The organism is Saccharothrix sp. S26, from assembly GCF_021390395.1.
GTDB lineage: Bacteria > Actinomycetota > Actinomycetes > Mycobacteriales > Pseudonocardiaceae > Actinosynnema.
On the sequence record NZ_JAJUWT010000008.1, the window covers coordinates 113,475 to 171,145 of the forward strand.

At 72.5% G+C, this 57,671-nt stretch carries 46 protein-coding genes and 2 pseudogenes; 29 read left to right on the forward strand and 19 right to left on the reverse strand.

Annotated features, from left to right (window positions below):
- Window positions 1–239 precede the first annotated feature (239 nt).
- From LZG04_RS14700 to LZG04_RS14720, 5 genes are all read left to right on the forward strand, one after another.
- Window positions 240–431, forward strand: coding sequence for a hypothetical protein (locus LZG04_RS14700; RefSeq protein ID WP_233817163.1), 192 nt, complete (start codon window positions 240–242; stop codon window positions 429–431).
- Between the two features lie 164 nt (window positions 432–595).
- On the forward strand, window positions 596–877 hold the full coding sequence (locus LZG04_RS14705; RefSeq protein WP_053720726.1) for a metal-sensitive transcriptional regulator: 282 nt from the start codon (window positions 596–598) through the stop codon (window positions 875–877).
- A gap of 56 nt (window positions 878–933) precedes the next feature.
- Window positions 934–1,137, forward strand: coding sequence for a heavy-metal-associated domain-containing protein (locus tag LZG04_RS14710; RefSeq protein WP_233817165.1), 204 nt, complete (start codon window positions 934–936; stop codon window positions 1,135–1,137).
- Between the two features lie 110 nt (window positions 1,138–1,247).
- Window positions 1,248–2,192, forward strand: a complete 945-nt coding sequence (locus LZG04_RS14715; protein WP_233817167.1) for a DUF748 domain-containing protein — start codon at window positions 1,248–1,250, stop codon at window positions 2,190–2,192.
- Complete coding sequence (locus LZG04_RS14720) at window positions 2,185–4,470, forward strand: cation-translocating P-type ATPase (protein WP_233817170.1); 2,286 nt, start codon at window positions 2,185–2,187, stop codon at window positions 4,468–4,470. The genes LZG04_RS14715 and LZG04_RS14720 overlap by 8 nt, the downstream gene beginning before the upstream one ends.
- 158 nt (window positions 4,471–4,628) lie before the next feature.
- Here the strand turns inward: LZG04_RS14720 and LZG04_RS14725 are convergent, their stop codons facing one another.
- A complete protein-coding gene (locus LZG04_RS14725; protein WP_233817172.1) occupies window positions 4,629–5,651 on the reverse strand; it encodes a LacI family DNA-binding transcriptional regulator in 1,023 nt (340 codons plus the stop codon).
- 157 nt (window positions 5,652–5,808) lie between these two features.
- Here LZG04_RS14725 and LZG04_RS14730 point away from each other — a divergent pair, with 157 nt between their 5' ends.
- From LZG04_RS14730 to LZG04_RS14765, 8 genes are all read left to right on the forward strand, one after another.
- Window positions 5,809–7,725: a glycoside hydrolase family 127 protein gene (locus LZG04_RS14730; protein WP_233817174.1), complete on the forward strand. Its 1,917-nt coding sequence runs from the start codon at window positions 5,809–5,811 to the stop codon at window positions 7,723–7,725.
- A gap of 31 nt (window positions 7,726–7,756) precedes the next feature.
- Window positions 7,757–9,025: a sugar ABC transporter substrate-binding protein gene (locus LZG04_RS14735; RefSeq protein WP_233817176.1), complete on the forward strand. Its 1,269-nt coding sequence runs from the start codon at window positions 7,757–7,759 to the stop codon at window positions 9,023–9,025.
- Between the two features lie 18 nt (window positions 9,026–9,043).
- Complete coding sequence (locus LZG04_RS14740) at window positions 9,044–10,009, forward strand: carbohydrate ABC transporter permease (protein ID WP_233817178.1); 966 nt, start codon at window positions 9,044–9,046, stop codon at window positions 10,007–10,009.
- On the forward strand, window positions 10,006–10,809 hold the full coding sequence (locus tag LZG04_RS14745) for a carbohydrate ABC transporter permease (protein WP_233817180.1): 804 nt from the start codon (window positions 10,006–10,008) through the stop codon (window positions 10,807–10,809). The genes LZG04_RS14740 and LZG04_RS14745 overlap by 4 nt, the downstream gene beginning before the upstream one ends.
- A gap of 64 nt (window positions 10,810–10,873) precedes the next feature.
- Complete coding sequence (locus LZG04_RS14750) at window positions 10,874–11,737, forward strand: hypothetical protein (protein ID WP_233817182.1); 864 nt, start codon at window positions 10,874–10,876, stop codon at window positions 11,735–11,737.
- Window positions 11,738–11,810: 73 nt separating this feature from the next.
- Window positions 11,811–14,309, forward strand: coding sequence for a beta-L-arabinofuranosidase domain-containing protein (locus tag LZG04_RS14755; protein WP_233817184.1), 2,499 nt, complete (start codon window positions 11,811–11,813; stop codon window positions 14,307–14,309).
- 29 nt (window positions 14,310–14,338) lie between these two features.
- Entirely contained in the window at window positions 14,339–15,763 is a 1,425-nt protein-coding gene (locus tag LZG04_RS14760) for a glycoside hydrolase family 43 protein (protein WP_233817186.1), read from the forward strand.
- Complete coding sequence (locus LZG04_RS14765; protein WP_233817188.1) at window positions 15,742–19,026, forward strand: discoidin domain-containing protein; 3,285 nt, start codon at window positions 15,742–15,744, stop codon at window positions 19,024–19,026. The genes LZG04_RS14760 and LZG04_RS14765 overlap by 22 nt, the downstream gene beginning before the upstream one ends.
- A gap of 48 nt (window positions 19,027–19,074) precedes the next feature.
- Here the strand turns inward: LZG04_RS14765 and LZG04_RS14770 are convergent, their stop codons facing one another.
- Window positions 19,075–19,614, reverse strand: a complete 540-nt coding sequence (locus tag LZG04_RS14770; RefSeq protein ID WP_233817189.1) for a hypothetical protein — start codon at window positions 19,612–19,614, stop codon at window positions 19,075–19,077.
- Window positions 19,615–20,135: 521 nt separating this feature from the next.
- Between LZG04_RS14770 and LZG04_RS14775 the strand changes: the two genes are divergently transcribed.
- Together LZG04_RS14775 and LZG04_RS14780 are read left to right on the forward strand one after the other, a co-directional pair.
- Window positions 20,136–22,145, forward strand: coding sequence for a TetM/TetW/TetO/TetS family tetracycline resistance ribosomal protection protein (locus tag LZG04_RS14775; protein WP_308199098.1), 2,010 nt, complete (start codon window positions 20,136–20,138; stop codon window positions 22,143–22,145).
- A 39-nt stretch (window positions 22,146–22,184) separates the two neighbouring features.
- Window positions 22,185–22,628: a MarR family winged helix-turn-helix transcriptional regulator gene (locus LZG04_RS14780; protein WP_233817571.1), complete on the forward strand. Its 444-nt coding sequence runs from the start codon at window positions 22,185–22,187 to the stop codon at window positions 22,626–22,628.
- Window positions 22,629–22,743: 115 nt separating this feature from the next.
- Here the strand turns inward: LZG04_RS14780 and LZG04_RS14785 are convergent, their stop codons facing one another.
- Window positions 22,744–23,295: a TetR/AcrR family transcriptional regulator gene (locus LZG04_RS14785; RefSeq protein ID WP_233817193.1), complete on the reverse strand. Its 552-nt coding sequence runs from the start codon at window positions 23,293–23,295 to the stop codon at window positions 22,744–22,746.
- A gap of 92 nt (window positions 23,296–23,387) precedes the next feature.
- Between LZG04_RS14785 and LZG04_RS14790 the strand changes: the two genes are divergently transcribed.
- Genes LZG04_RS14790 through LZG04_RS14800 form a run of 3 tightly spaced genes read left to right on the forward strand, consistent with a single transcriptional unit; the run spans window position 23,388 to window position 25,119 of the window.
- Entirely contained in the window at window positions 23,388–23,894 is a 507-nt protein-coding gene (locus LZG04_RS14790) for a DoxX family protein (RefSeq protein WP_233817195.1), read from the forward strand.
- A 58-nt stretch (window positions 23,895–23,952) separates the two neighbouring features.
- Entirely contained in the window at window positions 23,953–24,102 is a 150-nt protein-coding gene (locus LZG04_RS14795) for a hypothetical protein (RefSeq protein ID WP_233817197.1), read from the forward strand.
- 3 nt (window positions 24,103–24,105) lie between these two features.
- Window positions 24,106–25,119 carry a TerC/Alx family metal homeostasis membrane protein gene (locus LZG04_RS14800; protein WP_233817199.1) on the forward strand — a complete coding sequence of 338 codons (1,014 nt, stop codon included), beginning with the start codon at window positions 24,106–24,108 and terminating at the stop codon, window positions 25,117–25,119.
- A gap of 189 nt (window positions 25,120–25,308) precedes the next feature.
- Here LZG04_RS14800 and LZG04_RS14805 read toward each other — a convergent pair whose 3' ends face one another.
- Window positions 25,309–26,175, reverse strand: a complete 867-nt coding sequence (locus LZG04_RS14805; protein WP_233817201.1) for an alpha/beta fold hydrolase — start codon at window positions 26,173–26,175, stop codon at window positions 25,309–25,311.
- A gap of 122 nt (window positions 26,176–26,297) precedes the next feature.
- Between LZG04_RS14805 and LZG04_RS14810 the strand changes: the two genes are divergently transcribed.
- Window positions 26,298–29,390 (forward strand): BTAD domain-containing putative transcriptional regulator, encoded by a 3,093-nt coding sequence (locus tag LZG04_RS14810; protein WP_233817203.1) that lies wholly within the window; start codon window positions 26,298–26,300, stop codon window positions 29,388–29,390.
- Between the two features lie 72 nt (window positions 29,391–29,462).
- Window positions 29,463–30,668 (forward strand): lipase, encoded by a 1,206-nt coding sequence (locus LZG04_RS14815; protein WP_233817205.1) that lies wholly within the window; start codon window positions 29,463–29,465, stop codon window positions 30,666–30,668.
- 2 nt (window positions 30,669–30,670) lie between these two features.
- Here LZG04_RS14815 and LZG04_RS14820 read toward each other — a convergent pair whose 3' ends face one another.
- Entirely contained in the window at window positions 30,671–31,855 is a 1,185-nt protein-coding gene (locus LZG04_RS14820) for an MFS transporter (protein WP_233817207.1), read from the reverse strand.
- 282 nt (window positions 31,856–32,137) lie between these two features.
- Between LZG04_RS14820 and LZG04_RS14825 the strand changes: the two genes are divergently transcribed.
- Complete coding sequence (locus LZG04_RS14825) at window positions 32,138–33,124, forward strand: LacI family DNA-binding transcriptional regulator (RefSeq protein ID WP_233817209.1); 987 nt, start codon at window positions 32,138–32,140, stop codon at window positions 33,122–33,124.
- A gap of 183 nt (window positions 33,125–33,307) precedes the next feature.
- Here LZG04_RS14825 and LZG04_RS14830 read toward each other — a convergent pair whose 3' ends face one another.
- From LZG04_RS14830 to LZG04_RS14855, 6 genes are all read right to left on the reverse strand, one after another.
- Window positions 33,308–33,880, reverse strand: a complete 573-nt coding sequence (locus LZG04_RS14830; protein ID WP_233817211.1) for a hypothetical protein — start codon at window positions 33,878–33,880, stop codon at window positions 33,308–33,310.
- Window positions 33,877–34,713 carry a carbohydrate ABC transporter permease gene (locus LZG04_RS14835; RefSeq protein WP_233817213.1) on the reverse strand — a complete coding sequence of 279 codons (837 nt, stop codon included), beginning with the start codon at window positions 34,711–34,713 and terminating at the stop codon, window positions 33,877–33,879. The genes LZG04_RS14830 and LZG04_RS14835 overlap by 4 nt, the downstream gene beginning before the upstream one ends.
- Window positions 34,710–35,675: a carbohydrate ABC transporter permease gene (locus tag LZG04_RS14840; protein WP_233817215.1), complete on the reverse strand. Its 966-nt coding sequence runs from the start codon at window positions 35,673–35,675 to the stop codon at window positions 34,710–34,712. The genes LZG04_RS14835 and LZG04_RS14840 overlap by 4 nt, the downstream gene beginning before the upstream one ends.
- On the reverse strand, window positions 35,672–36,949 hold the full coding sequence (locus tag LZG04_RS14845) for an ABC transporter substrate-binding protein (RefSeq protein WP_233817217.1): 1,278 nt from the start codon (window positions 36,947–36,949) through the stop codon (window positions 35,672–35,674). Before LZG04_RS14845 ends, LZG04_RS14840 begins: the two co-directional genes overlap by 4 nt.
- 205 nt (window positions 36,950–37,154) lie before the next feature.
- On the reverse strand, window positions 37,155–38,126 hold the full coding sequence (locus tag LZG04_RS14850; protein ID WP_233817219.1) for an arabinan endo-1,5-alpha-L-arabinosidase: 972 nt from the start codon (window positions 38,124–38,126) through the stop codon (window positions 37,155–37,157).
- A gap of 316 nt (window positions 38,127–38,442) precedes the next feature.
- Window positions 38,443–39,300, reverse strand: coding sequence for an alpha/beta fold hydrolase (locus LZG04_RS14855; RefSeq protein ID WP_233817221.1), 858 nt, complete (start codon window positions 39,298–39,300; stop codon window positions 38,443–38,445).
- A 127-nt stretch (window positions 39,301–39,427) separates the two neighbouring features.
- On the opposite strand from LZG04_RS14855, the gene LZG04_RS14860 reads away from it, so the two are divergent.
- From LZG04_RS14860 to LZG04_RS14880, 5 genes are all read left to right on the forward strand, one after another.
- Window positions 39,428–39,994: a CGNR zinc finger domain-containing protein gene (locus LZG04_RS14860; RefSeq protein WP_233817223.1), complete on the forward strand. Its 567-nt coding sequence runs from the start codon at window positions 39,428–39,430 to the stop codon at window positions 39,992–39,994.
- 43 nt (window positions 39,995–40,037) lie between these two features.
- Window positions 40,038–40,325 (forward strand): hypothetical protein, encoded by a 288-nt coding sequence (locus LZG04_RS14865; protein WP_233817225.1) that lies wholly within the window; start codon window positions 40,038–40,040, stop codon window positions 40,323–40,325.
- A gap of 51 nt (window positions 40,326–40,376) precedes the next feature.
- A complete protein-coding gene (locus tag LZG04_RS14870; protein ID WP_233817227.1) occupies window positions 40,377–40,940 on the forward strand; it encodes a YdeI family protein in 564 nt (187 codons plus the stop codon).
- 279 nt (window positions 40,941–41,219) lie between these two features.
- Window positions 41,220–42,680: a family 43 glycosylhydrolase gene (locus tag LZG04_RS14875; RefSeq protein WP_233817229.1), complete on the forward strand. Its 1,461-nt coding sequence runs from the start codon at window positions 41,220–41,222 to the stop codon at window positions 42,678–42,680.
- A 4-nt stretch (window positions 42,681–42,684) separates the two neighbouring features.
- Complete coding sequence (locus tag LZG04_RS14880) at window positions 42,685–43,101, forward strand: RbsD/FucU family protein (RefSeq protein ID WP_233817231.1); 417 nt, start codon at window positions 42,685–42,687, stop codon at window positions 43,099–43,101.
- Between the two features lie 102 nt (window positions 43,102–43,203).
- Here the strand turns inward: LZG04_RS14880 and LZG04_RS14885 are convergent, their stop codons facing one another.
- The 5 genes from LZG04_RS14885 to LZG04_RS14905 all read right to left on the reverse strand — a co-directional run bounded on the left by LZG04_RS14885 (window position 43,204) and on the right by LZG04_RS14905 (window position 46,663).
- A complete protein-coding gene (locus tag LZG04_RS14885; protein WP_233817233.1) occupies window positions 43,204–43,479 on the reverse strand; it encodes a hypothetical protein in 276 nt (91 codons plus the stop codon).
- A gap of 223 nt (window positions 43,480–43,702) precedes the next feature.
- The gene (locus LZG04_RS14890) at window positions 43,703–43,870 is read right to left on the reverse strand and encodes a hypothetical protein (RefSeq protein ID WP_233817235.1); all 168 of its coding nucleotides are present in this window, start codon (window positions 43,868–43,870) and stop codon (window positions 43,703–43,705) included.
- A 100-nt stretch (window positions 43,871–43,970) separates the two neighbouring features.
- Window positions 43,971–45,191 (reverse strand): DUF6239 family natural product biosynthesis protein, encoded by a 1,221-nt coding sequence (locus LZG04_RS14895; protein WP_233817237.1) that lies wholly within the window; start codon window positions 45,189–45,191, stop codon window positions 43,971–43,973.
- Between the two features lie 4 nt (window positions 45,192–45,195).
- A complete protein-coding gene (locus LZG04_RS14900; RefSeq protein ID WP_233817239.1) occupies window positions 45,196–45,753 on the reverse strand; it encodes a hypothetical protein in 558 nt (185 codons plus the stop codon).
- 406 nt (window positions 45,754–46,159) lie between these two features.
- Entirely contained in the window at window positions 46,160–46,663 is a 504-nt protein-coding gene (locus tag LZG04_RS14905) for a winged helix-turn-helix transcriptional regulator (RefSeq protein WP_233817240.1), read from the reverse strand.
- 791 nt (window positions 46,664–47,454) lie between these two features.
- Between LZG04_RS14905 and LZG04_RS14910 the strand changes: the two genes are divergently transcribed.
- On the forward strand, window positions 47,455–48,030 hold the full coding sequence (locus LZG04_RS14910) for a maleylpyruvate isomerase family mycothiol-dependent enzyme (protein WP_233817242.1): 576 nt from the start codon (window positions 47,455–47,457) through the stop codon (window positions 48,028–48,030).
- A 5-nt stretch (window positions 48,031–48,035) separates the two neighbouring features.
- Here the strand turns inward: LZG04_RS14910 and LZG04_RS14915 are convergent, their stop codons facing one another.
- The 3 genes and pseudogenes from LZG04_RS14915 to LZG04_RS14925 form a co-directional block, all read right to left on the reverse strand.
- A complete protein-coding gene (locus tag LZG04_RS14915; RefSeq protein ID WP_233817244.1) occupies window positions 48,036–48,728 on the reverse strand; it encodes a TetR/AcrR family transcriptional regulator in 693 nt (230 codons plus the stop codon).
- A 433-nt stretch (window positions 48,729–49,161) separates the two neighbouring features.
- Window positions 49,162–50,226, reverse strand: a complete 1,065-nt coding sequence (locus tag LZG04_RS14920; protein WP_233817246.1) for a cobalamin-independent methionine synthase II family protein — start codon at window positions 50,224–50,226, stop codon at window positions 49,162–49,164.
- Between the two features lie 26 nt (window positions 50,227–50,252).
- Window positions 50,253–51,211: pseudogene (locus LZG04_RS14925) on the reverse strand (hypothetical protein).
- 258 nt (window positions 51,212–51,469) lie between these two features.
- Between LZG04_RS14925 and LZG04_RS14930 the strand changes: the two are divergent.
- On the forward strand, window positions 51,470–57,235 hold the full coding sequence (locus LZG04_RS14930; RefSeq protein ID WP_233817248.1) for a type I polyketide synthase: 5,766 nt from the start codon (window positions 51,470–51,472) through the stop codon (window positions 57,233–57,235).
- A gap of 1 nt (window position 57,236) precedes the next feature.
- A pseudogene (locus LZG04_RS14935) lies at window positions 57,237–57,662 on the forward strand (acyl-CoA thioesterase); the annotation flags it as partial.
- Between the last annotated feature and the right edge of the window lie 9 nt (window positions 57,663–57,671).

Genomic DNA, 57,671 nt, shown 5'->3' on the forward strand with positions numbered 1-57,671 from the left:
CCACCCTCCAATCCCAACCCACCCACAACGGACCCGGAACCGACCCACCGAGGCCCCATGTCAAATCGAGCCGGACTCTCATCCGGACCTGCACCGGACCTGATCTCGACCCCCGGAGTTGACCGCACCCAGCCTGCCCGACCCCGCCCCCACCCGCAGCCCATCGCAAGCTGATCGCAAGGTTCACCTCCGGGCGTTTCCCCACCTCAGCCCTCACCCCACCACCACAATCCCGAACCGTGACCGCCATCCCCGGTGACCAAGACGTCCCCGCCCTGATCCTGATCTGCGACCACTGCGGACGTGCGCACAACGGCCAGTCCGAGGCCGCCACCAAGTGGCAGTCCTTGTGGGAGGAAGCCGTCTCCGCGGGTTGGCACGGCCTCGACCGCCCCGTCGGCCCCCACTTCTGCTTCCGCTGCGCCGACTGAGCCGTTCCCACCGGCCGCCGATACAGTACGGGGGTAGGGTCCAACCCCCAGGTCACTGTCCGTGACCCCGATCACCCGCCCTGACCGCCGAGTTGACGCAGGTACCCCCAGGGGGTATGAATAACCCTGTCGGACGCGCACCGAACGGCCGAAGGGAGTGGGACATGCGGGGTTACACCTCCGACAAGGACGCCGTCCTCAAGCGCTTGCGCCGCGTCGAGGGGCAGGTCCGCGGCCTGCAGCGGATGGTGGAGGACGACGAGTACTGCATCGACGTCCTGACCCAGATCGCGGCAGCGACCAAGGCCCTCCAGGCGGTCTCCCTCGGCCTGCTCGACGAGCACCTGAAGCACTGCGTGGCCGATGCCCTGACCCAGGGTGGCGAGGGCGCGGACGCCAAGGTCCGCGAGGCCAGCGAGGCGATCGCACGCCTGGTGCGTTCCTGACCGGGAACTCGCCCAACCCACCCGATCAACCACCCAACCGACCCATGGAGCACCTGATGGCCGAATCCACCTTCACCGTCACCGGCATGACCTGCGGCCACTGCGTGGCGTCCGTGACCGAAGAGGTCACCAAGATCGACGGCGTGACCGGCGTGGACGTCGACCTGCCGACCGGCGTGGTCAAGGTGACCAGCACCGCCCCGGTGGCCGAGGCCGACGTGCGCGCCGCCGTCGAAGAAGCGGGCTACGCGGTCGCCTGACCCGCCCTCTCCTTGACCACCTGACCTGCCGAAACGGGCGTCACGTGACGTGACGCCCCCGGCGGGTACCCCAGCAGTCGCAGCGCTCCTCCAGTCTTGAGGACTGACCAATGAACACAGCAGCGAAGCTCTCCGCCTACGGTGCGGTACTCGCCCTGGTCGCCGGTGGCGCCTGGGCGGCCGGCAGCGCTGTCGGTCCCTTCACCGCCGAAGCCGCCCGCGGCGGCCACGACGACACGTCCGGTGCTGAGGGCACCGGCCACGGGGACGACCACAGCGGCACCGTCGCGGAGACCGCGCGCAACGACCAGCCCGCGGGGCTGGCGTCGTCCAGGGGCGGTTACACCCTCGCGCCCACCGACACGACGCTGACCACGGGAACCGACTCCTTCTCCTTCCGCATCCTGGGCCCCGACGGCGCGGCGGTCACCGCTTTCGACGTCGAGCACGACAAGCGGATGCACCTGATCGCGGTCCGCCGCGACACCTCCGGCTTCCGGCACGTCCACCCCGAGATGGCATCGGACGGCACGTGGACCGTGCCGCTGGACGTCCCCGAAGCCGGCTCCTACCGCGTGTTCGCCGACTTCAAGCCGACCGGTGGCGAGGCGACGACGCTCGGTGTCGACGTGAACGCGCCGGGTGTCTTCGAGCCCCGCACCCACGCACCGTCCCGCGTCACCGAGGTCGACGGCTACCAGGTCCGCCTGGACGGCGAGCTCGTCCCGGGCAAGGCGTCCCCGGTCAAGCTGACCGTCAGCAAGGACGGCGCGCCGGTCACCGACCTCCAGCCCTACCTGGCGGCGTATGGTCACCTGGTGGCGCTGCGCGAAGGCGACCTGGCCTACCTGCACGTGCACCCCGAGGGCGCACCCGGTGACGGGAAGACGCCCGCCGGCCCGGAGATCGCGTTCGTGGCCGAGGTGCCTTCCGCGGGCGGGTACCGGCTGTTCCTCGACTTCCAGCACGACGGCGTGGTCCGCACCGCCGAGTTCACCGTGGACACCGGCGGCACGGGTGCCCACGACGAAGAGGAGGAGTACGGTCATGGCTGACACGCAGATCGAACTGGCGATCACCGGCATGACCTGCGCCTCGTGCGCGGCCCGGATCGAGCGCAAGCTGAACAAGCTCGATGGCGTGACCGCGACCGTCAACTACGCGACCGAGAAGGCGCGCGTCACGTTCCCCGAGGACATCGATCCCCGAACGCTGGTCGAGCAGGTCGAAGCCGCCGGCTACCAGGCGGCCCTGCCCGCCTCCGAGCCCGAACAGGCCGAGCCCGCCGAGGAGGATCCGACCGCGGCCCTGCGGCAGCGGCTGGTCGTCTCCACCGTCCTCTCGGTACCGGTCGTGCTGCTGGCGATGGTGCCGGCGTTGCAGTTCACCTACTGGCAGTGGATCTCGCTCACGTTGGCGGCTCCGGTGCTGGTGTGGGGCGCGTGGCCGTTCCACCGGGCGGCGTGGACGAACCTGCGCCACGGCGCGGCGACCATGGACACGCTGATCTCGATGGGCACCATCGCGGCGTTCGCGTGGTCGTTGTACGCGCTGCTGTTCGGCACGGCCGGTGTCGCGGGCATGACCCACCCGTTCGAGTTGACGGTGCAGCGCACCGACGGCGCGGGTTCGATCTACCTCGAAGTGGCCGCCGGCGTCACGGTGTTCATCCTGGCCGGGCGGTACTTCGAGGCCAGGTCGAAGCGCCGGGCCGGTGCCGCCCTGCGGGCGTTGCTGGAACTGGGTGCCAAGGACGTCGCCGTGCTGCGTGACGGCCGCGAGACCCGCATCCCCGTCGCGGAACTCGAGGTGGGCGACCGGTTCGTCGTCCGTCCGGGCGAGAAGATCGCCACCGACGGCGTGGTGGCCGAGGGCAGCTCGGCGGTCGATGCCGGCATGCTGACCGGCGAGTCCGTGCCGGTCGAGGTGGGACCGGGCGACCAGGTCGTCGGCGCGACCGTCAACGCGGGGGGACGCCTCGTCGTCACCGCGACCCGCGTGGGCAGCGACACGCAGTTGGCGCAGATGGCCAAGCTGGTCGAGGACGCCCAGAACGGCAAGGCCGAGGCGCAACGCCTCGCCGACCGGATCTCGGCGGTGTTCGTCCCGGTCGTGATCGCCCTCTCGGTCGGCACGCTGGCGTTCTGGCTCGGCGCGGGCGGGGGAGTGTCGGCGGCCTTCACGGCGGCGGTCGCGGTGCTGATCATCGCGTGCCCGTGCGCCCTGGGCCTGGCCACGCCGACCGCGCTGCTCGTCGGCACGGGTCGGGGCGCGCAGCTCGGGATCCTGATCAAGGGGCCGGAGGTGCTGGAGTCGACCCGGCGGGTGGACACCGTGGTGCTGGACAAGACCGGCACGGTCACCACCGGCCGGATGGGCCTGGTGTCCGTCCACACCGCGTCCGGCGTCGACGAGGACGAGGTGCTGCGGCTGGCCGGGGCCCTGGAGCACGCCTCCGAGCACCCGATCGCCAAGGCCATCGCCATCGGTGCCGCCGAACGGGTCGGCGACCTGCCCGAGGTCGAGGGCTTCCAGAACCTGGAGGGCCTGGGCGTGCAGGGCGTGGTCGACGGGCGCGCGGTCATCGTGGGCCGGGAGCGGTTGCTGGCCGAGTGGGGCGTGCACCTGGACGGTCCGCCGGCAGAGGCCAAGCGTGCCGCGGAGGAGAAGGGGCGCACGGCCGTCCTGGTCGCGTGGGACGGTCAGGCGCGCGCGGTCCTGGTGGTCGCGGACACCGTGAAGCCGACGTCCGTGGAGGCCGTTCGGCAGCTCCGGGCGCTCGGCCTGACGCCCGTGCTGCTGACCGGCGACAACGAGGCGGCGGCGCGTGCCGTGGCGGCCGAGGTCGGCATCACCGAGGTCATCGCCGAGGTGCTGCCGAAGGACAAGGTGGACGTCGTGGCCCGGCTCCAGGGTGAGGGCAAGGTCGTCGCGATGGTCGGTGACGGCGTGAACGACGCCGCCGCGCTCGCGAAGGCCGACCTGGGCCTGGCCATGGGCACCGGCACGGACGCGGCGATCGAGGCGAGCGACCTGACGCTCGTGCGCGGCGACCTGCGTGCGGCGGCGGACGCGATCCGGTTGTCGCGGCGCACGCTGGCCACGATCAAGGGCAACCTGTTCTGGGCGTTCGCCTACAACGTGGCCGCCCTGCCGCTGGCCGCCGCCGGTCTGCTCAACCCGATGATCGCCGGTGCCGCCATGGCGTTCTCCAGCGTGTTCGTGGTGTCGAACAGCCTGCGCCTGCGCGGCTTCCGCAGCACCGCCACCGCACAACCGCACGCGGACCGCGCGTCGGAGTCCACTCAGGACAAGGTGCCGGCCCGCGTCTGACACCCGCAGGTGGCCCGGAGCCCGACCGGCTCCGGGCCATCGCGCTGTCCGGGGGTCCTGAGCGTTGAATTCGGGGGTTCCGAACGTAGGACTCTCGCGTTCCGAACGTAGGACACGCGCGTTCCGAGCGTAGGACACGCGCGTTCTGGGGGTAGGACTCACGCGGGTAGGGCGGTGGTCGATTCGCGGACCACCAGGCGGCACGGTTGGCGGATGACGCCCGACGGCCGACGTCCGTCCAGCGCCTCGAACAGGTACCGCGCCGCCGTCGTGCCCAACCGCTCCAGGTCCAGGTCCACCGTCGTCAGCGGCGGGCGGCAGTCGGCGGCGAACTCCTCCCAGTTGTCGTAGCCGACGATGGCCACGTCCTGCGGCACCCGCTTGCCCAGCTGCGACAGCGTGTCCGCGACACCGGTCGCGATCTGGTCGTTGCCGCAGAACACCGCGTCGACCTCGGGGTCGGTGGCCAGCAGCATCCGCGCCGCGTGCCTGCCCCAGCGCTGCGACCACTCGCCGTACAGCGGCGCGCCGCCCGCCAGGACCAGCCCGTGCTCGGCCAGCACCCGGTGCAACGCGCTCACGCGGTCCCGTGCCGCGCGGTAGGTCTGCGGCCCCGTGATGTGGCCGATCCGCCTGCGGTGCATCGACACCAGGTGCTCGACGGCCAGCCGCGCGCCGCCCTCGTCGTCGGCGATCACGGACAGGTCCGCCGGGTCGCTGGACTCGCAGTAGACGTACACCACCGGCACCGGGATGTCGCGGGTCAACGACGGCCGCACGTCGTTGTCGTCGCCCAGGATGATGAACCCGTCGACCTGCCTGGCCAGCAGCGTGCTGATGTAGTGCCTGCGCCGGATCGCGTCACCGCGCGCGTCGCACAGCAGCACCGACATCTGCTCGTTGGCCAGCGCGTTCTCCACGCCGAGCAGGATCGGGATGGCGAACCGGCCGCCCAACTCGTCGGTGAGCAGCCCGATGGTGCGCGTGCGCCCCGAGATCAGGCCGCGCGCCAACGCGTTGGGCTGGAACGACAGCTCGGCCGCCGCGCGCAGCACGCGGTCGCGGGTGGCGGGCGCGACCTCGGTCCTGGCGTTGATGGCCTTGGACGCGGTGGAGATCGAGACGCCGGCCAGCCGCGCCACGTCGCTGAGGGTCACCGCGTCGGACCGCCGTCTGCCCATCGAAAGCCTTTCGAAAAGTTTGTCGAACGCCGAATCGATTGTAGGCGCACTTCAAGACTGTGAAACACGGTAATCCGGAGCCGCAACAGGGTGATTGCCGAAAACGTTTTCGGCTGCCAGAGTGCTGGAGCGGGCACGCCGAGCGCGGGAGGTTGGGATGACAGTGACGTCGCCGGACACCACGGCCGTCGGGGGACGTCCCGTCGTCCCGTCGCGGGGCAGGCTGCGCCCGCTGGGCCAGGACGAGGTCCGCATCACCGGCGGTTTCTGGCGGGCCCGCCAGGACCTCAACGCCACCGCCACCATCCCGCACGCCCGCGCGTGGATGGACCGCCTGGGCTGGACGGGCAACTTCACCGCGCCCGACGCCACCGCCGCCGACCGCCGCGGCCGGGAGTTCACCGACTCCGAGGTCTACAAGCTGCTGGAGGCCATGTCCTGGGAGGTCGGTCGCGGAACGGGGGAGACCGAGTCGCTGGAGGCGCAGATCGCGGAGCTGACGTCCGCGGTCGCCGCAGCCCAGGCCCCGGACGGCTACCTGCACACCGCGTTCGGTCGCGCGGGCCAACGGGCCCGGTACAGCGACATGCTGTGGGGCCACGAGCTCTACTGCACCGGGCACCTGCTGCAAGCCGCCGTCGCCCGTGCCCGCACGGGCGGCGGTGACGCGAACCCGCTGCTGGCGGTGGCCCGCCGCGCCGCCGACCACGTGTGCGCGGCGTTCGGGCCCGACGGCGTCCCCGGCGTCTGCGGTCACCCGGAGATCGAGCTGGGCCTGGTGGAGCTGTCCCGCCTGACCGGCGAGCGGCGCTACCTCGACCAGGCCGCCCTGTTCGTCGAACGCCGCGGCCACCGCACGTTGCCGCGCCACCACTTCGGCTGGTCGTACTTCAGCGACGACGAGCCGGTGCGGCGGTCGCCGGTGCTGCACGGGCACGCCGTCCGCGCGCTGTACCTGGCCGCCGGTGCGGTGGACGTCGCCGTCGAGACCGGTGACGACGAGCTGCTGCGGACCGTCGCGGCCCAGTTCGACCGGACCTGGGCACGGCGCACCTACCTCACCGGCGGCATGGGTTCGCGGCACGCCGACGAGGCGTTCGGCGACGACTTCGTGCTGCCCGCGGACCGGGCGTACTCCGAGACGTGCGCCGGGGTGGCCGCGATCATGCTGGCCTGGCGGTTGCTGCTGGCCACCGGCGACGGCCGCTACGACGAGGTGATCGAGCGCATCCTGTACAACGTCGTCGCCACCGCCATCGGCGACGACGGCCGGTCGTTCTTCTACGCGCACACCCTGCACCAGCGCACGCCGACCGCCGCGCTGCCCGAGGACGAGGAGCGGCTGGGGTTCGGCGGCGGGCCGAGGGCGCCGTGGTTCGAGGTGTCGTGCTGCCTGCCGAACGCGGCACGCCTGCTGGCCGGCCTCTCGTGCTACCTGGTCACGGTCGACGACACGGGCGTGCGGCTGCACCAGTACGTCGACTCGGACGTCGCCACCCGCCTGGCCGACGGACGCGAGGTGGGCTTGCGGGTGCGCACCGGCCTCCCCGACGACGGCACCGTGACCGTGCGGGTGACCAGGACCGACGACCAGCCGTGGTCGATCACGCTGCGGGTGCCGCAGTGGGCGGCGGGCGCGGAGCTGGTCACGACGCACGGCCGCCGCCAGGTGCCGGTGGGCGACATCGTGGTGTACCGCACGTTCGCGGTCGGCGAGGAGATCCGCCTGGAGCTGCCCGTGCGGCCCCGCTTCACCTCGCCCGACCCGAGGATCGACGCGACCCGCGGCTGCGTGGCCGTGGAACGCGGGCCGCTGGTGTACTGCGCCGAGTCGGTGGACGGCGCGGACCTCGACTCGGTGCGGGTGGACGCCTCCGTGCCGCCGGTGGACACCGACGCGGGCGTGGAGGTCCGCGCGGGGTTCGCCGCGCCCGGCCCGGACGGGTGGCCCTACGGACCGCCGGAGCGAACCACCACCGCCACCGGGGCAGCCACCGGGCTGACCCTCGTGCCGTACCACCGCTGGGCCCGCGGCGGCCCGTCGACCATGCGGGTCTGGCTGCCCACCGCCTGACCCCACCCCGACCGTCTCAAAGGAGAGACCGGTGAGAACCAGAGGGCTTCGTGTTGCCTCCGCCGTGGCGGCGGCTGCGCTGGTGCTGGCGGCCTGCGGCGGTCAGGAGCAGGCGGGCACGGCCGGCGCGGACGACGGCGCGGTGCTGACGCTGTGGACCCGGGCCGCGACCGAGTCGGTGTCCAAGGCCTACGCCGACGCTTACAACGCCACCCACCGCAACAAGGTGGAGGTGACCGCCTACCCGAACGAGGAGTACCCGGCCAAGCTCGCCTCCGCGGCGGGCGCGAGGTCGTTGCCCGACCTGTTCGCGGCCGACGTCGTGTTCGCGCCCCAGTACGCCTCCCAAGGGCTGTGGGCCGACGTCACGGACCGGTTGGCCGCGCTGCCGGTGAAGGACCGGCTCGCGCCGTCGCACCTCAAGGCCGGCACGTGGGAAGGCGCGAACTTCGCGTTGCCGCACACGATCGACCTGTCCGTGCTGCTCTACAACAAGGACCTGTACGCCAGGGCGGGCCTGGACCCGGAGCGGCCGCCGCGCACCCTGCGCGAGTTCGCCGACCACGCCCGCGCGGTCGACCGGCTCGGCGGTGACGTCAACGGCACCTACTTCGGCGGCAACTGCGGCGGCTGCGTGGAGTTCACGCTGTGGCCGTCGGTGTGGGCGGCCAACGGCGACGTGCTCGACCCCGACGGTGAGCGGGCGCGGGTCGACTCGCCGGAGATGGCCGACGTGTTCGCCCTCTACCGCGCCCTGTACGAGGAGGGCGTGGCCGCGCCCGCGTCTAAGGACGAGGCCGGCCCGACGTGGCTGGGCGCGTTGCAGAGCGGCAACGTCGGCATCGCGCCCGCACCCTCGGTGTGGCTGTCGGCGTTGGAGGAGAAGGGGCTGAAGCTGGGCGTGGCCCCGATCAGCGGCCTGACCGGCGGCGAGTCGACGTTCGTGGGCGGTGACGCGCTGGGCATCGGCGCGACGTCCGACAAGGTCGAGCAGGCGTGGGACTTCCTGTCCTGGACCACGTCCGACGAGGCGCAGGTCGAGGTCGTCGCCAAGAACAAGGGCGTGCCGACCCGCACCGACCTGGCGGACAACGAGCACTCCGCGGCCGATCCGCGCACGGTGCTGGTCAACGGCCTGGTGGCCAAGGGCCGCACGCCCTACGCGCGCAACTTCAACGTCTCGTTCAACGACCCGCAGAGCCCGTGGCTGCAAACCGTGCGCGGCGCGTTGTTCGGTGACGCGCGCCGGGCGTTGGCCGACGGCAACACCGCCATCACCAAGTCGCTCCAGCAAGGCTGAGCAGGCCCGGAGGCCCGGATGTCCCCGACGACGACGTCCACCCCAGCCACGACGTCGACACCCGGCACGCGCACGTCACCGTCGCGCCGCCAGTCGCGACCCGCACGGCGGGGACGACGGCTGCGCGCGCTGGTCGGCGCCGCGTACGCCGCACCGACCGCCGTGATGGTGGCGCTGTTCTTCCTGGTGCCGTTGGGGCTGGTGGCGTGGATGTCCCTGCACCGCTGGCCGTTGCTGGGCCAGGCGAAGTTCACCGCGCCGGCCAACTACGTCGGCATCGCCGAGGACGAGCTGCTGCGCTCGGCGGCCTGGTTCACGGTCAAGTACACGGTGGTCATCACCGTGTTGCTGTTCGTGGTGGCGTTCGGGCTGGCGCTGCTGGTGCAGCACCGCCGTCCCGGCGTCGGGTTCTTCCGCACCGCGTTCTTCCTGCCGACGGCGGTCGGGTTCGCCAGCGCGTCGCTGCTGTTCCTGGGCCTGCTCAGCGACGAGATCGGGCCGGTGACCGACCTGCTGTCGTGGCTGGGCCTGGTCGACGGGCACGTGTCGTGGACCAGCGGCAGCCCCGGTTCCGCGCTCGGGTCGGCGGTGGCGTTGGTGCTGTGGCGGTTCGCCGGGTTCACCATGCTGATCCTGCTGACCGGGCTGCACGCCATCCCGCCGGACGTGTACGAGGCCGCGCGGGTGGACGGCGCGACCCGGTGGCAGACGTTCCGGCGGATCACGCTGCCGCTGATGCGGCCGACGATCGCGCTGGTGGTCACGCTGATGACGACCGGGTCGCTGCTGGCGTTCGACCAGTTCTGGATCCTCACCCGCGGCGGGCCGGACAACAGCACGACCTCGCTGGTGATGGTGATCTACCGGGAGGCGTTCATCCGGCTCGACCTCGGTTCGGCCGCGGGCATCTCGGTGGTGCTGCTGGCCGTGCTCGTGGTGTTCAACGCCATCCAGTTCCGGGTGCTGCGCCGGAGGTCGTCGTGAAGCCCCGCGACGCCCGGTGGGGCTACTACGTCACCGGCACGGCGTTGGCGATCCTGTTCCTGTTCCCGCTCGTGTGGGCCGCGTTCGCGTCGGTGCGCACGGACACCGGGTTCGGGTTGGAGAACTACGGGCGGCTGTTCGGCTCGGCCAACGGCGTGCGGCCCGAACACGTGCTCAACAGCGTGGTCGTCAGCGCGCTCACGGTCGGCGGCACGCTGCTGATCGCCACGCTGGGCGGCTACGCGTTCGGCCGGTTCCGGTTCCCCGGCCGGGACGTGCTGTTCCTGCTCACGCTCGCGATCCTGATGGTGCCGTACGCGACGATCCTGATCGCGCTGTACGTGCTGCTGGGCTGGCTGGGGCTGGAGGACTCGCTGGTCGGGCTGAGCCTGGTGCTCATCACGTTCCAGCTGCCGTTCTCGGTGTTCATGATGCGCAACTCGTTCGAGGCCGTGCCGCTGGAGCTGGAGGAGTCGGCCCGGGTGGACGGCTGCACCAGCGCCGGGACGCTGGTGCGGATCATGCTGCCCGCCGTGCGGCCGGGCCTGGTCACCGTGGGCCTGTTCGCGTTCCTGACCTCGTGGAGCGAGTTCTTCGCGCCGCTGATCCTGCTCAACTCGACCGACAAGTTCACCACCACCCTCGCCGTGGTCAACCTGCGCACCGCGAGCCACGGATCGATCGACTACGCCGCGCTGGAGGCGGGGGTGGTGTTCATGGCAGTGCCCTGCCTCGTGCTCTTCGCCGCCATGCAACGCAGCTACGTCCGCGGGTTCACCTCAGGGGCCGTCAAGGGCTGAACCCGCGGGTCCGACGCTGCTTCGTCCGGCAATCGGAAGGAAGATCGTCGTGTCACGACCATGGATGAGAACGCTGATCGGCGGGGTGGCCCTCGCGCTGGCGTTGAGCGGCGGGGGCGTCGCGCAGGCCCAGCAGGAGCAGGCCCGGCAGGAGCGGGCCCGTGACGTCACGGCCGCCGCCAACCCGGCGACCTGGAGCCCGCCGTCGAACCTGGTCACCCCGCTCAACCAGGTGTGGTCGCACCAGGAGAGCACCTACGGCGACCTGTACGGGTTCCGCAACTACGGCTGGGACCAGGTCTTCGCCAACGGTGGCTACCTGAACTTCTGCGTGCGGTGGGACTCGTCGGCCCCGGTGAGCGCCTCGCTGCGCGACCGCATCCACGCCAAGCTCGCCGAGCAGTACGCGAAGTGGATGGACCTGATGGTGGGCCACAACAACTGGCCCTACGCGCAGGTGCCCATCAAGGTCGTCGGCTGGGCGGTGCGCGACCGCAACACGTTGCAGTGGACCGACAACTCGGTCGACATCTACGTCAACAACATCCGCGAGAACGCGCCGCAGTGCGCCGAACCGTGCGGCCGGTTCTTCGTCCGCGACGGCCAGTACCGCAACTGCCCGGGCGGGGTGGCGCGGCACTACGACCAGTCGCTGTGGCTGACCGCCGGGATGGGCGGCGGCGCGGGCGGCGACTGGGGCCAGCGCATCGGCAGCGAGTACTTCGTGAACAACCTAAGCTCGCCCAACGTGCACATCCTGCTGCACGAGATCGGCCACACGTTCGGGCTGGACGACTTCTACGACTGGACGCCGTCCGGCGTGGGCGGCTTCCTGATGAAGGCGGGCAGCGCGAGCACCATCACCGAGTTCGACGCCTGGATGTTCCGCGACTGGTGGCGGCACCTGAAGAGCCGCTACGGCCGCTGAGCGACCGCCGGTCCCACCGCCGACCGCGCCGTCGGCGGTGGGACCGGCACCCCTGCCACGGAAGGTGACGCGCATGTCCCTGCCCACCCCCAACCGGCGCGCGGTGCTGCGCGCGGGCGCGATCGCCGCCACGGTCACCGCGCTGCCCGCGCTGCCCGCCGGCGTCGCCACCGCCGACCCGGCGGCCACCGCCGCGAGACCCGACGCGGGCGTCTCGGCCCACGCGTTCCCGCTCGGCGCGGTGACGCTGCTGGCCGGGCCGTTCCAGACCAACACCTCGCGCACGCACGCCTACCTGAAGTTCCTCGACCCGGACCGGCTGCTGCACACGTTCCGCCTCAACGTCGGCCTGCCGTCGTCGGCCGTCCCGTGCGGCGGGTGGGAGTCGCCGACGACCGAGCTGCGCGGCCACTCCACCGGCCACGTGCTCACCGCGCTCGCCCAGAGCTACGCGAGCACCGGCGACACCGCGTTCCGCGCGAAGGGCGACTACCTGGTGACCCAGCTCGCCGCCTGCCAGGACCGGGCCGCGGCCGCCGGGTTCAACACCGGCTACCTGTCCGCGTTCCCGGAGAGCTTCATCGACCGGGTGGAGGCCCGCCGGCCGGTCTGGGCGCCCTACTACACGCTGCACAAGATCATGGCCGGGCTGCTGGACCAGCACCTGCTGGCGGGCAACGCCCAGGCGCTCACCGTGCTGACCCGCATGGCGGCGTGGGTCGGCTGGCGCAACGGCAGGCTGACCCTGGCCCAGCGCCAGAACATGCTCAAGACCGAGTTCGGCGGCATGAACGAGGTGCTGGCCAACCTGTACCAGCTCACCGGCGACCCGGCGCACCTCACCGCCGCCCAGCACTTCGACCACGCCGAGGTCTTCGACCCGCTGGCCGCCAACACCGACGCGCTCGACGGCTACCACGCCAACACCCAGATCCCGAAGGCGCTCGGCGCGATCCGCGAGTACCACGCCACCGGCCTGACCCGGTACCGCGACATCGCCGCGAACTTCTGGACCATCGTGGTCGGCTCGCACACCTACGCCATCGGCGGCAACTCCAACGGCGAGTACTTCAAGGCACCGGGCCGGATCGCGTCCGAGCTGTCGGACCACACGTGCGAGTGCTGCAACACCTACAACATGCTCAAGCTGACCCGCCAGCTGTTCCGCACCGACCCGCGGGCGCACTACTTCGACTTCCACGAGAAGGCCCTCTACAACCACCTGCTCGGCGGGCAGGACCCGTCGTCCGCGCACGGCCACCACAGCTACTACGTGCCGCTGCGGCCCGGCGGCCTGCGCACCTACAGCAACGACTACCAGGACTTCACCTGCTGCCACGGCACCGGGATGGAGACCAACACCAAGCACGGCGACAGCGTCTACTTCCACTCCGGCCACACCCTGTACGTCAACCTGTTCATCGCCTCGGTGCTCACCTGGCCGGGCCGGGAGATCAGCGTGCGGCAGGACACCGGGTTCCCCGAGTCACCCGCCACCCGGCTCACCGTCACCGGGTCCGGCCCGATCGACCTGCGCGTGCGCATCCCGGCGTGGGCCGCCGGTGCCCAGCTCAAGCTCAACGGCGTGGTGCAGGACGTGCCCGCCGTGCCGGGCACCTACGCGCGCCTGGACCGGACGTGGAGCAGCGGCGACGTGGTCGACCTGAGCCTGCCGATGGCGCTGACCCGCGAAGCCGCGCCGGACAACCCGGCCGTGCAGGCGGTCCGGCACGGCCCGATCGTGCTGGCGGGCGGGTACGGCACGACGAACCTGACCTCGATGCCGACGTTGCAGCCCGCGACCTTGAAGGCCACGTCCACGCCGTTGCGGTACACGGCGACGGCGAGCACGGGCCAGGTGACGTTGCTGCCGTTCTACCAGATGCACGGGCAGCGCTACACGGTCTACTGGAACGTCACCGACACGCCCGCGCCGCCGCCGTTCATCGCGCACTACCCGTTCGACGAGGCGGCGGGCTCGGTCGCGGCGGACGCCACGGGCAACGGCCGGACCGCCACCCTCGCCGGCGGCGCGCGGTGGACCACGGGCCGCACCGGCTCGGCCGTCGACCTCGGCGGTTCCGGTGAGCACGTGCTGCTGCCGGTGGGGCTGCTGGCGGGCGCGACGGCGTTCAGCGTGGCCACCTGGGTGTGGCTGGGCGCGGTGGCCACGTGGGCGCGCGTGTTCGACTTCGGCTCGGGCCCGAACGCGTACCTGTTCCTCACCCCTCGCAGCTCGGCGGGCGGCCCGCGGTTCGCCATCACCACCGGCGGGTCGGGCGCCGAGCAACGCCTCGACGCGCCGGCGCCGCTGCCCACCGGGGTGTGGACGCACGTCGCCGTGACGCAGAGCGGCAACCTCGGCGTGCTCTACGTCAACGGCGTCGAAGCGGCCCGCAACCCGGCGCTGACCCTGCGGCCGGCCGCGCTCGGCAGCACCACGCAGAACTGGATCGGCCGCTCGCAGTACGCGGGCGACCCCTACCTGGACGGGGCGGTGGACGGCTTCCGCGTCCACGGCCGCGCCCTCACCGCCGCCGAGGTGGCCGACCTGCACGCGACCGGCCGTTAGCCCAAGTCCCCCACGGTTAGGACCCACCCATGCGCACCCGACACCGGGCGGTGAGGCTGGGCGCGGTACTCGCGCTCGTCGCCTCCGCCACCGTCACCCCGGCCGCGTTCGCGGCCAACCCGATCGTCACGAGCTACTACACCGCCGACCCCGCGCCACTGGTCGTCGGCAACACCCTGTACATCTACGCGGGCCGCGACGAAGCACCCGCGGGCACCGACAACTTCGTCATGCGCGAGTGGCGGGTGTTGTCCTCGACGGACGCCGCCACCTGGACCGACCACGGCGCGCGGGCGAACGTCGGCACGTTCCCGTGGGCGGGCGCGGACGCGTGGGCGAGCGAGGTCGAGCCGAAGAACGGCAAGTACTACTGGTACACCTCGGTCAACGGCACCGGTCCGGGCTGGATGGACATCGGCGTCGCGGTCGGCGACACCCCGCTGGGGCCGTTCCGCGACGCCAAGGGCGGCCCGCTGGTCAGCGACGGCACGCCCAACTCGTCCGGGCTGAACATCGACCCGACGGTGTTCACCGACGACGACGGCCAGTCCTACCTGTACTGGGGCGGCTACTGGGGCGCACGCGCGGCGAAGCTGAAGCCGAACATGGTCGAGCTGGACGGCCCGGTGACCACCCCGCAGGGCTTGGCGAACTTCTGGGAAGCACCCTGGATGTTCAAGCGCAACGGCCTGTACTACCTGATGTACGCGGCCAACGACACCAACGGCTGCGTCACCGACTCCAACTACGCCTGCCAGCGCTACGCCACCGCCACCAACCCGCTGGGACCGTGGACGCACCGCGGCGTCGTGCTCGACCGGGTCTCCTCGACCACCAACCACGCGGGCGTGGTGCAGTTCAACGGCCAGTACTACATCGTCTACCACAACGCCAACGCGCCCGGCGGCGGCAACTTCCGCCGTTCCGTCGCGGTGGACCTGCTGCACTTCAACGCCGACGGCACGATGCGCAAGGTCACCCAGACCACGACCGGCCCGCCGCCCAACCCCGCCGGCGGCGGCGGCACGAACCTCGCGCCGTCGGCGACCGCGTCCACTTCGTACGTCTCGGCGTGGGAGTCGCTGGCCGCGCTCAACAACGGCGGCACGCCCGCGAGCTCCGCGGACCGCTCGAACCTCGCCTACGGCAACTGGCCCGAGCGCGGCACGCAGTGGGTCGAGTACCAGTGGCCGACCGCCAAGTCGGTCAACCGCGTGGCCACCTACTGGTTCGACGACGACCAGGGCATCGACCTGCCGGCTTCGTGCGCGGTGCAGTACTGGAACGGCAGCGCGTACGTCGACGTGCCCGGCCAGTCGGCGTGCGGCGTCGCCGGGAACGCGTTCAACACGACGACGTTCACCGCCGTGACGACCACGCGGCTGCGGTTGTCGATCACCTCGAAGCCCGACTTCTCGACGGGGGTGTTGGAATGGCAGGCCTTCCAGGCGTGACCCGGCGGCTGGCGGCCGCGGTGGTGCTCGGCGCGCTGCTCGTGCCCGTGCCCGCCGCCTCGGCCGCGCAGACGATCGGCTACCCCGCGTTCACCGGTCCCCCGGTCCCCGCGCCGCCGGTCGGCTACAGCACGGGCAGCACCCTGCGCGCGATCTACGACGCCGAGAGCGTCGGCACCGACTTCTGGGTGGACCGGCTGCTCGCCCGACCCGGCGACGACCCGGCCGGCCCGTGGCTGATGACCCGCGGCCGGGGCCTGTTCATGTACACCCACAACCCGGCCGTGATCGGCTTCGGCGGCAACGTCGCCTACTGGGACAACATCAGCAGCCAGAACGCCTACGCCGTCACGGTCGGCTCGGGGACGTTGACCGAGCAGGTGTCGAGCCGGTGGCAGGCGCCGAGCCACTGGAAGGGCGTCTACACCGGGACCGGCGTGCGGGTCGAGGTGGCGAAGTTCATCACGCACAACAACGTCGCCGTCACCAACCTCACCGTCACCAACACCGGCTCGGCGTCGGCCACCGTGCCGCTGCGCGTCACCTCGCCGTACGCGACGACGGTCAGCGGCGCGGAGCTGACCGGCTCCCGGCAGGTGAAGAACAACCTCACCACCATCCGGCCGAGGCTGTCGGGTGACGGGTTCACCGCCGCGAGCGGCGCGCTGACCCGGTCGGTCACGCTGGGCGCGGGCCAGTCGGTCACCACCAAGGTCGTGATGGGCTTCGTCACCGACGAGATCCCCGAGTCGCTGACCGAGTACGACGCCTACCGCGGCCACTCGCCGCCGGTCGCGTTCGCCACCCACGTGCGCGACTACAACCGGTGGTGGGCGGACAACATCCCCTACATCGACGTGCCCGATCCGGCGATCAAGAAGAACGTCTACTACCGCTGGTGGCTGATGCGCTTCAACCACCTCGACGTGGACATCCCCGGCCAGGACTTCCAGTTCCCGGTCTCGATCGAGGGCGTCACCGGCTACAACAACGCGATCGCGCTGACCCAGCCGATGCACATCGACGACCTGAAGTACCTGCGCGACCCGGTGTACTCGTACGGGCCGTGGCTGTCGGTGGGCCAGTCGTCCAAGGGCGGCCGGTTCATGGACAACCCGGGTGACCCGGAGAACTGGTCGAACTCCTACACCCAGTACATCTCCGAGGCGGCCTGGCGCAGCTACCAGGTCCACGGCGGCCAGCCCGCCATCGCCGGGAACCTCGCCAAGTACGCCGAGGGTGACGTCAAGGGCCAGTTGGCCACCTACGACACCAACAACAACGGCGTCATCGAGTACGACTGGGGCGCGATGACGGGCAACGACGCCGACGCGGTGTCGTTCGACTGGCGGGCGGGCAACCTCGACCGGGCCGAGACGGCGTACGTGTGGAGCGGCGCGGTGGCCGCGCAGCAGGCGTACTCGCTGATCGGCGACACGGCCAAGGCGACCGAGATGCAAACGCTTGCCGACCGCATCCGCAACGGCGTGGTGAACACCCTGTGGAACCCGTCGCGCCAGTTGCTGGAGCACAAGCACGTGGCCACGAACACGCACGTGCCGTGGAAGGAGATCAACAACTACTACCCGTTCTCGGTCGGCCTGATGCCGAACACCGACCAGTACAAGCAGGCGCTGCGGCTGTTCGCCGACCCGGCCGAGTACCCGGTGTTCCCGTTCTACACGGCCAACCAGCGCGACAAGGCCGAGGCCGCGCAGGCGGGCCACCCCGGGTCGAACAACTTCTCCACCATCAACTCCACCGTGCAGTTCCGGCTGTACTCGTCGGTGCTGCGCAACTACCCGAACCAGTGGATGACCGCGGAGGACTACAAGAAGCTGCTCTACTGGAACGCCTGGGCGCAGTACATCGGCGGCAACACGCAGTGGCCCGACGCCAACGAGTTCTGGGCGAACTGGAACGCGGGCACCAGGACCATCGACTACCGCTCGTGGATCCACCACAACATCCTGGGCAGCAGCAACTGGACCGTGATCGAGGACGTGGCCGGGTTGCGCCCGCGCACCGACAGCCGCGTCGAGCTGTCGCCCATCCCCATCGGGTGGTCGCACTTCGCGGTGAACAACCTGCGTTACCGCAACATGGACCTGAGCGTGGTGTGGGACGACCCGGCCGACGGCGTCACCCGCTACAACGGGGTGCCGCAGGGGTACTCGGTCTACCTCAACGGCACGCGTGCGTTCACGGTCGACCGGCTCACCCGCGTGCTGTACGACCCGGCCACCGGTGAGGTCACGTTCCCGTCCGGTGCGGGCGCGGTGAACTACCGCGCGGTGATCGGCGGGTTGCAGGCGCCGCAGAACGTCGCGCACGGCAGCGCGCGGATGGTCGACATGTTCGCCAAGGCGGGCGTGGACCTCACCTCGACCGCGCCGAACCTGGCGCAGGGCGCGGCCGTCACGGCGTCGTACACGGCGTCCGGCACGTCCACCGGCGCGGCGGTCGACGGGTTCCCGATCAACGAGCCGCTGTGGGGCACGGCGGGCTCGCCGAACGCCGCGGACTGGTACGAGGTCGACTTCCGGCAGCAGCGGGCGGTCGACGAGGTGCGGCTGTACTTCCGCGACGACCGGGCGGGCAACCGCTACCGCGCGCCGTCGTCGTACGCGGTCCAGTACTGGAACGGCTCGGCCTGGGTGGGCGCGGCGGGGCAGGCGAAGACGCCGTCGACGCCGAGGGCGAACTACAACCGGGTGCGGTTCACGCCGGTGACGACCCAGCGGATCCGGGTGCAGGTGACGCACGCGTCCGGGTTCAAGACGGCGTTGACCGAGGTGAAGGCGTACAACCGGGGCGGTGGCGGCGATCCGCGGCCGCCGGTGAACCTGGCCGCGACCGCCACGCCGTCGGCGTCCTACACCTCGCCGTGGGAGTCGGTGGCCGCGATCAACGACGGCGTCGACCCGCCGTCGTCCAACGACACCGCCAACCCCCGGTGGGGCACCTGGCCGGAGACCGGCGAGCAGTGGGCCGAGCTGACGTGGGCCTCGGCGCAGTCGGTGCGGTCGGCGCGGGTGTACTTCTTCGACGACGGCGGGGGAGTGCGCGTGCCGGCGTCGTGGCGGCTCCAGCACTGGAACGGCTCCGGGTACGTCGACGTGCCGGGTGCGAGCGGCTACCCGGTCGCGGCGGACGCCTATCAGGAGGTGGCGTTCGCCCCGGTGAGCACCACGCGGTTGCGGGTGGTGCTCCGCAGCGGCGCCGGGTCGGTCGGGTTGCTGGAGGTGAAGGCGTTCGGGTGACGCGGCGGGGGACCGGCCGCGGGGCCGGTCCCCCTCGGTGCGACGGTGTCAGCAGCCGCCGCAGTTGTAGTAAGTGACGTCCCAGTGGTTGCTCTCCAGGTAGTAGACGTTCCCGGAGCCGGACTGCCACTTGTTGCCGCCGATGTAGGCGAAGGTGCCGCGGATGTAGTTGCCGAGGCAGGTGGAGAGGCTGAAGTCGAGCTTGTAGCCGTTCCAGTGGCTGTAGGTGCCGCTGGCGTGGCCGGTCTCGGTGCCGCCGGTGATGTTGAGCGCGCAGCCGGTGGCCCGCTTGAGGGTCTCCGCCCCCTGCACCGTGGTCAGGTTGATCTGCTCGAACGACGTGCAGGTGGAGTTGTAGCGGTCGCTGCACCCGCCGCTGGAGGACCACGTGATGCCCGCGGTGCGGAAGCGGGAGGCGGCCTGCGAGTGGGTCAGCTTGGTGACCAGGGCGGTGACCGGGGTGTCGGCGGCGGGGGCGAAGACGGTGTCCTCGACGGCCGGGGCGGCCGAGGCCGTCATCGCGCCGGTGATGGCGAGCAGCGCCGTGGCGACGGCCACGAAGGCGGCGCGGAATCGAGCGGTGCGCATGGGGGAGTCGTCCTTTCGACGGGCACCCCTCCGCGACCCGGGTCCGCAGGTCGGCGCAGGGGTGCTGCAGGGGTCGTCGGACAGCAGCCTAGGTGCCGGCTAGTCACCGCACAGCGGCCAAGTGGGACATTTTCTCACCAAGCGTGCCGTGGTATGGCGGGCTCTGGTCGTCCGCGGCGCTTCCTTGCCGGGAACCGGCAACGAACGCCGGTGCGGAGCGGCCGGGGTGCGACCTTGTCCGGCGGTCTCCCCGGGACCAGTATTGGTGCAGGTCAGGGAGGGGCCGAGGGGAAGAGGGGCCGGGGGGATCGAGGGGGAACGGTTCCACGCCCGTCGGGGGAGCGGGAACCGGTCGGCGCACCGCGGCACGGGCAGCACGTCCGCGCTTCGGTGCGCCGACCTGTCCGCGCGGCCGGAAATCGGCCGGCGCGATCACCGCGTCGGCCCTACGGTGTCCGGCGACGGTGTTCGGACCTTGAGGAGGACTGAGATGCGGCGACTCGACGGTGTTCTCCGTCCCGGTGCCACTTCCCACACCCTCGAGGACCGTCATTTCCACCCGAACCCTGAACCTGGGCGTGCTCGCGCACGTCGACGCCGGTAAGACCAGCCTCACCGAGCGGCTGCTGTTCGACCGCGGCCGGATACCGCGGCTCGGCAGCGTCGACGCCGGTGACACGCAGACCGACAGCGGCGAGCTGGAACGCCGCCGCGGCATCACGATCCGCTCCGCCGTGGCGTGGTTCGCCCTGCCCGACCCCGTGCTGGGCGACCTCCAGGTGAACCTGGTGGACACGCCGGGGCACCCGGACTTCATCGCCGAGGTGGAACGCGCCCTGTCCGTGCTCGACGGCGCCGTGCTGGTGATCTCGGCCGTCGAGGGCGTGCAGGCGCAGACCAAGGTGCTGATGAGGTCGTTGCGGCGACTGCGGCTGCCCACGCTGGTCTTCGTCAACAAGGTCGACCGGATGGGCGCGCGGTACGACGACCTGCTCGCCGAGATCCGCCGCCGGCTCACGCCGGCCGTCGTGCCGATGGTGCGGGTCGACCGGCTCGGCACCCGTGACGCGGGTGTCGTCGCCCGTTCGTTCGCCGACCGGTCGTTCGCCGCCGAGGTGGCCGAGCTGGTGGCCGACCACGACCTCTCCGTGCTCGGTCGGGTGATCGACGGCGACCTGCCCGCCGACCTGGCCGGGCCGTTGCGCGAGCAGGCGTGCCGCGGCCTGGTGCACCCGGTGTACTTCGGGTCGGCGCTGTCGGGCGTCGGCACGGCCGAGCTGGTCGACGGCGTGCGGCGGTTCCTCGCGCCGCGCCCGGCGTCGTCGGACGACGTGCGCGGCACGGTGTTCGCCGTCGAGCGCACCGGCAAGGGGGAGAAGGTCGCCTACCTGCGGCTGTTCTCCGGCACGCTGCACGCTCGGCAGCAGGTGGCGTTCCGGCGGCGGGACCCGTCGGGCGGGGTCGAGGAGCACCGGGGGCGCATCGCCGGGCTGGAGGTCGTCGGCGGCCGCTGCGGACCGCTGACCGCGGGGGACATCGGCAAGCTGCGCGGGCTGCCGCAGGTGCGGGTGGGCGACCGGGTGGGTGCGGACGACGACGGGCCGACCGCGCACTTCTCGCCGCCGATCCTGGAGTCGGTGGTCCGGCCCGAGCGGTCCGGCCGGGAGGTCGAGCTGCACGCCGCGCTCACCCGGTTGGCCGACGAGGACCCGCTGATCCGGACCCGGACGGCCGCGGGCGGCGCGACGTCCGTGCTGCTGTACGGGGCCGTGCAGCGGGAGGTGATCGCCGAGCGGTTGGCGCGCGAGTTCGGGATCGAGGCGGTGTTCGAACAGGCCCGGCCGGTGTACTTCGAACGGCCGCGGGGCCGGGGCGAGGCCGTGCACGAGTTCTCCCCGCGCGGCCCCAACGACTTCTGGCAGACCGTGGGCGTGCGGGTCGAGCCGCTGCCCCCGGGCAGCGGAACCACCTTCACCAGGCAGGCGCACCTCGGCCTGCTGCCGAAGGCCTACCACCGCGCGATCGAGGAGGCGGTGACCACGACGCTGCGGCAGGGCCTGCACGGGTGGGAGGTGACCGACTGCGCGGTAACGATCACGCGCGTCGGCTACGAAGCGCCGAACACGGTCGCCGCCGATTTCCGGCACCTCACGCCCGTGGTGCTGTTGCGGGCGTTGCGGCAGGCGGGCAGCGCCGTGCACGAACCGGGCTACCGCATCGAGGTGGAGGTGCCGGACGACGCGCTCAGCGCCGTGACCGGCCTGCTGCTCTCGCTGGAGGCCGACCTGGGCCCGGCGGTGGAGTCCGGCCCGGGGTGGCTCGTGCCGGGGACCATCCCGGCGCGGTGCCTGCACGACCTGGCCGTCGCCCTGCCGGGCCTGACCCGCGGCGAGGGGAGCGTCTGTCACGAGCCCGGCCCCGCCCGCCGGGTCCGCGGTCCCGCGCCCACGCGGGCCAGGACCGACGGCAACCCGCTCGACCCGGACGAGTACCTGCGGTTCCTGTCCAACCGGAACCTGGCCGGCCGGTGAGCTTTGACAGGTACCTGTCAATCTGCCAGATTGTCCGATGTGACCGAGCTGTCCGATCGGGGCCGGGAGTTCTCCGCGCTCCTCGTCGAGGTGTTCCGGGTGAACGGCCTGCTGCTGGCCGCGGGCGACGGGCTGGCCGAGCCCTCCGGGCTGACCAGCGCGCGCTGGCAGGTGCTCGGCGTGATCGACCACGGGCCGTGCACGATCGCCCAAGTGGCCCGGAGCATGGGCCTGACCAGGCAGGCGGTCCGGCAGACCGCGGCCGGCCTGGTCCGCGACGGCATGGCGGTGTTCCAGGACAACGTGCGCGACCGCCGGGCCAGGCTGCTCGCGCTCACCCCCCACGGCCGGTCGGCGCTGCGCGAGGTCGAACACCGCCAGGCGGCGTGGGCGAACGACGTGGCGGCCCGCATCTCGCTCACCGAGCTGCGGGCCGCCACCGGCACGCTGCGCGACCTCGGCGACCTGTTGGAGGACCGCTGACCGTGAACCCGCCGCGCCGTGCGTGTCGATCGACGGCGTGCCGGCGGGCTTCCCGGTGGACGGCTTCGCGCCGGACCCGGTCGACCCGCCGGTGAACGCGGGGGAGTAGTGGCGGTCAGGTCGGGAACAGCCTGCCCGCGAAGGCTCGCACCACCGCCTCCGGGTCGCGGTCGTCCCGCGGCAGCGCGCCGGTGTTCCACAGCGTGGCGAAGCCGTGCACGAGCGACCACGCCGCGACCGACGCGAGCTCCGGGTCCGGTCGGTCCGCGACACCGTCCGCCAGCGCCGCGCCGGCCCGATCGCGCTCCCGCACCAGCGCCGGGTCGTCGCGGTGGTAGAGGTCGGGCCGGAACATGACCTCGAAGTGCGCCCGGTGGTCGACCGCGAAGCGCACGTAGGCCGCGCCGAGCTCGACGATGTCCCCGCCCGCCGCCACGGTCGCGTCCAGCGCGTCGGCCAGGAGCGCGAAGCCCTCGGCGGCGAGCGCGGTGAGCAGGCCCGCCTTGTCCTTGAAGTGGTGCACCGGTCCGGCGTGCGAGACGCCGACCCGCCGCGCCAGGTCGCGCAGGCCGACGCCGGCGGGGCCGTGCTCGGTGATCGCCTCGACGGCCGCGTCCAGCACGGCGCGGCGCAGGTCCCCGTGGTGGTACGGGCGCTGGGTGCTCACCCCGGCAGCGTACCCACGATCTAGACATTGACAAGTTGGCCGGTCGAGCGCAATCTTTTCACTGTCAAGTTCGTGTTGTCGAAGGAGTTCCCGTGGCGCCGCTCGTCATCCTCGTCCTCGTCGTCCTGGCGGTGTCCGGTCTGCGCGCGGCCGGTGTCACCCGCGTCCCGGCCTGGCCGTTCGCCGTGCGGTGCGGTGTCGCCGCGATGTTCGTCGCGACCGGCCTGGCGCACTTCGTCGGCCTGCGCGAGGAGCTGATCGCGATGGTGCCGCCCGCGATCCCCGAGCCGGCCCTCGTGGTCACGGTGACCGGCGTGCTGGAGCTGGCGGGCGCGGTGGGCGTGCTGTGGCACCGGACCGCGCCGTGGGCGGCGGCCGGGCTCACCCTGATGTTGATCGGCATGTTCCCGGCGAACGTCCACGCCGCCGACAAGGGCATCTCGCCCTCCTTCGGCGACGCCCTGCTGCCGCGCACGTTGATGCAGATCGTGTTCCTCGCGGCCACCGTGACCATCGTCGTCCACTACGCCCGCGCCCGCCGCGACCCCGCGTCCCGCCCGGTTACGCCGTCCGCGCGCCCGGGTACCCCTCGGACCTGACGAACGACAGCGGGTGGACGCGAGCGCCACGCCGCCGTGACGTCACCAGGAGGGACGCGTGAACTCGCAGCTCGGTGACCACGAACCCGACCCGCCGGACCCGTTGGCGCCGGATCCCGTCCCGCGCCGGCCGCAGCCGCCCGGCCACCCCGACCCGGTGCCGCCCGAGCCGATGCCCCGGCCGACGCCGCCGACCTCCGGCCGCTGACCCGTGCCGGACATCGGGGCGCTGACCTGGGCGCTCACCATCGGCCTTGTCCTGCTGCTGCTCGCGGTGGACCTGGCGCTGGCCGTCGTGCGCCCGCACCGGGTGAAGATCGGCGAGGCCACCGCCTGGTCGGTGGGCTACGTGCTCGTCGCCGTGCTGTTCGGCGTGTGGTTCACCCTCTCCCACGGCGGCCAGGCGGGCACCGAGTACTTCGTCGGCTACCTGGTGGAGAAGAGCCTGTCGGTCGACAACCTGTTCGTGTTCGTGATCATCATGTCGACGTTCGCGGTGCCGGAGGCGCACCAGCACGAGGTGCTGACGTTCGGCATCGCGCTGGCGCTGGCGTTGCGCGCGGTGTTCATCGCGGTCGGCGCGACGCTGCTGGCGTTGTTCTCGTTCGTGTTCCTGCTGTTCGGCCTGCTACTGCTCTACACGGCCGTGCAGCTGTTCCGGCACCGCGACGAGGACCCGGACATCGAGGACAACGTCGTGGTGAAGACCGCGCGGCGGGTGCTGCCCGTCGCCGACGACTACGACGGCGGCAGGCTGTTCACCCGCGCGGACGGGCGGCGGGTGGCCACGCCCCTGTTCGTGGTGCTGCTCGCGATCGGCAGCATCGACGTGCTGTTCGCGCTCGACTCGATCCCGGCGGTCTTCGGCATCACGTCCGAGCCGTACGTCGTGTTCGCCGCCAACGCGTTCGCCCTGCTCGGGCTGCGGGCGTTGTTCTTCCTGGTCAAGGGCCTGCTGGACCGGCTGGTGTACCTGTCGACGGGCCTGTCGCTGATCCTGGCGTTCATCGGGGTGAAGCTCGTCCTGCACTGGGCGCACGAGGACGTGGACCCGCGCGTGCCGCAGGTGCCGACGCTGCTGAGCCTCGGCGTGATCGTGGTGGTGCTGGCGGTCGTGACGGTGGCCAGCCTGGTGAAGACGCGGCGCGACCCGTCGGTCAAGGCCCGCCCGGGGTCCTTGCGGGCGCGCCGCCGGGCCGAGGCCGACGAGCGCCGCCGGACGTGACCGGACCGCCCGCTCGTGCGCCGGAGCTGCGGTACAAGATTTTTTCAAGTTTTCTTTCAGCTCCTCGGTCCACACTTCAACAGCCACGCCACCACCGGCCGGGGGGACGGAAGGGGGCGTCTGGCACCAGGGGGGAAGACCGGCGAGCGGGCGCGGGGCGCGCATCCCGCGCCCGCCGCCGGCACACCCCTAGCGGGCGAGCAGGTCGCGCAGCGCCTTCACGACCTCGCCCGGCGCTTCCTCGGCCATGAAGTGGCCGCACGACACGGTCCGGTGCTCCAGGTCCGCCGCCCACTCCCGCCACCGGGCCGCGGCGTCGAAGCCGAGCGCCGCACCCCAGTCCTGCTGCAACACCGTCACCGGCATGCGCAGCCGGTTCCCGGCCTCCCGGTCGGCCAGGTCGTGCTCGACGTCCACGGTCGCGGACGCGCGGTAGTCGGCGACGATCGACGGGACGGCCTCCCGCGACGCCTTCAGGTACGCGGCGCGCACGTCGGCCGGGATCGCGGCCGGGTCGTTGGCCCAGAGGTCGAGGAAGTGGCCGAAGAACGCGTCCGCCGAGGCGCTGATCAGGGCCTCGGGCAGACCCGGCGGCTGGGCCATGAGGTAGAGGTGGAAGCCGACGGCGGCGGTCGTGCCGTGCAGGACGTCCCACATGTCGAGGGTCGGCAGCACGTCGAGCGACGCCAGGTGGGTGATCGCGTCGGGGTGGTCCAGCCCGGCGCGGATGGCCACCAGCGCCCCCCGGTCGTGACCCGCCAGCGCGAACCGGTCGTGCCCCAACGCGCGGGCGAGGGCAATGACGTCGGCGGCCATCGCGCGCTTGGCGTAGGTCGAGCCGTCGTCGGCCGGCTTGTCGCTGTCGCCGTAGCCCCGCAGGTCCGGGCAGATGACGGTGTGGTCGGCGGCCAGGTCGGCGGCGACGTGCCGCCACATCAGGTGGGTCTGCGGGAAGCCGTGCAGCAGCACGACCGGGCTGCCCGAGCCGCCCACGGCGACGTTGAGCGCCACGCCGTCGGCGACGGTGACGCGGTCCTGGGTGAACGAGGTGATCATGTCCTGCTCCGGGGTCTCTGGCTGGTTGCGCGACCCACTCTCGGCCGGCCCGATCAGCGTTCGATCAGCAGCCGATCACCACCGCCGGGTAGGCCCGGACCAGGTCGGATACGTTGTCGGCGATGGTGCGCTTCGGGGTGTTGGGTCCGTTGAAGGCCGTGGGCGAACGCGGGCCGGTCGACCTCAAGGGGCCGCGGCACCGCGCCGTGCTGGCCCGGCTGCTGGTCGCCGGCGGCCGCGTGGTGCCGGTCACCCGGCTCGTGGACGACCTGTGGGGTGGTGACGCGCCGAACGGCGCCATCGGCGCGGTGCAGACGTTCGTCGGCGCGCTGCGCAAGGCCCTCGAACCGGACCGGCCACCCCGCACGCCCGCCCGGCTGCTGGTCACCGTGCCGCCGGGGTACGCCCTGCGGGCGGACGACGTGGACGCCCGGCGGTTCGAGGCCGCGGTCGCCCAGTCGGCCCGGCTGCTCGCCGACGGCCGCCCCGGCGACGCGGCAGCCCTGCTGGACGAGGCGCTCGCGCTCTGGCGCGGCCCCGCCTACGCGGAGTTCGCCGACCAGCCGTGGGCGCACGGCGAAGTCGCCCGGCTCGACGAGGTGCGGCTGCTGGCCGTGGAACGGCGGGCCGAGGCGGCGCTGGCGCTGGGCGACCCGGCGGGCGCGGTGCCCGACCTGCGGGCCCACGTGGCCGCGCACCCGTTGCGCGAGGACGGCCGCCGGCTGCTCGCCCTCGCGCTGTACCGGACCGGGCGGCAGGGCGAGGCGCTGGCCGCCCTCCGCCAGTCCCGCGAGGTGCTGCGCGCCGAGCTCGGCGTCGACCCCGGCCACGCCCTGCGCCGGCTCGAAACCGACATCCTCGCCCACTCGCCGACCCTCGCCCCGCCGCCACCGCCCACCCGGTCGACCTCGTTCATCGGCCGCGCCGACGAGCTGGCCGAGCTGGACCGGGCCGCGAGGACCGGCCGACGGCTCGCGTTGCTCTCCGGCACGGCCGGCGCGGGCAAGACCGCGTTGACCCGCGAGTTCACCGAACGGCTCGCCGCCGCGGGCTGGACGACCGCGTGGGGCGACTGCCCCGAGGACGCGCCCGCCGCCTGGCCGTGGACGCGGATCGCGGACGCCCTCGCGGCGGCCGGGCACCCGCCACCGGACCCGCTCGCCCACCGGCTGCCGCGGCACCGCGCGATCGCCGCCCACCTGGCCGGGCTCCCGAACCCCGTCCTGCTGGTGTTCGACGACCTGCACCGGGCCGACGAGGACACCCTCGCGCTCGTGACGGCGCTGGCCGCCGACCCCGACGCCGGCCGCCTGCTGGTCGTGGCCACCTACCGCTCGACCGAGATCTCCGCCGCCCTGACCGGCGCGCTGGGCCGGGCCGCCCGCACCGACCCCGTCCGCGTCTACCTGGGCGGCCTCACCGAACCCGAGGTGCGGGAGCTGGTCGAGGCCAGCACCGACCGCGCGCCGGGCGACGCCGACGTCCGCGCGATCCACACCCGCAGCGGCGGCAACCCGTTCTTCGTCCGCGAGCTGACCCGCCTCTGGGAGACCGACCCGGCCCTGCGCACCGTGCCCGCCGGCGTCCGCGACGTCATCCGCCACCGCCTCGGCCGGCTCGGCGACACCGCGCGGACCCACCTGCGGCAGGCGTCCGTGCTCGGTCAGGAGGTCGACCTCGACGTGCTGATCCCGCTGGCCGGCGACGAGGACGCGGTGCTGGACACCGTCGAGTCCGCGCTGCTCGCCGGTTTCCTGGTCGAGCAGGACGCGCAGCGCCTGCGGTTCGCCCACGCGCTCGTGCACGAGACCCTGTACGACGACATCCCGCACGCCCGCCGGGCCCGCTGGCACGCCGCCACCGCGGACGTGGTCGAGCGGATGCGCCCCGACGACGTCGACACCATCGCCCACCACCTCCTGCGCGCCGGGAACCGGGCCGCCGACGCCCGCACCGCGCACTACACCCGTGCCGCCGCCGAACGGGCCGAACGCCGCTTCGCACCGCACCAGGCGGCCGCGCTGTGGCGGGAGACCACGCGCCGCGCCCCGCACGACCTGGACGCGGTGATGGGCCTGGTCCGTGCCCTCGCCGTCACCGGCGACCTGGAGCAGGCCCGCCGCCACCGGGCGGAGGCGGTCGCCGGGGTGAGCGCCGACCCGGTGCTCGTCGCCCGCACGATCGGCTCGTTCGACGTGCCCGCGATCTGGACCACCAACGACGACGAAGCCCTCTCCGCCCGGCTGGCCGACGCCGCCGAACGCGCGCTGGGCGCACTGCCGCCCGGCCACCCGGTCGAACGCGCCCGCCTGCTCATCACCATCGCGATGGAACGCCGGGCCGACACCGGGCCACGCGGCCGTGAAGCGGCGGTGCGGGCGGAGGCCATCGCCCGCGACCTCGACGACCCGTCGTTGCTCGGGATGGCGCTCAACGGCCGGTTCCTCCAGACCTGCCACCGGGCGGGCCTCGCCCCCGACCGGGCCCGCATCGGCGCGGAACTGCTCGACCTCGCCACCCGCCACGGCCTGGTGTCGTTCGAGGTGCTCGCCCACCTGATCCTCGCGCAGGCCCGCACCGCGCTCGCCGACCTCGCCGCCGCCGACCACCACGCCGCCGCGGCCGACGCCCTCGCCGAACGCCACGACCTGCCGCTGGTCGGCGTCTTCACCGCCTGGCACGCCGCGCTGCGCCTGGCCGTCACCGGGCGCAGCGACGAGGCCAGGGCCGCTTACCGCGCCGCCACGACCCGCCTCGCCGGCGCCGGCATGCCGGGCGTCGAGCACGGGATCGGGCCGCTGGCGCTACTCAGCCTCGGCGACCTGCCCGACGGCGACTGGGGCCCGTACGAGCCGTGGGCGCGCCCGGTCGTCCTGCTCGCGCGAGGGCGACGCGCCGAAGCCCTCGCCTCCCCGATCCCCGACTCGCCGCACGACCTGCTGCTCGAAGCCCGGCTGTGCCTGCACGCCGTGATCGCCATCGAAGCAGGCGACCAGCCGACCATGGCCCGCCTGTACGACGCCCTGCTCCCCGCGGCCGGCGAACTGGCGGGCGCGGGCAGCGGCCTGGTCGCCTTCGGACCCACCGCGCGGCACCTCGGCGCGCTCGCCGCCGCGCTCGGCCGTCACGAGCGGGCCGCCGAGCACCACCGCCGTGCGCGCGAGATCGCCGAGCGGCTCGGCGCTCCACAGTGGACCGGCCCGGCGTTCACCTAAGTGGCCGGCTCAGGGTGCCCGTCGGTGATCGTCCCGATCCGACGCCCACGTGCCCGGCCATAGGTTCGCGAGGTGACTGCGAAACGACTGCTCGTACCCCTGCTCGCCGGCGCGGCGCTGACCGCCGCCGTGCCCGTGGCGACGGCCGCACCCTCGGCGGTGCGGCTGGAGGTCCCCGCGCCCACCGGCCCCTTCCGCGTCGGCACCACCGACCTGCACCTGGTCGACCACGCCCGCCCCGACCCGTGGGTGCCGGGCGCCACCAGGGAACTGATGGTCACCGTCCGGTACCCGGCCACGCGGACCGCGGGTGACGCGGCCCCGTTCATGCCACCCGCCGTCGCCGCGGCCGTCGCCGCGAGCGACGCCAGGGCGCTGCGCATCGACCCCGCCGAACTGGACTACGGCTTCGCCACCCACTCGGTCCCCGACGCGCCCGCCGTGCCCGGCCACCGGCCCGTCGTGCTGTACTCGCCCGGTCGCGGCAACCCGCGCGCCCTAGGCACCGGCCTCACCGAACAACTGGCGAGCCAGGGGTACGTGGTGGTCGCCATCGACCACACCCACGAGCCGCTCGCCGTGCAGTTCCCCGACGGGCGGGTCGCGCCGCGATCCATCCCGCCGCTGACCGTCGACGTCACCAAGAAGATGATGGCCACCCGCGTGCGGGACGCGCGGTTCGTGCTCGACCAGCTCGAAGTCCTGGCCCGCGGCGGCAACCCGGACGCGGCCCGGCGCCCGCTGCCCGCGGGCCTGGGCCGGTCGCTGGACCTATCCCGGGTCGGCGCGTTCGGCCACTCGGCGGGCGGCTTCACCACGGGCGAGGCCATGCTGGCCGACCCGCGGATCGACGCGGGCGCGAACCTCGACGGCAGCATGGCCCACTCCCAGTCCACCGGGGAGTTCGGCCGCGTCGCCGAGGAAGGGCTGGACCGGCCGTTCCTGCTGATGAGCGCGGGCGACCACAGCGCGGCGTCCGACCTGTCGTGGCAGCGGTTCCTGGCCAACCACCGCGCCTGGGTGCGGCAACTGCACCTGCCCGACGCCGAGCACTCGTCGTTCACCGACCACCAGTCGCTGGTGCCGCTCCTGGCCGCGCACCTCGGCCTGGACCAAGCGGTCACCGCGCCCATCGTCGGCACCGTCGACCCCGCCCGCAGCACCGCCGCCCAGCGGGCCTACCTCACCGCGTTCTTCGACCAGCACCTGCGCCACCGGCCACGGCACCTGCTCGACGGGCCGTCCGACCGGTACCCCGAGGTGCGCTTCCTCGGCTGACATCAGTCGTCGGCCGCGACCGACGCCGAGGACGGGACGGCGCGCACGGCCGGGACCAGGGCGAGCGCGGGGACCAGCAGCAACGGCACGACCAGCAGGGCGTGCAGCACGCCGACCCGGTCGCCGAGCAGGCCGACCACCGGCGGACCGGCCAGGAACGCGGTGTACCCGATGACCGCGACCACGCTGACCCGTGCCGCCGCCCGTCCCTCCTCGTCGGCCGCGGCGCTCATGCCGACCGGGAAACCCAGCGCCGTGCCCAGACCCCACAACGCCACCCCGCCCACCGCCACCGCCGGCTCTCCCAGCACGGCCAGCGCCGCACCCACGACCGCCAGCAGCATCGTGCCCACCAGCACCGGCACGCGTCCCCAGCGGTCCAGCGCGACCGTGCCCACCACCCGGCCCACCGTCATCGTCGCCACGAACACGCCGAACACCACCGCGCCCGCCGCCGCCCCGAACCCGTGCCCGTCCACGAACGCCACCGCGAGCCAGTCGTTCGCCGTGCCCTCGGTGAACGCCAGCACCAGCACCAACAGCCCGATCAGCAGCGTGCGCGGCTCCCGCCAGGCGTCCAGCACCCCGCTCTTGCGCGCGGTGCTCGTCCCGTACCGGAAGGACCGCGCCGCCACGGCCGTGCCGGCCACCACGACGACCGCGACACCCATCAGGTGCACCGCCACCGGCAACCGAACCCACACCGCCACCGCCGCCAACCCGGCCGCCGCGACCGTCCCCAGGCTCCACACCGCGTGGAACCGCGGCATGACGGTCCGCCCCACCACCCGCTCCACGGCCGCCGCCTCGACGTTCATGGCCACGTTGCACGTCCCGGACCCGTACCCGAACAGGAACAACCCGACCGCCGCCACCACCACCGACGGCCACACCCCGACCCCGACCGCGACGACGGCCAACCCGCCGCCGACCCCGCCGACCGCCACCCGAACCGCCCGCCGGGTCCCGAGCCGGTGCGTCACCTCCCCGGCCGTCCCCATCGCCACCACCGCGCCGGTCGACATGGCCAGCAACAACATCCCCAACCCGGTCGCGCCGAGCTGGAGCGCGTCACGGGCGGCGGGCACCCGGGCGAACCAGGACGCCACCGCCACCCCGTTGAGCCCGAACGCCACCGCGACCCCCACCACCGCGCCGCGGACCGCCGTCACCTCATCCCCGGACATGTCGCGCCCACCCCGCCCCTCCGGACCTTCGCCCCTGCCGCTTCGGCTTGCCTGCCCGCACCCGCCCACCTCTCACCCGTCCGGCTCTCCGTTCTTCCGTTCCTCCCTCGCCATCCACGCCTGACCGCTGTTCCGGGCCTTGCCGCTCTCCTGACCTCCGCGGCCCGCCCGGCCTTGACCGCCTTCCGATCTCCCGGCGTGTCAGCGTGTCGGTGGGACAGTCGTGACCCCACCCGTGGAAGCGCTTCCACCGCAACCCCCGCTGCCGGCAGACTTGCCGTCGTGGTGGAGCAGCGCCGCGAGGCGACCCTGGCCGACGTCGCACGTCGAGCGGGCGTGTCGATGGCCACCGCCTCCCGCGCCCTGTCCGCGCGCGGCCCGGCCTCATCGTCCACACGGGACCGCGTCACCGCCGCCGCCCGCGCCCTGGGCTACGTCCCGAACCCCGCCGCCCGCGCCCTGGCCACCCGCAGCGGCACCCGGATCGCGATAGCCGTCGGCGGCCACACGGCCCACGTGCTGAACGACCCCTACGTCGCCCGCGTCACCGCCGCCACCGCCACGACGGCCGCGTCACGCGAAATCGGCGCATCCCTGCACTGGCTGCCGCTGCACACCCCGGCCGCCCTGGCCGAACTCGCCGAGAATCGCGACATCAGCGGCATCATCGTCGTCAACCCGACCGAACCGGCCCTGGCCGCGCTCCCGCGCTCCGCCCGCCGCCGCGTCGCCGCCATCGGCATCGGCTCGCGCGACGTGCCGTCCTTCGACGTCGACAACGCCACCGGCACCACCCGGGTCGTCGAGCACCTGCTCGCCACGGGCCGCCGCCGGATCGCCATGATCACCGGCCCCGAGTGGCTGCCGTGCACCCGCCGCGCCCTGTCCGCCTACCACCGCGCGACCGCCGACGCCGGCACCCCGTCCCGCCACGTCCCCGGCGACTTCACCGCGGCCAGGGGCGGCCGCGCCGCGGCCGACATCATGACCCGCTGGCCGGACACCGACGCGATCTTCGCGCTGGGTGACCTGTCCGCCCTCGGCGCGCTGGACGCCCTCCGCCGCGACGGCGTGGACGTGCCCGGCGACGTCGCGGTCGCGGGGTTCGACGACCTCGCGTTCGCGGCGCTGAGCCGGCCCGGGCTGACCACGGCGACGCACCCGGTCGAGGCGATCGCGGCCGGGGCCGCGGCGGCGCTGCTCGATCGCCGCCCGGTCGTCCCGCTGACCTTCTACCCGTCCACCCTCGTGGTGCGGGGGAGTGGCTGAGCCGGTGCGACGTCCCCTCGGCGAGCGGCCGGGTGGGGTGCGCGAGGGGCGGGGTTGGGTTGCCGGCCTCGTTGTTTCAACCGACGTTCCAAAGGCTTGATAACGGCGTTTTCGTTGATAGTCCGGTTCAGATTCACCCGTTCGTGGCGGCGGAGTGGTTGATCAGTGCTGGTCAGGGCGATGTTAGCGGGAAGTCGGGGATTCGGCGAGCGCGGTGGCGTGGCGGCGGTCGACGGCGACGGCGGCCATCAGCACGCAGCCGGTCATCGGCACCAGCAGCGGCGGGTGTTGCCACGTCACGACCAGCAGCACGGCCAGGGACATCACCAAGAGCAGCGAGCCCGCGAAATCACCCGCCGCCCGCCGCGCCCCCTCCCGCAGCACGGACGGCCAACGCCCGGACGGCGACCACAACGCGGCGGCACGCAGCACGACCACCGCCAAGCCGACGGCCGCCACGGCGCACACGACGGCCACCAAGCCACCACCCGCCACCCGCGTCCGCAGGAACACCACGTCCACCACCAGCACGGCGAACCCGGCGACCACCCCCAGCGACACCGCCCACCCGCCCGACAGCGCCGCCCGCACCCGCCCGAAGAACGACCGCACGGACGTGGTCTCACCGTCGACGTGCGCCTTGATGTGCGCGCACCCCGCCGCCAGCGCCGGCACCAGGGTCACCACCGGCAGCGCGACCAGCAGCACCAGCAGCCCCGCCAGGAGGCACTCGCCGAACAGCGCGAACCGCCTCATCCCTTCAACCCCGACGTCGACACGCCCTCCACCAGGAACCGCTGGAAGAACAGGAAGAACAGGATCACCGGCACCAGCGCCAGCATCGACATCGCCATCAACGCCCCGAAGTCCGACCCCGACGTCTCGTCGATGTACAGCTGCAACGCCAACGGCAACGGGTACTTGTCCGGCGTGCTCAGGTAGATCAACGGCCCGAAGAAGTCGTTCCAGCTCCAGATGAACGTGAAGATCGCCGTCGTGATGAGCGCCGGGCGGCACAGCGGCAGGATGATGTGCCAGAACACCGTCCAGTGCCCGGCCCCGTCGATCTTCGCCGACTCGTCCAGCTCACGCGGCAGCTGCCGGATGAACTGCACGATCAGGAACACGAAGAACGCCTCCGACGCCAGGAACTTGCCCGCCAGCAGCGGCACGTAGGTGTCGACCAGGTCGAGGTTCTGGAACACCACGTACTGCGGGATGATCAACACGTGGAACGGCAGCAGCAGCGTCGCGATCATGATCGCGAACAGCGTCGTCCGACCGCGGAACCGCAGGCGGGCGAAGGCGTACCCGGCCAGCGCCGACGACGCGACCGTCCCCACCACCGACAGCACCGCCAGCACGGCCGAGTTCCAGAAGAACCGGCCGACGCCGATGCCCACCACGCCCTCGAACACGCGCTCGTAGTTGGCGAGCGTCGGCTCGGTCGGCACGAGCTGCAAGCTGCCCAGGATCGCCTCGGACGGCTTGAACGTCGCCGCCGCCACCCACACGATCGGGTACAGCACGATCGCGAGCAGCGCCAGCACGCCGACGTGCCACGCCACCCTGGTCACCGTCCGGCTCATCGCTTGTCCCCCGAGTCCCCGGAGTAGAAGACCCACCCGCGCGCGGTGCGGAACAGGAACACCGTGACCAGGCCGACGCCCAGCAGCAGCATCCACGCCATCGCCGACGCGTAGCCCATCCGGTAGTCGCCGAAACCCCGGTCGAACAGGTAGATCGTGTAGAACAACGTGCTGCCCGCCGGCTGCCCGTTCGGCCCGCCGACCACGTACGCCGACGTGAACACCTGGAACGCGTTGATCGTCTCCAGCAGCAGGTTGAAGAACAGCACCGGCGAGATCATCGGCAGCGTGATCGACCAGAACCGCCGGGCACGGCTCGCGCCGTCGACCTCGGCCGCCTCGTACAGCTCCGGCGGCACCTGCTTGAGCCCCGCCAGGAAGATCACCATCGGCGCGCCGAGCTGCCACGTCGCCAGCAGCACCAGCATCATCAGCGAGAAGTCCGGGTTGCCCGCCCAGCCGCCGGTGTCGATGCCGACCTTCAGCAGCAGCCGGTCGACCACCGAGTCGTCGCTGAACATCATCTTCCACACGATCGCGACGCCGACGCTGCCGCCGATCAGCGACGGGCCGTAGAACGCGGCCCGGTAGAAGCCCTGGCCCGCCCGCTTGCTGTTGAGCAGCATCGCCACGGCCAGCGCGGCGGCCAGCTTGACCGGCACGGCCAGCGCCACGTAGATCGCCGTGACCTCCACCGACCGCAGCCACCGCGCGTCGGTGAACATCCGCTCGTAGTTCTCCAGCCCGATCCAGTTCGGCGTGTTGAACAGGTCGTAGTCGGTGAACGACAGGTACAGCGAGGTCACCATGGGCCCGAGCGTCAGCACGACGATCCCGATGATCCACGGCGACAGGAACAGGTAGCCGGCCACCCCGTCGCCGGGCAGGCGGGACCGCTTGCGCGGACCCGCCCCCCGCGCGACGGCGACCTCGGTCCGCGGCGCCATCGTCGCCCGGCTCACGACCCGAGGGTCTCTTCCGCCTCGGTGAAGAACTGCTCGACCGCCTCGTCCACGGAGATGCGGCCGTACTGGAGCTCCTCGGCGATCCGGATGAACGCCTGCTCCAACGAGCCCGCGCCCTTCGGCGGGGCAGGCGGCGTCTTGCCGAACTTGTCCTTGAGGCCCTCTTCGTACGCCGCCACGGTGGCCAGCGGTCCTTCGAGCTGCACCGCGGCGCGCTGCGCGTTGGTCGGCGGCAGGCCGCGGTTCGCGCCGAAGATCTTGCCGACCTCGGGGTCGTTGACCATGAACGACACCAGCTTGGCCGCCGCGGCCGGGTGCTCGGTCTTCTGCGACACGCTGAGCAGCATCGACGGCTTCAGGTACTGGCCGGAGGTGCCCGCCTGGTCCGTCGGCACGGGCCCGAGCTTCAGCTCGGCCTTGGCGGACTTGTCGTAGCGGGCCATGAAGTTGTCCCAGCCGAGGTCACCGGCGATCAGATCCTGCTCCAGCGCGTGCGCGGGCTTGATCTGCACGCCCTTCTCGATGGGCAGGGTGACCTTGGCGTCGGTGAGCGCCTTGCCCTCCTTGAAGAACTCGGCCAACCGCGCCTTGTCGAAGCCGAGCTTGCCGTCCTCGGTGTAGAGCGACTTGCCCTCCTGGCGCAGTTGCAGCTCCAGGTTGTAGTAGCTGCCGACGTAGTTGCCGCCGCCGGGCACGCCGGTCTTCTCCGCGATCGCCTTGATGGCGGCGCGGTAGTCGTCCCAGGTCCAGCCTTCCTTGGGCTCCATGACACCGGCCTGGGCGTACAACGCCGGGTTGTAGATGTAACCCCAGGTGTTGCCGCCGGTCGGCACGCCGTACAGCTTGCCGTCGATCTCGCCCGCGCCCTTGAGCCCCGGCAGCAGGTCACCGAGTTCGAGGTTCTTGCCTTCCTGTTTCTTCAGGTCGTAGAGCGCGTTGCGGTCGGAGTACTCGCGGAGGTAGGCGAAGTCCATCTGGAGCACGTCCGGCGCGTTGCCGCCCGCGGTCTCGGTGGCCATCTTCTGCCAGTACGCCTCGAACTCCTGGAAGCTCGGCGTCACCTTGATCTCGGGGTTCTTGCTCTGGAAGAGGTCGATCGCCTTCTGCATCAGCTCGGCGCGCTCGGCGTTCCCCCACCACGAGAACCGCAGCGTGGCGGGACCGGCCTGGGTGTCGTCGCCGCTGCCGCTGCCACCGCTGCCACCGCAGCCGACGGCCAGCAGCGCCACCATCGACGTCGCCAGGACTCTGAAACGTTTCAGTGCAGCCATTCGAAAACCCTCCGGTCTCGACCGCTTCCCGAGGCCACGCGCGGTGCAGCGGGGGAAAGCGCTTTCCGGGAGGCTACGAGCACGTTGCGCCAACGTCAATGCCCACTTTGGCGGCCGTGCGGCGGCTGACCGGGCGCGCTCCGCCCCGGCCGACGCCCCCGTCCACCGCGGGGTGCGGCGGACGAGGGCGGACGACCGGTCGACGTCACCGGACGTACGGCCACCCGGCGGAGTCGAAGGCGAGCAGGTTGATGCCCAAACGGGACGCACCGTCATCACCGTAGTAGTGGTAGACGAGGATGTCGCTGTCGACGTCACCGAACACGTCCTGGTGGCCGGGGCCGTGGATGCTCCCCTGGCCGGCGAGGATCTCGGTGCCGCCGCCGGAGGTCATCGCCGTGCCGTTGCGGGCCACGTACGGGCCGGTCACGCTGGTCGACCGGCCGACCATGACCCGGTAGGTGCTCGACGCGCCCCGGCAGCAGTAGTCGAACGACACGAACAGGTAGTAGTAGCTGCCGCGCTTGACGATGTTCGGCGCCTCGATCGGGCCGCCGTTGCGCCCGGCGATCGAGCGGATCGTGGAGTCCGAGCGCAGGCCGGTGGACGGGTTGAGCGCGATCATCTTGATGCCCGACCAGAACGAGCCGAAGCTCAGCCACCAGCGTCCCTGGTCGTCCACGACCAGGTCGGGGTCGATGGCGTTGAAGTTGTCGCTGGTGCGCGACTCGATGACCAGGCCGCGGTGGGTCCACGTGCCCGCGTTGCCGCTGGGGCTGGTGGCCAGGAAGATGGCCGACCGGTTCGAGCCGAACGACGAGGCCGAGTAGTACAGGTAGTACTGCCCGTTGCGGTAGGAGAGGTCCGGCGCCCAGAGGTTGCGGCTGCCGTTGGTGTAGGTGGTGGTCCACGAGGCGCCGTTGGGGAAGGCGGCGCCGGCGTTGCGGAAGGCGGTCCGGTCGGTGGAGGTCTTCAGGCCGATGCCGTCCGCGGTGTGCGCGACCAGGTAGCTGCCGTCGGGCCGCTTGACCACGCTGGGGTCGTGCACCCGGATGTCGCCGGTGACCACGCCGGGTCCGGGGTAGGCCGACGCCTGCGGTGCGGCCACGACGGACACGCCGGTCAGGGCCAGTGCGGCGAACAGGGTCGCGAGCGCGCGATTTCTCGGTGCAGCCACGGGGATCCTTCGATCTCTCGGAAGTGGACTGGACGCGGCGGCGTGAGTGTCCTGAGTGGACTTCAGCGGAGTGCGGAGCGGAGGCTTCGGCGTCTCGAACCGGCAGCGACGTGCGTGTGCCGACCCATGCCTCGCCTCCTTGCGAGCGGGAATCGTGACGCGCCTCCGGTCGTCTGCCGGATCCCGGCCGGACTGGGAGCGCTCCACGGCACCGTAGCGCAGCCTCGCGGAGGCGGGCAAGCCTGCCTGTTATCGCTAACAGGCAGGCCGGGCGCGTGGAGCACTTGTGGCTGTTAACGCTCACAGATCGCGCCGGTCAGGCGAGAACCCGCCCGAGGAAGCCGCGGATGTACCCGGTGACCGTGTCGAGCTGGTCCTCCAGCGCGAAGTGGCCCGTGTCGAGCAGGTGGATCTCCGCGTCGGGCAGGTCGCGCCGGAACGCCAGCGCGCCGTCCGGGCCGAAGATCTCGTCGTGCCGGCCCCACACCGCGAGCAGCGGCACGCCCGACTCGCGGAAGTACCGCTGGAACACCGGGTACGCGTCGAGGTTGGTGCGGTAGTCGCGGAACAGCGCCAACTGCACCTCGGCGTTGCCGGGGCGGTCGAGCAGCGCCTGGTCGTGCGCCCAGGTGTCCGGGCTGATCCGGCTGGGGTCCTTGACGCCGTGGGTGTACTGCCAGTGGGTGGCCTCGGCGGTGAGCAGCGCCCGGACCGCCGGTTCGGTGGCGGGGCCGGGATCGGTGGGGTAGGCGAACAGCGGCTCCCAGAACGGGGTGAAGCCCTCGGTGTAGGCGTTGCCGGACTGCGTGATGATGGCGGTGACGCGTTCGGGGTGGCGTGAGGCGATCTTGAGGCCGATGGGTGCGCCGTAGTCCTGGATGTACAACGCGTGCCGCCGCACGCCCAGGTGCTCCAGCAGTCCCAGCGTGATGTCGGTGAGCGCGTCGAACGTGTAGTCGAACTCGTCGACCGACGGCGCGGAGCTGCGGCCGAAGCCGACGTGGTCCGGCGCGATCACGCGGTAGCGGTCGGCGAGCCGGGGGATCAGCTCGCGGAACATGTGCGAGCTGGTGGGGAAGCCGTGCAGCAGCACCAGGACGGGGGCGTCGGCGTGCCCCGCCTCCCGGTAGAACACGCGCTGCCCGTTGATGTCGGCGTGCCGGTACGAGGTCATGGGCGTCTCCGGAGTCGAAGGTCTAACCGTTCTGATGCAGTTGAACGGTTAGGTGCAGCGCTCAGGCAACCAGGTGCGTGTTAACCTGTCAAGCGACTCTCAACGGTTAGACGGGGGGGTGTGCACCGTGCTCGGTGCCGACGACGCCGTGGCCGCCGCGTTGCTCGCCAAGGGCTGGCCCGCGCGCCCGCTGGCCGACCAGCCCCTGGGCATCGACCTGCTCAACACCCGGTGGATCGCCGCCGGCGTCGCCTACGACCTGTTCGACCACGACGACCTGACCGAGGCGTGGCTCGCGGACCGGGAGCTCCCCTCCGCCCGGCCCGTGCCCAGGCAACCGCTGCGCGAGGCGCGTGACGCGGTCGCCGCCGTGATCGCGGACCCGGCCGACCACGCCGCCCTCAACGCCCTGCTGGACCGCGGCCGGCTGCGGTTGGCGGTCGACGAGCGCGGCCGGGTCGAGCACGACGACGTCGGTGACCCGCGGTGGCGTGCGGCCTGGGCGTGCCTGCGGGACTTCGTGTCGCTGCGGGAAGCGACCCCGGACCGCGTCCGCAAGTGCGCGAACCCGGAGTGCGTCCTGCACTTCCAGGACGTCTCGCGCACGGGCAGGCGGCTGTGGTGCTCGATGACGGCCTGCGGAAACCGCCTGAAGGCCCGCCGGCACCACGACCGGGTCCGCGCCACCCCGTGACCGGGTGCGCGTCAACCGGCCGCGAACGGGGTATGGCAAGGCCATGACGCACCAGGAACCGCTGGACCTCGGCGCGACGGAGCTGTCGGCGACCGAGGAGGAGCGCATCAGGCGCGAGCACGACCTCGACCGGCCGGAAGTGTTCGACCGGCGCAACGACGTCGACCGCCGGGCGCGCACCAGGGCCAACCTGCTGCCCGAGGAGCTGGAGACGGGCAGCGCCGACCCGGAGGCGCAGGCGCGCGAGGTGTTGCGCGACTCCGACGTGCGCACCGAGGTGCCGGAGTCCGCGCCCGACACGATGGTGGAGCGGCGCGAGTCCGGGACGTGAGGTCGGCAAAGTGCTCACGGGGTGAGCACTTTGCGGTCGCACCATGAGGGCATGAACGCGCCTTCAGGCACCTCTGCCCTCGCCTTCGCCGACGCCGCCGACTGGGAGACGTGGCTGGCCGAGCACCACGACACCCACGACGAGGTGTGGCTCAAGATCGCCAAGAAAGGGTCCGGCCGCACGTCGGTCACCCTCGCGCAGGCCCTCGACGTCGCCCTGTGCCACGGCTGGATCGACAGCCACCGCAAGGGCCTCGACGCCGAGCACTACCTCCAGCGGTACTCGCCGCGGCGTCCCGGCAGCGCCTGGTCGCGGGTCAACGTGGAGAAGGTCGAGGCGCTCGTCGCCGCCGGGCGGATGCGGCCGGGTGGCCTCGCCGCGGTGCGTGCCGCCCGGGCCGACGGCCGGTGGGACGCGGCTTACCAGCGGCAACGCGACGCCACCGTGCCGCCCGACCTGGCCGAGGCGCTGGCGGCCGACGATCGCGCCCGCGAGCGGTTCGCGCTGCTCGGTCGGACGCGGCAGTACGCGCTGTCGCTGCGGCTCATGAAGGCCAGGACGCCGGCCGCCCGTGCCGCGCGGCTGGGGCGGATCGTCGACGAGCTGGGGCGTTGAGTGCGCCGGGTGACGTGGTGGCCGAGTGGGCGGACGGGGGAGAGGACGCGTCCGCCCACTCGGCAAGTCTTGGTGGGCGCGTGTCGGACAAGGTAGCGCATTGTTATCGCTAACACCAGCCCTGTTGGGCGAACAAGCCGGTCACCGGCACCGATCGTCCGTCTCAGTGGGCCGGTCGCGGTCCGGACCACATCGTCTCGCAACTGGGTATTGAGGCGCGCCGACCTGCGCTGTTAGCGTTAACAGCCGCATCCCGACGCCACGATGGAGTGGAAACCGATGGACAGTGCCGTTCCCCGGTGGAGAGCCCGCAGGCTGGCGGTGGCCGCGGTGGTGGCCGTGACCGCGCTCGCGGGCCTGGTGGTGACTCCCGCAGCGCAGGCCTCGCCCGCCGTGCAGTACACGAACCCGCTGGCGAACCAGCGGGCCGACCCGCACATCTTCAAGCACACCGACGGCTACTACTACTTCACCGCGACCGCGCCGGAGTACGACCGGATCGTCCTGCGCCGCGCCACCACGATCCAGGGCCTGGCCAGTGCCCCCGAGTCGGTCATCTGGCGCAAACACTCGTCGGGGGAGATGGGCGCGCACATCTGGGCCCCGGAGATCCACTTCATCGACGGCAAGTGGTACGTCTACTTCGCCGCCGGGCGGACCGACGACATCTGGCGGATCCGCCCGTACGTGCTGGAGAACAGCAGCGCCAACCCGCTGACCGGCACGTGGACCGAACGAGGTCGGGTCAACGTCCCGTGGGACACCTTCTCGCTGGACATGTCGACCTTCGTGGTCAACGGCGTGCGGTACCTGACGTGGGCGCAGGCCGAGCCCGGCATCGCCACGAACTCCAACCTCTACCTGGCCCGCATGGGCGCCACCCCGTGGAGCATCACGGGCACGGTGGCCAGGCTGACCGTGCCGACGTTGGACTGGGAGACCCGGGGTGGGGTGAAGGTGGCCGAGGGCCCGACGGTGATCCAGCGCAACGGCCGCGTCTTCCTCACCTACTCGGCCAGCGCCACCGACGCGAACTACTGCCTGGGCATGCTGACCGCGTCGGCGTCGGCGGACCTGCTCAACCCGGCGTCGTGGTCGAAGAGCCCCAACCCGGTGTTCGCGAGCAACGCCGCCACCGGCCAGTACGGCCCGGGGCACAACTCGTTCACCGTGTCCGAGGACGGCCAGAGCGACATCCTCGTCTACCACGACCGCAACTACCGCGACATCTCCGGCGACCCGCTGCGCGACCCGAACCGGCGCACCCGCGTGCAGAAGGTCTACTGGAACGCCGACGGCACGCCGAACTTCGGCATCCCGGTGGCCGACGGCGTCACGCCCGTGCGGCTCAAGTCCCACAACTACCCCGACCGCTTCGTCCGGCACTGGGAGTACCGGGCCCGGATCGAGGCCGGGGTCAACCCGCTGGCCGACTCGCAGTTCCGCGTCGTCACGGGCCTGAACGGCTCGGGCACGGTGTCGCTGGAGTCGACCAACTTCCCGGGCTACTTCCTGCGGCACCGCAACTACGAGCTGTGGGTCGAGCGCAACGACGGCAGCGCCGTCTTCCGCGCCGACGCGTCGTTCTTCCGCCGGACGGGCCTGGCATCGAGCTCCGGCGTGTCGTTCGAGGCGTCGAACTTCGCCGGCCAGTACATCCGCCACAACGGCACCTACGTCAACCTGACCACCGCACCCGACTCCGTCGCACGCGCCGACGCCACGTTCATCCTGGAGTGACCCAGTGTTGCGCTACCCCCTGATCCACCCGCCGCTGCTGCACGCCCTGGCCGCGGCGGGCCACGGGTCGAAGGTCCTGATCGCGGACTCGAACTACGCGCACCGGACCAACGTCCACCACCGGGCCGAGGTGATCCACCTCAACCTGCGCCCCGGCCTCGTCACGGTCGACGAGGTGCTGGAGCCGGTGCTGTCGGCGACCCCGGTGGAGGCCGTGCACACGATGCGGCCGGACGACGGGAGCACCCCGGCGATGTGGGCGGACTACGAACGCCTCCTCGGCCCCGACCTGCCGTTGCGGCCGTTGGCGCGGCAGGACTTCTACGCGGCGTGCCGTGCGCCGGAGCTGGCGGTCTGCGTGGCCACCGGCGACGGCAGGCACTACGCGAACCTGCTGCTGACGGTCGGTGCCATCTCCTGAGCCCCGGCTCCGACCCGCGTGCGCCGGCGTGCGCGCGGGTCGGAGCCGGCCCGTCCACGTCCTCGGTGGACGGCAGGCGCGGTCCACGGAGGACTGAGGGGTTCAGCCGAGCGGGCTGTGCAGGATCGCGGCGAAGCCGTCCGGACCCACGGCGACGCAACGCCGCTCGTGCGGGCCGGTGGTGATGTCGCCGACCTCGAACCCCGGTGCCGCCGCCCGCGACCGCGCCTCGTCCCGGTCGGTCACCTTCACCAGCACCGCCGGACCGTCGTGCACGCGGTCCGCGCCGGACAGGGCCAACCGCCCGCCCGCCGCGTCGAACTGGGCCCGGCGGTCGCCGTCGACGAACGCGGCGCCACGCCGAGCAACGCCGACCACCGCTCGACCGCGCCGGCGAGGTCGTCTGCCGGGACAACGGGAGCGATGCGTTCAGCGGTCACGCGATCGACGCCAACCGCGCCCGGACCAGCGGTCAACGCGGGCGCGGCGGATTCGGCGACAACGGACAAGCCCAGTCCGAAGAGGACAGCGGAGCCGGTGGCGACAGGAGTGCCACCGGCTCCGGGCTCAACGGGTACCCGGGCTCAGCTGGGGTCCGGGCTCAACGGGGCTCGTCGATGCCGGGCACGGTCACGTCGTCGTCTGCGGGCGGCTCGGGGTCGCGCCACTCCTCGGCCCGGCTAGGGCGGTTGCCGCGCAACGTCCCTTCCAGTTCGTGCTTGAGCTCGTCGTCCTTGATCGGGCCGTGCTTGGCGCTCTCGCGTTGCATGGGCGCGTCCTCCTCCATGCTCCTCGGGCGTTGGACACGGGTGGAGTACCCCTGAGTATTCGGCCGAACCACCCCCCGGTGAAGCGGCCGCCGCGAACCCTCACCCGGACCGGGCGGCCAGACCCGAGCGGGACGGCGTCGCGCCGGGGAAGGCGGCCGACAGGGTCTCCGCGTAACGGCGTGCCTCGGGCGTGCTCAGGTCCGGCGGCGCGAGCCAGGGCGCGAGGTGCCGTCGAGCGCCGTCGGGCGCGCTCCCGCCCAGCACCAGGACGTCCGGCGCTCCGGGCGTGACGGCGAGGCCGAGCCGGGTGGCCTCCTCGCGCACGACCGCCGCCGCGTCGGCCGCGCGCCGCGAGTCGTCCGCCACGACGGCGAACGGCCCGCCGATCGACGCGACCCGCGCGCGCAACGCGGCCGCGTCCGCACCGGTCAACGCGGGCCACGGCAGGTCGCCGCGCTTGCCGGCCAGCTTCGCCGCCAGCGCCGCCGACGCGTAGTCGGGCCCTTCCGGCCCGCGCACGTCCGGTCCGCTCCACGCCACGTCGCCGGTGTCCACCGGGACGGTGGCCCGCGTGCCCGCCCGGTCGAGCCACAGGTCGCTGCGGCCCTCGGGCAACCACACCAACGCCCACCGGCCGGTCACGCCGTCGCGCGGCAGCGCGGGCACGAGGGCGTTGGACGCGTTCCCCACCGAGAGAGCGGTGTCGGTGGTCTGCACGAGGTTCCACCCGGGCATGTGCGGCACCACGAGCACGTCCACCGGACCGCCGCCCACGGCCACGCGCGTCAGCATCGGGTCGCCCGCGGCCGGCGTGGTGAGCCGACCGGCGATCGTGACCTGGCCCAAGCCCACCAGCAGTGTCACTCCCAGCGCCGCCCCGACGACGCGCACCACCGCGGTCGGCGGGCACAGGGCCAGCCAGGAGACGCCGACGAACGCCGCCATCAACGTGATGCAGGCGAACGACGACGGCGGTCCGGAGAACCACGCGCCGGCGGCCACCGTCGCCAGGACGGCGGCCGCCACCACGAGCCCGGCCGGCACCGGCCGCGCCCGGCGCAGTGCCGGGGGCGCGGCGAGCAGCCCGATCAACGCCACCGCGGCCGGCGGCGGCATCCACGTCGCCTCCGCGATGAGCAGCACCACGACACCGCCGACCCCCGCGAACCCGGTGACCACCCGCCGGGTCGCCGCACCCGGGACGGCGGGGGCGAACGGCCGGACCAGGGCCCAGCCCGCGACCGCGGTCACCGCGCCGAGCAGGATCAGCCGGAGGAGGGTGAAGCCGAGTGGCAGGCCGACGGCGGCGTGGTCGTGCACGGGTTCAGACCGACGCGCCGACCGCGCACGAGCAGTGCATCTCCGACCGCTCCCGCGGTGACGGCCGCATGTGCAGCACCATCGCGACGACCATCGGGATGAACACCACCGTGTTGTAGAACAGGTGCAGCTCGACCCGCGGGATGAGCAGCTGGATGACGCTCGTCGGCACGGGCCTGCCGAGCAGGTTCGTCGACGTGGACGCCTGGATGATCAGCAGCAGGTGCTCGATGTGGTGCCAGAACTGCAGGCCCAGCGCGATCGTCCACCACTTCTTCGACCGGCCGGCGAACCCTTTCCGCAGCGCGAAGAGGAACACGAGCATGACCAAGGCGTAGCCGTAGTGCATGACCTCGGACGTGACGAGCCAGGGGAACCACAGGCCGAGCACGCCCTTGGCCCGGGGCGTCGGCCAGCCCAGCGCGTAGATCTGCACGGCCTGCGCGATGTGCTCGGCCCAGTGCCCGAGCACGACCACCATGAACAGCGCGAGCGCCGGCTTGTGCCGAACCGTGTTGAGCGGGCCCCCAGCCGAGTGGGTATGGGCATGAGTGTCGACCATCGGGTCCTCCTGCGGAGCCGGCTCGAACGGGTGCGTTTCCCGTGACCAGCGACGATATCGGGTGCCGGGCGCGCCAAGAACGCCTCCGTGCGGAGAACGCAATCACGGAGAAGGGCACTGGTCCACGCGTCGGTACGGTGGTCGCCCCCCGATGGCGGCGCGGGACCGCACGATTGAACGTACAGCGTTCCTATTCGTTCGTCCGGCTTCCCGCCTGGTCGCCGCGGAGAATCATCCGATGGAGATCGACAAAAGATCGCAATCCGGAAGAAGCAGGTCCCGCGGTGGGTGTGCTGACGCCGTGCGGAATCCGGTCGCGGCCGGTGTGCGCGCGGTCGACCGCGTGGCACGATGACTATTCCGATCGGAACGGATTCCCGTGGTGGTGTGGAAAACGGGGCCGTCGCTACCGGATCGGCCGGGGGAAGGGGAACAACGTCGAGAACCACCTCGCCGCGGCTTCGTCGCCGGCCATGACCAGGTCCTCGGCCGCGAGGGCTTCCTCGACCGTGCGCCGACCGCACACGACGTGGTTGAGCGTCCGCGTGTCGGTGCTGATCAGTACATCCGGCCGGTCGACCGGCTCCCGCGCCACCAGCAGGCACGTCGGCGTCGTGGTCGCGCGGAACCCGTCGTCGCCCAGGGTGAACACCACGTCGACGACGCGTCCGGCGGCGTGCTCGGGGTCGTACAGCGACCGCAGCGCCGGCATCATCGAGTCGACGCTGACGGGCCCGTCGTGGCGGTCGACCGGCGACTGCGCGCCCCACCGGCCCAGCGCGGTGACCACCGGTTCGAGCTGCCGACCCCACGGCGTCAGCTCGTACACCCACGCGGCGGCGGGCGGCGGGAGCCTGCGGCGGCGCAGGACGCCCGCCTCGTCCAGCTCGCGCACGCGCTGCGACAGCACGTTCGGGCTCGCGCCCGGCAGCCCGGTGCGCAGGTCGGTGAACCGCCTGGGGCCGGAACAACAGCTCGCGGACGAGCAGCAGCGCCCACCGCTCGCCCACGAGGTCGAGCGCGTACGCCGTCGCGCACCCGTCGTCCTACTTCCGCTTGGTGGCCACGGCCGCCGAGTCCAGGCGGGCTTGATACGGACTTCACACCAGTCGGTTGCTTGTCAGGACCGAGGTCGCTAGCTTGAGGGGTCACGACGTCGAACGCGGACCGAGATCCGGGGGTGCCGGTGAGCGCGACCTGTCCGGCCGTCCTCCCTCGCGCCGCCGCGGCGGCCGTGCTCCGTGCCGATGCCACGCTCCGACTCCGCGGGACCCCCAGCCCGCCCGAGCGGAGCGCGCAGGCGGCTTGCCCGTCCTCCCCGGACTGAGCGACCGCCTCTCCGCGCGGGTGGGCCGGCATCGGCCCACCCGCGCGGCACACGCGCCCCGGTGGGGTGCTCCGCGCTGCCCGGTCCACAAGGGACCGTGCCGGCGACGGCGTCCCACGCGCCGCCCGTGACGCGGTGCCAAGTGCCGTGCGGGCGTCGTCGTCGTGTCCTGTTTGGCTGCCGCGCGCTTGATGCGCCTTGTGACATCACGGAACCCGCGTGTCGTGCGCGGGCCGGGTGCGGACGCCGTCGCCATTGTGCGCGCAAATGGTCGGGTACGGCCCGTCAGACCGGTGTCGGCGATGGTGCCGGAATAGCTGTCACGGGTGCTTCGGGGCAGTCGACCCAGTGTCCCCCGGGACGGGCAGCCGGGCATGCGTGACGACGTCACGATCCCCGCCTGTCCGGGGTGGACGGTCCGCGACCTCCTGGCGCACATGGTGGACAACGCGCTGGGCGCGCTGCGCCAAGCGTCCGTCGCACCGCCGGAAAAGCCCACCGAGGACGCGTCGGCCGCGCGGCTGCTCGACACCTGGCTGCGGCTGGGCGAGGGCCTGCACGTGCACCTGCACGCCAACGACGGCGAACGCGGCCCCGCGCTGCTGGTGATGGACGGGTTCACGCACGAGGTCGACCTGCGGCACGCGGTCGGCGCGCCGGTGCCCGCCGAGCACGTGACCCAGCGGCGCTCGTTGGGGTTGCCGGCCGCGGGGTTCGGCGAGTCGGTGCGCCTGCCTTCGGTCCGCGTGGTGTGCCACGGCGTGGAGTGGGTGTGCGGCACGGGCGCGCCCGCCGTGACGCTGGCCGGGCCGCGGCACGACGTGCACCGCGCGCCGGCCGGGCGGCGCAGCCACGCGCGGATCGCGGCGCTGGACCGGAACGGCGACCCGGCCCAGTGGCTGCCCGCGTTCACGTGGGGCCCGTCCACCCCCGCCCGCCCGGCCGGGTGACGTGCTCAGCGCCGGCTGGCGACCGCCTCGGCCTGCTCCGGGTCGGCCTCGACCTCGCGCCGCCTGCGCTTCTTGGACGTCGCCATCGAGGCCGACACCGAGCGCGGCTCGTCGCCGACACCGACGAGCAGGCTCTCCAGGATCGTGTCGTAGCAGCGGTCGGCGTTCACCGGGTCGATCAGGTAGCCGCCGAGCTCCAGGTTGACCAGGCCGTGCGTCGCGATCCACATCTCGTGCGCGATCAGGATCGGGTCGTCGCGGCGGAACCGGCCCGCCTCGATGCAGCGGGTCGCGCAGTCCACGACCGTGAGCAGCGTGTACCGGCCGTACTGGCGGTCCTCGTCGGTGAGGGAGAACCCGGCCAGCGACTGCCCGCCGAACATCACCGCGTACAGGTGCGAGTTCGCCTTCGCGTTGCGCCGGTACGCGTAGCCGAGCACGGCCATGTCCGCCACCGGGTCGTCGGTCCGGCGCACCTTCGCGAACTGGCGCTCCAGCCGGGCGAAGCCCTCGTGCACCATCTCCCGCACCAGGCCGCTCATGCTGCCGAAGTGCGTGTAGACGGCCATGGTGGACGTGCCCGCCTCGGCGGTGATCTTCCTGGTGGACAGCGCCTCGACGCCGTGCTCGGCCAGGCGCCTCGCCGCGATGTCGACCAGCGCGGCACGGGTTTCGGGATCCAGCTTGCGTGGACTCACCTCGACAGTGTTCCACAACGCCGTTATTGTTTCTGTGACATTGTTATGCCATGGGTGCGGCACGCACGTGCCCCGATCGAGGGTCGCCGGGAGTCGTGGGACGTGCCCGCGTCGGCAGGCGTCGCGGCTGGGCGTGCGCAACGACCGTTGCACGTGGACGGAGGCATGTCGGTGAGGGGCGCTCACGCCTCGGTGGTCGCGCGGTGCGGCGGTGGCGTGCCATGGCTTCTGCGGACCGTTCGGCTTGCCGACCCGCTGCGCGCCCAGGTCTTGCGGGAGCGTCCAGCCGGTGGAAACCGACCCGGCCAACGGGAACGCTCCGGCTGACGTCCACAGTAGACCGTCGCCGGTCGTGCGGTGTCACGCCGGTTGCTGTTCGACGACGCCGGGACAACCGCCCCGCGGCCGTCCCGGCGTCGTCGGGTTTCCGGTCTCAGAGGCCCAGCTCGACCTCGGCCAGCTTCGTGCCCTCGACCCGTGCGGCGATCTTGGCGAACGCCGTGTCACGCGAGGTGGACGTGTCGTCGGCGAACGGGGCGAACCCGCAGTCGTCGCACGTGCCGAGCCGCTCGAGGGGGATGTGCCGCGACGCTTCCAGCACCCGGTCGCGCACCTCCTCGGCCGTCTCGACCCGCGGGTCGATCGGGTCGGTGACACCGACGAACAGGTGCGCGTCCGCGGGCAGGTGCTCGGCGATGATCGCGAGCACCCGGTGGCGGTCGGGTTCGCCGGCCAGCTGCACGTAGAACCGGCCCGCGTTGATCCGGAACAGGTCCGGCAGCAGGTCGGCGTAGTCGACGTCCGCGCTGTGCGTGGAGTCCTGGTCACCGCCGGGGCACGTGTGCACGCCGATCCTGGCCCGGTCCTCGGCGGAGAACCGGTCCAGCACCGCGTTGTTCAGCGCCACGAAGTCGCGCAGCAGCCCGCCGGACGGGTCGAGCTTGAGCGACAGCCGCCCCTCGGTGAAGTCCAGCTGCACCACGGCCGCCCCCGCGTCCAGGCAGGCGCGGATGTCGGCCTCGGTCTCGTCGACGAGGTCGGCGAGGAACTCCTCGCGCGAGTAGCCGTCGACGCCGCCTGCGGGGTAGAGCAGGCTCAGCGCCGACGGCGCGATCACCGGCTGCTTCACCGGCAGCGACGTGAGCTCCCGCGTGGCCCGCAGCAGGTCGGCCGCGTGCGCCGTGTAGCGGAACGGCCCGCTGGTCAGCACGGGCAGCTCGCGGGTGTGCCCGTCGGCGAACGGCACCACCGCGCCCCCCGCCGCGAGGTCCGGGATGCCCGCCACCGGGTAGGTCAGGAAGCTCGGCTTGTCCTGCTCACCGTCGGTGATCACCGGCGAGCCGGTGGCCTCGAAGCGGTTCACCGTGTCGGCTATCGCCCGATCGGTCAGTTCTCGCAACGCGGCGGCGTCGATGCGGCCTTCGGCGTGGTCGCGCAGGCCCCGCACCAGCTCCGCGGGACGCGGGACGCTGCCGATCGGCTCGGTCGGAATGCCCATGGTGGTCGTTGTTCCCCTCGACGCGATCAGGCCCAGGGCGCGGTCGGGTACCACGGGATGATCTCCCGCCGCGCCAACGTCCTGATGTCCCAGTACAGGAAGGTGAAGACGCCGGCGACGATCAGGGCGACCGCGGTGACGACGGCGATCCGGCTCGGCTTCGCGGAGAGCCACCGCTGCAAACGGCCGCCGGTGAAGTACGCCGGCGCGAGGAACAGTAGGGCCATGATGACGATGTCGCCACCGACTGGAGGGTGGACGCGGCTGCGCCGTACAGGGGGTTGTGGCTCTCCGCCGCGTCACGGAACATCCGCCGGAACAACCCGAACGGGCGACCGATCAGGAATCCGCCGATCAGCACGCCCATGAACACTATCGGGGCGTTCGGGAAGCGCTGGGAGACCCTGCGGAACGGGTCGCGCACCAGGCCGAGCGCGGCCAGGCCGAGGTACACCATGACCAGGCCGACCACGCCGAACACGAGCAACGACTGGATGCCGCGGCTGCTGAGCGTGCCGGGCTGGTTGGCGGCCGTGGCGAACTGCGGCATCCGCGTGCCGATGATGCCGACCAGCACGCCGTAGAGCGCGGACACGGGGATCATGCCGACGGCCAGCCACCCCACCGGCTCGAGCGTGGCGGCGTGCTGCGACCAGCGCGTGCCGGTGGAGCCGAGCATCGGGGCGACGGCGCCGAACGCGGCGATGTCGCACGCGGTGAACGTGCCCGCGATGCCGCTGACGAACGCGAACGCGATGCCCGCCGCGATGCCCTGGATGGGGGTGTCCTTGGCGTCGTGGCCCAGCAGGGTGTTGGCCACGTTGTCGCCGATGGTCGAGTCCACGAACTGCGCCGACCACACGGCGGTGAGCAGGAAGCCGGCGATCGAGCTCAGCAGCACGACGAGCCCCCGCCCGCGCGGGAAGTGGCCGTTGACGAACGACGACGTGGCCACCGCGGTCGCCGCCGCCTTCCGGTGGCCCAACGGTGTGGTTCCGGTGCGCGCACTGGAGGCCCGCAAAGCATCCCAGTGTTATGCCTCGGGCGAACCGGGAATTGCTGATCACGCCGTTATGGGAAAAAGTGCGGGTCAGCTCGGCAAAATCGGGGAAGTAACGCCGTCGGGTGGTCGTGCGCGCTGACATCGCAGACATTTTCGAAGTGTCGTACCTTTGTCGCATTCAGTGCGCGGCCATATTTTCCATCACCCTGGAACTCCGATGTCCTCAAAGACGGTGAAAGCATGAGCAGTGAGCGGATCGCAATCGTCGGCATCGGCCTGCGCTACCCCGATGCCGGTTCCACCGGGGAACTGTGGGAAAACGTCCTGGCCGGTCGCCGGGCCTTCCGCAGGCTGCCCGACGAGCGGATGAACCAGGCGGACTACTACGACCCCGATCCCGAAGCACCGGACCGCTTCTACGCGAAGATGGCGGCGGTGCTGCGCGACTTCGAGTTCGACCGGGTTCGCTACCGCGTGGCCGGCAGCACGTTCCGCGCCACGGACATGACGCACTGGCTGGCGCTCGACGTCACGTCCCAGGCGCTGGCCGACGCGGGTTTCCCGGAGGCCGAGGGCCTGCCGAAGCAGAGCACCGGCGTGGTGCTGGGCAACAGCCTCACCGGCGAGTTCTCCCGCGCGAACGTGATGCGGCTGCGCTGGCCCTACGTGCGGCGCACGGTCGCCGCGGCGCTGGCGGGCAAGGGGTGGCCGGAGGACGAGATCGCGGGCTTCCTGCGCGAGCTGGAAGTCGACTACAAGGCGCCGTTCCCGCAGATTGACGAGGACACCCTGGCGGGCGGCCTCGCCAACACCATCGCGGGCCGGATCTGCAACTACTTCGACCTGCGCGGCGGCGGCTACACCGTCGACGGCGCGTGCTCCTCGTCGTTGCTGTCGGTCGCCACGGCCGCCAGGTCGCTCGTCGAGGGCGACATGGACGTGGCCATCGCGGGCGGCGTCGACCTGTCGATCGACCCGTTCGAGGTCATCGGCTTCGCCAAGACCGGTGCGCTGGCCAAGCGCGTGATGAAGGTCTACGACAAGGACTCCAACGGCTTCTGGCCGGGCGAGGGCGCGGGGTCGCTCGTGCTGGTGCGCGAGGAGGACGCCCTGGCCAAGGGCATGCGCGTCTACGCCACCATCGCCGGCTGGGGCGTGTCGTCGGACGGCAAGGGCGGCATCACCCGTCCCGAGGCCGACGGCCACCGCCTGGCCCTGCACCGCGCCTACGGCCGCGCGGGCTACGGGCTGGAGACCGTGTCCTACTTCGAGGGCCACGGCACCGGCACGGCGTTGGGCGACGAGACGGAGATCGAGGCGCTGTCCTCGGCCCGACGCGCCGCCGACCCGGACGCCCGGCCCGCCGCGCTGAGCACCGTCAAGGGCAACTTCGGGCACACCAAGGCCGCGGCCGGGGTCGCCGGGCTGATCAAGGCGGCCCTCGCCGTGCACCACCAGGTCATCCCGCCGGGCACGGGCCACTTCGACCCGCACCCGAAGCTGACCGCGGACGACGCGGTGATGTACGTGCCGCTGGAGGCCGAGCTGTGGCCGCAGGACCGCCCGGTGCGCGCCGGCGTGTCGGCCATGGGCTTCGGCGGCATCAACACCCACCTCGCGCTGGAGGCCGCGCCCGACGCGCCGCGCCGCGAGCGGCTCGACGTGCGGACCAAGGCGTTGGTCTCCGGTCGCCAGGACGCCGAGGTGCTGCTGTTCGACGCGCCCGACCGCACGGCGCTGAAGGAGCGGCTGGCCGAGGTGTCGGCGCTGCTGCCCAAGCTGGCGCTGGCCGAGCTGGGCGACCTCGCGTCGGCGCTGGCGGGCCGGCTCACCGGTGCGCCCCTGCGCGGCGCGGTCGTCGCCCGAACGCCGGAGGAGGCCGAGCGCAAGGTGGCCAAGCTCGTCGCCGCGGTCGCCGAGGGCGGGCACACCTTCGACGTGGCCGACGGCGTGTTCCTCGACGAGCGCTCGGCCGCGCCGCGGCTGGCGTTCCTGTTCCCGGGCCAGGGCTCGGGCCGGGGCGCGGTGGGCGCGCTGCGGCGCCGCTTCCCGGTCGCCGACGAGGTCTTCCGGTCCGCGAACCTGCCCGTCGACGGCGACCAGGTCGCCACGGAAGTCGCGCAGCCGCGCATCGTCGCCGGTTCCCTGGCGGCGCTGAAGGTGCTGCGCGAGCTGGGCATCGAGGCGCACACGGCGGTCGGGCACAGCCTCGGCGAGCTGTCCGCCCTGCACTGGGGCGGTGCGATCAACGCCGACCGGGTGCTGTCGCTGGCCGCCGAACGCGGCCGCGTCATGGCGAGCGCGAGCCGGGGCGGCGGCGCGATGGCGGGCCTGGGCACCACGCCGGAACGGGCGCTGGAGCTGGCAGCGGGCGAGGACGTGGTGATCGCGGGCTACAACGGCCCGGCGCAGACCGTGCTGTCCGGCCCGGCCGAGGCCGTGGACCGGGTGTGCGCGGTCGCCCGCGCCCAGGGCGTGCGGGCCAGCCGCATCACCGTGTCCCACGCGTTCCACTCGCCGCTGGTCTCCCCGGCGGCCGACGCCATGGCCGAGCGGCTGGTCGACTTCGACTTCGGCCGGCTGATCCGCCCGGTGCACTCCACCGTCACCGGCGACGTGCTCGACGCGGGGGTCGACCTGCGCGGGCTGCTGCGCGACCAGATCACCCTGCCGGTCCGGTTCCACGAGGCCGCCGCCAAGGCCGCGGCCACCACCGACCTGGTCGTCGAGGTCGGCCCCGGCCGCGTCCTGAGCGGCCTGCTGGAGGAGATCGCGCCCGGCGAGGCCGTGCTCTCGGTCGACACCGACAGCGCCTCGCTCACCTCGCTGCTGACCGTCGTCGCCGCCACCCACGTGCTGGGCGGCGAGGTCCGCACCGACGTGCTGTTCGCCGACCGGGTCATCCGCGACCTGCCGCTGGACGGCTCGATGACGTTCCTGGCGAGCCCGTGCGAGACGGCGCCCGCCCTCGACGTGAGCCTGCTCGCGGCCGAGCGGGCCGCGCCGGCCACGACCACCGCGGCGGCCCAGCCCGCCGGCACCGACGGCGAGTCCACGTTGGAGCTGCTGCGCCGCCTGGCCGCGCAGCGCCTGGAGCTGCCGCTGGACGCCATCACCGCGGCCACGCACCCGTTGGACGACCTGCACCTGAGCTCCATCACGGTCAGCCAGCTCGTCAACGAGGTCACCCGCACCCTGGGCCGCCCGGCCCTGGAGGGCACGACCAACTTCGCCACCGTGCGGATGGGCGAGCTGGCCGAGCTGATCGACAACCTGGCCGACACCGCGCACGCCGAGGAGCGCGACACCGGCGAGGTGCCCGGCCTCGCGCCGTGGGTGCGGCCGTTCCTGGTCGAGCACGTCGAGCGGGAGCTCGTCGGGGCGACGCCCGGACCGGTGGGGGAGTGGACCGTCCACGCCCCCGAGGGCCACCCGTTGGCCGAGCCGCTGAAGGCCGGCCTGCCCGGCGACGGCGTGCTCCTGCTGCTGCCGCCGGAGGGCGGTGACGCGCACGTCGGGCTGTTCCTCCAGGCGGCGCGCGACGTGCTGGCGTCCGGCCGCAGGCTCGCGGTCGTGCAGCACAAGCTGGGCGCGTCCGGCCTGGCCCGCACGCTGCACCTGGAAGCACCGCACATCCCGGTCACGCTGGTGGACCTCGCGGACGACACCGACGCCGTCCGCCGGGTCGCCGCCGAGGTCGCGGCCACGACCGGCTTCACGCAGGTGCGCTACGACGCCGACGGCGCGCGGACCGTGCCGGTGCTGCGGGCCGTGTCCGGTCAGGTGGCGCCCGGATCCCCGGGCGCGACGCCGTTGGGCCCGGACGACGTGCTGCTGGTCACCGGTGGCGGCAAGGGCATCACGGCCGAGTGCGCCATCGCGATGGCGACCGACTCGGGCGCGTCGCTGGCGCTGATCGGCCGGGCCGACCCCGCCGCCGACGCCGAGCTGGCGGCCAACCTGGCCCGGATGACCGCGGCGGGCATCACGCACCGCTACGAGCGGGCCGACGTGACCTCCGCCGAGCGGGTCGCCGCCGCCGTGGGGCGGTTGCGCGCCGAGCTGGGCGAGGTGACCGCCGTGCTGCACGGCGCGGGCCGCAACGAGCCCGAGGCGTTGACCGCGCTGTCCGAAGAGGACTTCCGAGCCACGCTCGCGCCGAAGATCGCCGGGCTGAACGCGGTGCTGGACGCCGTGGACCCGGAGCGGATCAAGCTGCTGGTCACGTTCGGCAGCATCATCGGCCGCGCCGGCCTGCGCGGCGAGGCGCACTACTCGACCGCCAACGACTGGATGAGCGAGCTGACCGTCGACTTCGGCCTGAAGCACCCGCGGGCGCGCGTGCTGGCCCTGGAGTGGTCGGTCTGGTCCGGCGCGGGCATGGGCGAGCGGCTGGGCGTGGTCGAGGCGCTGATGCGCGACGGCCTCACGCCGATCTCCGCCGAAGCGGGTATCGCGGTGCTGCGCGAGGTGCTGGCCGACCCGACCGTAGGGCCCGTGCTCGTGGTCTCCGGCCGCGCCGCGGGCCTGCCCACGCTGGAGATGGCGCGCACCGAGCTGCCGCTGGCCCGGTTCGTGGACCGCGTCCTGGTCCACTACCCGGCGGTCGAGCTGGTCACCGAGGCCGACCTGTCCGACGGCAGCGACCCCTACCTGGGCGACCACCTGCTCGAAGGCGACCTGCTGTTCCCGGCCGTCATCGGCATGGAGGCCATGACCCAGGTGGCCGCCGCCCTGGGCGGGCACGACTCGCCGCCGATGCTCCAGGACGTGGAGTTCCTGCGGCCGGTGGTCGTGCGACCGGGCGGCACGCTCACCGTGCGGATCGCGGCGCTGGCCCGTGACGCCGAGACGGTGGACGTGGCCATCCGGGCCGAGGACACCGGGTTCTCCGCCGACCACTTCCGGGCCCGCCTGCGGTTCCCCCGGCCGGTGATCCCCGGTGACGTGGTCGACGGCGCTCCCGTGCTGCCGCTCGTGCCGGTCGACCCGGTCACCGAGCTGTACGGCAGCGTGCTGTTCCAGGGCAAGCGGTTCCAGCGGTTGCAGGGCTACCGGCGGGCCAGCGCCAGGCACGCGGTGGCCGAGGTCGCCACGGCGTCCGTGGCCACCTGGTTCGCCCCGTTCCTGCCCCAGGACCGGATGCTGGCCGACCCGGGCACGCGGGACGTGATGATGCACGCCATCCAGTGCTGCGTCCCCGACGCCACGCTGCTGCCGCAGAGCGTGGAGCGGCTCTACCTGGCCGCGCCGATCGACCAACTCGCCCAGTACGTGGTGCTGGACGCCCGCGAGCGGTCGCAGGACGGCGACAGCTACACCTACGACATCGACGTGCGCGACCCAGACGGCCGGCTCGTCGAGCGGTGGGAAGGGCTGGTGCTGCGGGCCGTGCGCAAGCGCGACGGCGCGGGACCGTGGACGCCGACCATGCTCGGCTCGTACCTGGAGCGCTCGCTGGAACGGGTGCTCGGCGGCAGCCGCGCGGTCGTGGTCGAGCCCGACCCGACCGACGTCACGCCGCAGCGCCGCGCGCAGACCGCGCTGGCGTTGAGCCGGGCGCTGGACCGGCCCGTCGACGTGCGCTACCGGCCCGACGGCAAGCCGGAGGTCGACGGCGTGGAGGTCTCGGCCTCGCACAGCGCGGGCATCACGTTCGCGGCCGTGGCGGGCGGCGGCTCCCTCGGCGTGGACGTCGAAGAGGCCGTGGCGCGGTCGGAGGAGGACTGGGCCGGCCTGCTGGGCGACGACCTGATCGCCGTGCGCGACCTCATCGCCGCCGAGGCGGGCGAGACGGCGTCGGTCTCCGGCACCCGCGTGTGGAGCGCGGTGGAGTGCCTGCGCAAGACCGGCTCCACCACGCAGGCGCTGACCGTCGACCGGGTCCACCCGGACGGCTGGGCCGTGCTGTCGACCGGCGACGCCAAGGTCGCCACCTGGGTGACCACCGTCAACGACCGGACCTCGCCGGTGGTGTTCGCGGTGCTCGTGGGCAAGGAGGGCTGACATGACCGACTACTACGAGATCCGCCACACGGTCGGGTTCGAGGAGACCAACCTCGTCGGCAACGTGTACTACGTCAACTACCTGCGCTGGCAGGGCCGGTGCCGGGAGATGTTCCTCAAGGAGAAGGCGCCGAGCGTGCTGCGCGACCTCCAGGACGACCTCAAGCTGTTCACCCTCAAGGTGGAGTGCGAGTTCTTCTCCGAGATCACGCTGTTCGACGAGCTGTCGGTGCGGATGCGGCTGGAGGAGCTGACCCAGACGCAGGTCCAGTTCAGCTTCGACTACGTCAAGGTCACCGACGGCCGCGAGGTGCTGGTGGCCAAGGGCAGGCAGCGGATCGCGTGCATGCGCGGCCCGAACGCCAACACGGTGCCCTCTCGCGTGCCCGAAGACCTGCGCAGGGCGCTCGCGCCCTACGCCCCAGCCCGGCGCTCG

Excerpts from the sequence above, each read along its gene's own strand:
- LZG04_RS14705 (WP_053720726.1), top strand. The coding sequence starts at position 596 with ATGCGGGGTTACACCTCCGACAAGGACGCCGTCCTCAAGCGCTTGCGC.
- LZG04_RS14710 (WP_233817165.1), top strand. The coding sequence starts at position 934 with ATGGCCGAATCCACCTTCACCGTCACCGGCATGACCTGCGGCCACTGC.
- LZG04_RS14715 (WP_233817167.1), top strand. The coding sequence starts at position 1,248 with ATGAACACAGCAGCGAAGCTCTCCGCCTACGGTGCGGTACTCGCCCTG.
- LZG04_RS14720 (WP_233817170.1), top strand. The coding sequence starts at position 2,185 with ATGGCTGACACGCAGATCGAACTGGCGATCACCGGCATGACCTGCGCC.
- LZG04_RS14725 (WP_233817172.1), bottom strand. The coding sequence starts at position 5,651 with ATGGGCAGACGGCGGTCCGACGCGGTGACCCTCAGCGACGTGGCGCGG.
- LZG04_RS14730 (WP_233817174.1), top strand. The coding sequence starts at position 5,809 with ATGACAGTGACGTCGCCGGACACCACGGCCGTCGGGGGACGTCCCGTC.
- LZG04_RS14740 (WP_233817178.1), top strand. The coding sequence starts at position 9,044 with ATGTCCCCGACGACGACGTCCACCCCAGCCACGACGTCGACACCCGGC.
- LZG04_RS14750 (WP_233817182.1), top strand. The coding sequence starts at position 10,874 with ATGAGAACGCTGATCGGCGGGGTGGCCCTCGCGCTGGCGTTGAGCGGC.
- LZG04_RS14755 (WP_233817184.1), top strand. The coding sequence starts at position 11,811 with ATGTCCCTGCCCACCCCCAACCGGCGCGCGGTGCTGCGCGCGGGCGCG.
- LZG04_RS14760 (WP_233817186.1), top strand. The coding sequence starts at position 14,339 with ATGCGCACCCGACACCGGGCGGTGAGGCTGGGCGCGGTACTCGCGCTC.
- LZG04_RS14765 (WP_233817188.1), top strand. The coding sequence starts at position 15,742 with ATGGCAGGCCTTCCAGGCGTGACCCGGCGGCTGGCGGCCGCGGTGGTG.
- LZG04_RS14770 (WP_233817189.1), bottom strand. The coding sequence starts at position 19,614 with ATGCGCACCGCTCGATTCCGCGCCGCCTTCGTGGCCGTCGCCACGGCG.
- LZG04_RS14805 (WP_233817201.1), bottom strand. The coding sequence starts at position 26,175 with ATGATCACCTCGTTCACCCAGGACCGCGTCACCGTCGCCGACGGCGTG.
- LZG04_RS14810 (WP_233817203.1), top strand. The coding sequence starts at position 26,298 with ATGGTGCGCTTCGGGGTGTTGGGTCCGTTGAAGGCCGTGGGCGAACGC.
- LZG04_RS14820 (WP_233817207.1), bottom strand. The coding sequence starts at position 31,855 with ATGTCCGGGGATGAGGTGACGGCGGTCCGCGGCGCGGTGGTGGGGGTC.
- LZG04_RS14830 (WP_233817211.1), bottom strand. The coding sequence starts at position 33,880 with ATGAGGCGGTTCGCGCTGTTCGGCGAGTGCCTCCTGGCGGGGCTGCTG.
- LZG04_RS14835 (WP_233817213.1), bottom strand. The coding sequence starts at position 34,713 with ATGAGCCGGACGGTGACCAGGGTGGCGTGGCACGTCGGCGTGCTGGCG.
- LZG04_RS14845 (WP_233817217.1), bottom strand. The coding sequence starts at position 36,949 with ATGGCTGCACTGAAACGTTTCAGAGTCCTGGCGACGTCGATGGTGGCG.
- LZG04_RS14855 (WP_233817221.1), bottom strand. The coding sequence starts at position 39,300 with ATGACCTCGTACCGGCACGCCGACATCAACGGGCAGCGCGTGTTCTAC.
- LZG04_RS14865 (WP_233817225.1), top strand. The coding sequence starts at position 40,038 with ATGACGCACCAGGAACCGCTGGACCTCGGCGCGACGGAGCTGTCGGCG.
- LZG04_RS14870 (WP_233817227.1), top strand. The coding sequence starts at position 40,377 with ATGAACGCGCCTTCAGGCACCTCTGCCCTCGCCTTCGCCGACGCCGCC.
- LZG04_RS14875 (WP_233817229.1), top strand. The coding sequence starts at position 41,220 with ATGGACAGTGCCGTTCCCCGGTGGAGAGCCCGCAGGCTGGCGGTGGCC.
- LZG04_RS14890 (WP_233817235.1), bottom strand. The coding sequence starts at position 43,870 with ATGCAACGCGAGAGCGCCAAGCACGGCCCGATCAAGGACGACGAGCTC.
- LZG04_RS14900 (WP_233817239.1), bottom strand. The coding sequence starts at position 45,753 with ATGGTCGACACTCATGCCCATACCCACTCGGCTGGGGGCCCGCTCAAC.
- LZG04_RS14910 (WP_233817242.1), top strand. The coding sequence starts at position 47,455 with ATGCGTGACGACGTCACGATCCCCGCCTGTCCGGGGTGGACGGTCCGC.
- LZG04_RS14920 (WP_233817246.1), bottom strand. The coding sequence starts at position 50,226 with ATGGGCATTCCGACCGAGCCGATCGGCAGCGTCCCGCGTCCCGCGGAG.
- LZG04_RS14930 (WP_233817248.1), top strand. The coding sequence starts at position 51,470 with ATGAGCAGTGAGCGGATCGCAATCGTCGGCATCGGCCTGCGCTACCCC.